At 73.1% G+C, this 55,559-nt stretch carries 54 protein-coding genes and 1 pseudogene (1 of these 55 running past the window's edge); 27 read left to right on the top strand and 28 right to left on the bottom strand.

The genetic code is table 11. The features are described from left to right. Positions 1-393: the 3' end of a serine/threonine-protein kinase gene (locus ABZ801_RS36465; protein WP_360707148.1), read on the top strand. 1,398 nt of this gene lie to the left of the window's left edge; only the last 393 of its 1,791 coding nucleotides appear in the window; its start codon lies beyond the left edge, outside the window; the stop codon is at positions 391-393. A gap of 102 nt (positions 394-495) precedes the next feature. On the opposite strand, the gene ABZ801_RS36460 is transcribed toward ABZ801_RS36465, so the two are convergent. Then, positions 496-789, bottom strand: coding sequence for a DUF397 domain-containing protein (locus ABZ801_RS36460; protein ID WP_360707145.1), 294 nt, complete (start codon positions 787-789; stop codon positions 496-498). Then, entirely contained in the window at positions 786-1,652 is an 867-nt protein-coding gene (locus ABZ801_RS36455) for a helix-turn-helix transcriptional regulator (protein WP_360707142.1), read from the bottom strand. Before ABZ801_RS36455 ends, ABZ801_RS36460 begins: the two co-directional genes overlap by 4 nt. A 327-nt stretch (positions 1,653-1,979) precedes the next feature. Here ABZ801_RS36455 and ABZ801_RS36450 point away from each other — a divergent pair, with 327 nt between their 5' ends. The 6 genes from ABZ801_RS36450 to ABZ801_RS36425 all read left to right on the top strand — a co-directional run bounded on the left by ABZ801_RS36450 (position 1,980) and on the right by ABZ801_RS36425 (position 8,825). Further along, entirely contained in the window at positions 1,980-2,657 is a 678-nt protein-coding gene (locus tag ABZ801_RS36450) for an ATP-binding protein (protein WP_360707139.1), read from the top strand. Positions 2,658-2,780: 123 nt separating this feature from the next. Next, complete coding sequence (locus ABZ801_RS36445) at positions 2,781-3,182, top strand: STAS domain-containing protein (RefSeq protein WP_360707137.1); 402 nt, start codon at positions 2,781-2,783, stop codon at positions 3,180-3,182. Between the two features lie 208 nt (positions 3,183-3,390). Next, positions 3,391-4,647: a pitrilysin family protein gene (locus tag ABZ801_RS36440; protein ID WP_360707134.1), complete on the top strand. Its 1,257-nt coding sequence runs from the start codon at positions 3,391-3,393 to the stop codon at positions 4,645-4,647. Then, entirely contained in the window at positions 4,644-6,068 is a 1,425-nt protein-coding gene (locus ABZ801_RS36435; protein WP_360707131.1) for a pitrilysin family protein, read from the top strand. The genes ABZ801_RS36440 and ABZ801_RS36435 overlap by 4 nt, the downstream gene beginning before the upstream one ends. Before the next feature lie 194 nt (positions 6,069-6,262). Next, positions 6,263-7,852, top strand: coding sequence for a sporulation protein (locus tag ABZ801_RS36430; protein WP_360707129.1), 1,590 nt, complete (start codon positions 6,263-6,265; stop codon positions 7,850-7,852). A 55-nt stretch (positions 7,853-7,907) separates the two neighbouring features. Continuing rightward, positions 7,908-8,825: a hypothetical protein gene (locus ABZ801_RS36425; protein WP_360707126.1), complete on the top strand. Its 918-nt coding sequence runs from the start codon at positions 7,908-7,910 to the stop codon at positions 8,823-8,825. Position 8,826: 1 nt separating this feature from the next. Here the strand turns inward: ABZ801_RS36425 and ABZ801_RS36420 are convergent, their stop codons facing one another. The 3 genes from ABZ801_RS36420 to ABZ801_RS36410 all read right to left on the bottom strand — a co-directional run bounded on the left by ABZ801_RS36420 (position 8,827) and on the right by ABZ801_RS36410 (position 13,692). Continuing rightward, entirely contained in the window at positions 8,827-9,651 is an 825-nt protein-coding gene (locus tag ABZ801_RS36420; protein ID WP_360707123.1) for a hypothetical protein, read from the bottom strand. Between the two features lie 553 nt (positions 9,652-10,204). After that, a complete protein-coding gene (locus tag ABZ801_RS36415) occupies positions 10,205-11,101 on the bottom strand; it encodes a hypothetical protein (RefSeq protein WP_344942960.1) in 897 nt (298 codons plus the stop codon). Positions 11,102-11,223: 122 nt separating this feature from the next. Further along, the gene (locus ABZ801_RS36410) at positions 11,224-13,692 is read right to left on the bottom strand and encodes a SpoIIE family protein phosphatase (RefSeq protein ID WP_360707120.1); all 2,469 of its coding nucleotides are present in this window, start codon (positions 13,690-13,692) and stop codon (positions 11,224-11,226) included. A gap of 783 nt (positions 13,693-14,475) precedes the next feature. On the opposite strand from ABZ801_RS36410, the gene ABZ801_RS36405 reads away from it, so the two are divergent. From ABZ801_RS36405 to ABZ801_RS36380, 6 genes are all read left to right on the top strand, one after another. Then, the gene (locus ABZ801_RS36405) at positions 14,476-15,045 is read left to right on the top strand and encodes a sigma-70 family RNA polymerase sigma factor (protein ID WP_344942956.1); all 570 of its coding nucleotides are present in this window, start codon (positions 14,476-14,478) and stop codon (positions 15,043-15,045) included. 179 nt (positions 15,046-15,224) lie between these two features. Next, positions 15,225-15,677 (top strand): SSI family serine proteinase inhibitor, encoded by a 453-nt coding sequence (locus tag ABZ801_RS36400; protein WP_360707117.1) that lies wholly within the window; start codon positions 15,225-15,227, stop codon positions 15,675-15,677. A gap of 183 nt (positions 15,678-15,860) precedes the next feature. Further along, entirely contained in the window at positions 15,861-16,262 is a 402-nt protein-coding gene (locus tag ABZ801_RS36395; protein WP_344942950.1) for a CBS domain-containing protein, read from the top strand. Between the two features lie 107 nt (positions 16,263-16,369). Further along, the gene (locus ABZ801_RS36390) at positions 16,370-17,122 is read left to right on the top strand and encodes an ANTAR domain-containing protein (RefSeq protein ID WP_360707114.1); all 753 of its coding nucleotides are present in this window, start codon (positions 16,370-16,372) and stop codon (positions 17,120-17,122) included. Between the two features lie 133 nt (positions 17,123-17,255). Continuing rightward, positions 17,256-19,241 (top strand): SpoIIE family protein phosphatase, encoded by a 1,986-nt coding sequence (locus ABZ801_RS36385; protein WP_360707111.1) that lies wholly within the window; start codon positions 17,256-17,258, stop codon positions 19,239-19,241. An 87-nt stretch (positions 19,242-19,328) separates the two neighbouring features. Next, positions 19,329-19,946, top strand: coding sequence for a DUF6328 family protein (locus ABZ801_RS36380; RefSeq protein ID WP_344942941.1), 618 nt, complete (start codon positions 19,329-19,331; stop codon positions 19,944-19,946). A gap of 15 nt (positions 19,947-19,961) precedes the next feature. On the opposite strand, the gene proS is transcribed toward ABZ801_RS36380, so the two are convergent. From proS to ABZ801_RS36350, 6 genes are all read right to left on the bottom strand, one after another. Further along, positions 19,962-21,410 (bottom strand): proline--tRNA ligase, encoded by a 1,449-nt coding sequence (gene proS / locus ABZ801_RS36375; protein ID WP_360707108.1) that lies wholly within the window; start codon positions 21,408-21,410, stop codon positions 19,962-19,964. A gap of 253 nt (positions 21,411-21,663) precedes the next feature. Beyond that, a complete protein-coding gene (locus ABZ801_RS36370) occupies positions 21,664-22,200 on the bottom strand; it encodes a YceI family protein (protein WP_360707105.1) in 537 nt (178 codons plus the stop codon). A 38-nt stretch (positions 22,201-22,238) separates the two neighbouring features. Further along, positions 22,239-23,306, bottom strand: coding sequence for a VanW family protein (locus ABZ801_RS36365; RefSeq protein WP_360707102.1), 1,068 nt, complete (start codon positions 23,304-23,306; stop codon positions 22,239-22,241). Between the two features lie 159 nt (positions 23,307-23,465). Continuing rightward, positions 23,466-24,419: an LLM class F420-dependent oxidoreductase gene (locus tag ABZ801_RS36360; RefSeq protein ID WP_360707099.1), complete on the bottom strand. Its 954-nt coding sequence runs from the start codon at positions 24,417-24,419 to the stop codon at positions 23,466-23,468. Positions 24,420-24,535: 116 nt separating this feature from the next. Beyond that, on the bottom strand, positions 24,536-24,757 hold the full coding sequence (locus ABZ801_RS36355; RefSeq protein WP_344959621.1) for a DUF6158 family protein: 222 nt from the start codon (positions 24,755-24,757) through the stop codon (positions 24,536-24,538). Positions 24,758-24,855: 98 nt separating this feature from the next. Then, positions 24,856-26,388, bottom strand: a complete 1,533-nt coding sequence (locus ABZ801_RS36350; RefSeq protein ID WP_360707096.1) for a phosphatase PAP2 family protein — start codon at positions 26,386-26,388, stop codon at positions 24,856-24,858. A gap of 202 nt (positions 26,389-26,590) precedes the next feature. On the opposite strand from ABZ801_RS36350, the gene ABZ801_RS36345 reads away from it, so the two are divergent. The 3 genes from ABZ801_RS36345 to ABZ801_RS36335 all read left to right on the top strand — a co-directional run bounded on the left by ABZ801_RS36345 (position 26,591) and on the right by ABZ801_RS36335 (position 29,067). Continuing rightward, positions 26,591-27,565, top strand: coding sequence for an ABC transporter permease (locus tag ABZ801_RS36345; protein ID WP_360707092.1), 975 nt, complete (start codon positions 26,591-26,593; stop codon positions 27,563-27,565). Positions 27,566-27,587: 22 nt separating this feature from the next. After that, positions 27,588-28,379: an ABC transporter ATP-binding protein gene (locus ABZ801_RS36340; RefSeq protein WP_360707294.1), complete on the top strand. Its 792-nt coding sequence runs from the start codon at positions 27,588-27,590 to the stop codon at positions 28,377-28,379. 157 nt (positions 28,380-28,536) lie between these two features. After that, positions 28,537-29,067, top strand: a complete 531-nt coding sequence (locus ABZ801_RS36335) for a YbhB/YbcL family Raf kinase inhibitor-like protein (protein ID WP_360707089.1) — start codon at positions 28,537-28,539, stop codon at positions 29,065-29,067. Between the two features lie 66 nt (positions 29,068-29,133). On the opposite strand, the gene ABZ801_RS36330 is transcribed toward ABZ801_RS36335, so the two are convergent. The 9 genes from ABZ801_RS36330 to ABZ801_RS36290 form a co-directional block, all read right to left on the bottom strand. Next, the gene (locus tag ABZ801_RS36330; RefSeq protein ID WP_360707087.1) at positions 29,134-29,298 is read right to left on the bottom strand and encodes a hypothetical protein; all 165 of its coding nucleotides are present in this window, start codon (positions 29,296-29,298) and stop codon (positions 29,134-29,136) included. Between the two features lie 6 nt (positions 29,299-29,304). Then, positions 29,305-29,832 carry a DinB family protein gene (locus ABZ801_RS36325; protein WP_360707084.1) on the bottom strand — a complete coding sequence of 176 codons (528 nt, stop codon included), beginning with the start codon at positions 29,830-29,832 and terminating at the stop codon, positions 29,305-29,307. A gap of 121 nt (positions 29,833-29,953) precedes the next feature. Further along, positions 29,954-30,232, bottom strand: a complete 279-nt coding sequence (locus tag ABZ801_RS36320; protein ID WP_360707291.1) for a 4-oxalocrotonate tautomerase family protein — start codon at positions 30,230-30,232, stop codon at positions 29,954-29,956. 128 nt (positions 30,233-30,360) lie between these two features. Further along, positions 30,361-31,044: an SDR family oxidoreductase gene (locus ABZ801_RS36315; protein WP_360707081.1), complete on the bottom strand. Its 684-nt coding sequence runs from the start codon at positions 31,042-31,044 to the stop codon at positions 30,361-30,363. Next, positions 31,041-31,919, bottom strand: a complete 879-nt coding sequence (locus ABZ801_RS36310; RefSeq protein ID WP_360707078.1) for a cupin domain-containing protein — start codon at positions 31,917-31,919, stop codon at positions 31,041-31,043. The genes ABZ801_RS36315 and ABZ801_RS36310 overlap by 4 nt, the downstream gene beginning before the upstream one ends. Continuing rightward, on the bottom strand, positions 31,916-33,262 hold the full coding sequence (locus tag ABZ801_RS36305) for an amidohydrolase family protein (protein WP_360707075.1): 1,347 nt from the start codon (positions 33,260-33,262) through the stop codon (positions 31,916-31,918). The genes ABZ801_RS36310 and ABZ801_RS36305 overlap by 4 nt, the downstream gene beginning before the upstream one ends. Positions 33,263-33,303: 41 nt before the next feature. Beyond that, entirely contained in the window at positions 33,304-34,284 is a 981-nt protein-coding gene (locus ABZ801_RS36300; protein ID WP_360707072.1) for an alpha-ketoacid dehydrogenase subunit beta, read from the bottom strand. Then, positions 34,272-35,252, bottom strand: coding sequence for a thiamine pyrophosphate-dependent dehydrogenase E1 component subunit alpha (locus ABZ801_RS36295; protein WP_360707069.1), 981 nt, complete (start codon positions 35,250-35,252; stop codon positions 34,272-34,274). The genes ABZ801_RS36300 and ABZ801_RS36295 overlap by 13 nt, the downstream gene beginning before the upstream one ends. Then, on the bottom strand, positions 35,249-36,556 hold the full coding sequence (locus ABZ801_RS36290) for a Xaa-Pro peptidase family protein (RefSeq protein WP_360707066.1): 1,308 nt from the start codon (positions 36,554-36,556) through the stop codon (positions 35,249-35,251). Before ABZ801_RS36290 ends, ABZ801_RS36295 begins: the two co-directional genes overlap by 4 nt. 127 nt (positions 36,557-36,683) lie before the next feature. Here ABZ801_RS36290 and ABZ801_RS36285 point away from each other — a divergent pair, with 127 nt between their 5' ends. Continuing rightward, on the top strand, positions 36,684-37,469 hold the full coding sequence (locus ABZ801_RS36285) for an XRE family transcriptional regulator (protein WP_360707064.1): 786 nt from the start codon (positions 36,684-36,686) through the stop codon (positions 37,467-37,469). 11 nt (positions 37,470-37,480) lie between these two features. After that, complete coding sequence (locus ABZ801_RS36280) at positions 37,481-38,398, top strand: NAD(P)-dependent oxidoreductase (protein WP_360707061.1); 918 nt, start codon at positions 37,481-37,483, stop codon at positions 38,396-38,398. A gap of 41 nt (positions 38,399-38,439) precedes the next feature. Here ABZ801_RS36280 and ABZ801_RS36275 read toward each other — a convergent pair whose 3' ends face one another. Next, entirely contained in the window at positions 38,440-39,456 is a 1,017-nt protein-coding gene (locus ABZ801_RS36275; RefSeq protein WP_360707058.1) for a helix-turn-helix domain-containing protein, read from the bottom strand. A gap of 59 nt (positions 39,457-39,515) precedes the next feature. Between ABZ801_RS36275 and ABZ801_RS36270 the strand changes: the two genes are divergently transcribed. Next, positions 39,516-40,694 (top strand): MFS transporter, encoded by a 1,179-nt coding sequence (locus ABZ801_RS36270; protein WP_360707055.1) that lies wholly within the window; start codon positions 39,516-39,518, stop codon positions 40,692-40,694. 24 nt (positions 40,695-40,718) lie between these two features. Here the strand turns inward: ABZ801_RS36270 and ABZ801_RS36265 are convergent, their stop codons facing one another. Further along, positions 40,719-42,035 (bottom strand): lysine 2,3-aminomutase, encoded by a 1,317-nt coding sequence (locus tag ABZ801_RS36265; RefSeq protein ID WP_360707052.1) that lies wholly within the window; start codon positions 42,033-42,035, stop codon positions 40,719-40,721. A gap of 300 nt (positions 42,036-42,335) precedes the next feature. Between ABZ801_RS36265 and ABZ801_RS36260 the strand changes: the two genes are divergently transcribed. The 6 genes and pseudogenes from ABZ801_RS36260 to argS all read left to right on the top strand — a co-directional run bounded on the left by ABZ801_RS36260 (position 42,336) and on the right by argS (position 48,233). Further along, a complete protein-coding gene (locus ABZ801_RS36260; protein ID WP_360707049.1) occupies positions 42,336-43,055 on the top strand; it encodes a DUF998 domain-containing protein in 720 nt (239 codons plus the stop codon). Beyond that, entirely contained in the window at positions 43,052-43,948 is an 897-nt protein-coding gene (locus tag ABZ801_RS36255) for an alpha/beta hydrolase (RefSeq protein WP_360707046.1), read from the top strand. The genes ABZ801_RS36260 and ABZ801_RS36255 overlap by 4 nt, the downstream gene beginning before the upstream one ends. Further along, positions 43,936-44,295 (top strand): hypothetical protein, encoded by a 360-nt coding sequence (locus ABZ801_RS36250; RefSeq protein WP_360707043.1) that lies wholly within the window; start codon positions 43,936-43,938, stop codon positions 44,293-44,295. Before ABZ801_RS36255 ends, ABZ801_RS36250 begins: the two co-directional genes overlap by 13 nt. Before the next feature lie 81 nt (positions 44,296-44,376). Beyond that, positions 44,377-44,844, top strand: a complete 468-nt coding sequence (locus tag ABZ801_RS36245) for a hypothetical protein (RefSeq protein ID WP_360707041.1) — start codon at positions 44,377-44,379, stop codon at positions 44,842-44,844. A gap of 251 nt (positions 44,845-45,095) precedes the next feature. Further along, positions 45,096-46,127, top strand: a pseudogene (gene plsX, locus ABZ801_RS36240) (phosphate acyltransferase PlsX); the annotation flags it as partial. 360 nt (positions 46,128-46,487) lie between these two features. Next, the gene (gene argS / locus ABZ801_RS36235; protein WP_360707038.1) at positions 46,488-48,233 is read left to right on the top strand and encodes an arginine--tRNA ligase; all 1,746 of its coding nucleotides are present in this window, start codon (positions 46,488-46,490) and stop codon (positions 48,231-48,233) included. A 74-nt stretch (positions 48,234-48,307) separates the two neighbouring features. On the opposite strand, the gene ABZ801_RS36230 is transcribed toward argS, so the two are convergent. From ABZ801_RS36230 to ABZ801_RS36205, 6 genes are all read right to left on the bottom strand, one after another. Continuing rightward, positions 48,308-48,553, bottom strand: a complete 246-nt coding sequence (locus ABZ801_RS36230; protein WP_344959666.1) for a DUF2630 family protein — start codon at positions 48,551-48,553, stop codon at positions 48,308-48,310. A 135-nt stretch (positions 48,554-48,688) separates the two neighbouring features. Beyond that, positions 48,689-49,885, bottom strand: coding sequence for a hypothetical protein (locus tag ABZ801_RS36225; protein WP_360707034.1), 1,197 nt, complete (start codon positions 49,883-49,885; stop codon positions 48,689-48,691). Between the two features lie 107 nt (positions 49,886-49,992). After that, positions 49,993-50,850, bottom strand: a complete 858-nt coding sequence (locus tag ABZ801_RS36220) for an aldehyde dehydrogenase family protein (protein WP_360707032.1) — start codon at positions 50,848-50,850, stop codon at positions 49,993-49,995. 37 nt (positions 50,851-50,887) lie between these two features. Continuing rightward, on the bottom strand, positions 50,888-52,321 hold the full coding sequence (locus ABZ801_RS36215; protein ID WP_360707029.1) for an aldehyde dehydrogenase family protein: 1,434 nt from the start codon (positions 52,319-52,321) through the stop codon (positions 50,888-50,890). 4 nt (positions 52,322-52,325) lie between these two features. After that, a complete protein-coding gene (gene deoC, locus ABZ801_RS36210) occupies positions 52,326-53,255 on the bottom strand; it encodes a deoxyribose-phosphate aldolase (protein WP_360707027.1) in 930 nt (309 codons plus the stop codon). Positions 53,256-53,404: 149 nt separating this feature from the next. Further along, entirely contained in the window at positions 53,405-54,277 is an 873-nt protein-coding gene (locus tag ABZ801_RS36205; RefSeq protein WP_360707024.1) for a polysaccharide deacetylase family protein, read from the bottom strand. Between the two features lie 54 nt (positions 54,278-54,331). Here ABZ801_RS36205 and ABZ801_RS36200 point away from each other — a divergent pair, with 54 nt between their 5' ends. After that, positions 54,332-54,697, top strand: coding sequence for a MerR family transcriptional regulator (locus ABZ801_RS36200; protein WP_344959678.1), 366 nt, complete (start codon positions 54,332-54,334; stop codon positions 54,695-54,697). A gap of 108 nt (positions 54,698-54,805) precedes the next feature. After that, positions 54,806-55,390, top strand: coding sequence for a Uma2 family endonuclease (locus tag ABZ801_RS36195; protein ID WP_360707021.1), 585 nt, complete (start codon positions 54,806-54,808; stop codon positions 55,388-55,390). Positions 55,391-55,559 lie beyond the last annotated feature (169 nt).

Below are 55,559 nucleotides of genomic sequence, written 5' to 3'. Positions count from 1 at the left end.
TCCGGCGGGGGGCAGGCCACCGCCGGAACCGGCGGCAGCGGGGGCGGGGGCGGCTCGACCAAGGAGCCGGCCAACAAGTACACCCCGCAGCAGGTCTGCAACTCCGGCTCGCACGGCGGCGGCTACTACGTGCAGCGCTCCCTCTCCGTCTCCGGGGGAACGGCGTACCTGCTCTACAACAGTTCGGGATACAACTGCGCCGTCATGATGAAGACGCGCAACGTGGGCAAGCGGTCCCCGGTGTCGGTGTGGATCCAGCGCCAGGGCGGCGGGCAGGTGAGCGACAGCGGGTCGTACGCCTGGTACGCGGGGCCGGTGTACGTGAAGGCCCCGGGGGTGTGCGTGCGTTTCGGCAGCGGCGGCGTGGCCGCCCCGTACGGCAACTGCGGATGAAACCGGTGACCGCCCGGTGAGGCAACTGCAAGATCACGTCAGCGGGAGGACGTGGTCTTGCAGCTGCCCCCGTGAGGGGTCCCGCGAGCCTGGTCGCGGGCGTCAGTTGCGTGCGGCGATCAGATGGTCGAAGTCGCCCTCCTTGGCGCCGAGGATCAGCGCCTCGATCTCGGGACGGGTGTAGATCAGCGCCGGGCCCTCCGGGTGGCGGGAGTTGCGCATGGCGACTCGTCCACCGGGAAGCTCGGCGATTTCCACGCAGTTGCCCTGCGAGTTGCTGCGCCGGGACTTCAGCCACCGGGCCCCGTGCAGCTTCGTGGCGGGCATGCCGTTGTACGCGGCCGTGACGCAGGGGGCCGCGGAGGGACTCTTGCCGTTGTCGGTCGGGAGCATCATGTCTCTCTGAGAAGGTCACCGAGAAGCTCGACGGTGCGTTCCGGGGTCGCACTGTCGACGCACAGGCGTTCCATGGCCTGCAGGTAGGTGTCGACGTCGTCGCGCTTGTCCAGGTACATCGCGCCGGTGAGGTTCTCCACGTAAACCACGTCCGGCAGGTCCTGCTCGGGGAAGCGCAGGATGGTGAAGGCCCCGCCCTCGGCGGCGTGCCCGCCGAACCGGAACGGCATGACCTGGATCGTGACGTTGGGCAGCTTCGACATCTCGATGAGGTGCTCGAACTGACCCCGCATCACCTCAGGCCCGCCGATGGGCCGCCGCAGCGCCGCCTCGTCCAGCACCGCCCACAGCCGGGGCGCGTTGGGACCGGTGAGGCGTTCCTGCCGTTGCAGGCGCAGCCCGACGCGCTGGTCGATCTCGTGATCGGACGCGCCGGCGTTGCCGAGCCGGATGACCGCCCGGGCGTACCCCTCCGACTGCAGCAGTCCGGGGACGAACTGCAGTTCGTAGGTCCGGATCAGGGTCGCCGACTCCTCCAGGCCCACGTAGGTCTGGAACCAGTTGGGCAGCACGTCGCTGTAGCGGTGCCACCATCCCGGGGTGTTGGCCTCCCGCGCGAGCTGTACCAGCGCCTCCCGCTCGGTGGGGTCGGTGACGCCGTACAGCGTGAGCAGGTCTTCCACGTCGCGCTCTTTGAAGCTGACCCGCCCCAGCTCAAGTCGGCTGATCTTCGACTCGGACGCCCGGATGACATAGCCGGCGTCCTGGCGGCTCACGCCCTTCGCCTCGCGCAGGCGACGCAGCTGTGAGCCGAGCAGGATCCGACGCACCGTGGACCCGGTTCCCGGCGTCTCTGGAGTCACGCCCAACCTCCCGGCTACATGGCGGACAGCGGTTCCGGCGGAGCCGGAAAATGTACTTAGTGTGCCACTGGGGTCGGTGTCCTGCGGCTACCTCCGATTCTCGGCGCGCGGCGGCGCCTGATCTTGCCCTCCCGGTGCGGATGCACGTGCATTGGGCCTTGCATTCGCACGCTACGATGCGCAGGATAACGCACGAGACTTCCGAGCCACGGCTGCACAACGAGATCACTCTGCGGGGTCCGGGGAATGACGTCACGCCACGCGCACGACGACACACGATGGGGTGCCACCCCCCTCGTGGAGTCGGCGGGCATACAGGACGATGCCGTGCAGTCGACGCCGGTACCCGAGTCCTTGAACCTGCCCCCGTACCTCGACGAAGCCCTGCGCGTGCTGGTGGCCCCCGCCGGGAGCGCCGTCTCGTTCACGGTCGTGCCCGAGCCGGAGTCGGTCACCGAGGCGCGGCACTTCACGATGTGCCGCCTGGACGACTGGGGCCTGGAGACGCTCGGCGACGACGTCGGGCTCGTGGTCTCGGAACTGGTCACCAACGCGTTGCGGCACAGCGGCGGCGGCATGCCCCACCCGGGCTCCGCGCAGCCGGGCCCCACTCCCTACCGTGGCGCGGCGCCCCTTCGCGAGACGAACGGTTATCGCGACGTCACCGGCTGCCGCGACGCGACGGGCTACCGCACGTCCCCCTACGAGACCCGTTACGGCGCCTCGCACTACGAGGCCCCCCGCCCCTACCACGGAGCGGGCTGCCACCCGATCGACCCCCTGGGCTCCGCCCCCACCGCCATCCGGCTGCGGCTGCTCCACCAGGGTTCCTGGCTGCTGTGTGGAATCATGGACGCCAGTCCCGCGGCCCCCCGCCGTAAGGAGCCGGACTACATCGCCGAGACCGGACGAGGCCTCCACCTTGTCGAGTCGTTCAGCGACCGATGGGGCTGGCGGGCCCTGCCCGAGGGCAAGGTCGTCTGGGCGCTGTTCCGCCGTCCCTAGCCGCACGGGCCCGGCCGCCTCCCGGCCACATCGCCCCCGCGGCGGCATGGTGCGAGGGTCCTGGGGATAACCCGCGTGCGCGCGGGGTATAGGGCCCATCTCACAGCGAACAGGGAGAAAGCGGTGGAATTCGCCGTCGACCACCGGGTCGAGAAAGACCTCACCATCGTCAAGATCAGCGGGGAGATCGACGTCTTCACCAGCCCCCGGCTGCGCGAGACGCTGCTCGACATCATCGACGAGGGCGGCGTGCACCTGGTCATCGACCTCGGCGAGGTCACCTTCCTGGACTCCACCGGCCTCGGCGTGCTGGTGGGCATCTACCACCGGCTGCGCGGCCGGGACGGCACGATGGCGTTCATGGGCGTCAACGACCGGGTGCGCCGCGTCTTCCACGTCACCCAGCTCACCAAGATCTTCGTGCTGCACCGCGACCTGGAGGAGGCGGTCGCGGCCCACGAGAAGGCGATGGCCGCGCAGCGCGCCGGCGGCACCGGCGAGACCGGCCCGCAGCCCACCGCCTGACGCTCCGGCGTCTCCTTTTCCTCTCCCGCCACGTCCGGCTCCCCGGGGCCGCGACACGGCCGCCCGCCGCCGGGGGTCGCTCCTGCCTCCGCGACCCGCGCGACCCGGTACGGTGAAAAAGAGATCAAGCCCGCCGCCGTGGCCGGAGCCGCCGACGCGCGCGGGGCTGTCGTCGACGACCGATCCATCGACCGGACGGGAGCGCTCCGTGGCAGAACAGCCGCTGCATGAGCACACGCTCGGCAATGGCCTGCGCGTGGTGGTCTGCGAGGACCATGTCGTACCGCTGGCCGCCGTGAACATCTGGTACGGGGTGGGCTCGCGGCACGAGCGGGCCGGACGCACCGGCCTGGCGCACCTCTTCGAGCACCTGATGTTCCAGGGCTCGGCCAACGTCGCCGAGGGCGAGCACGCCGCTCTCCTGGAGAGCGCCGGAGCCGCCTTCAACGCAAGCACGTCCTTCGAGCGCACCAACTACTACGAGACGGTCCCGGTCAGCCATCTGGAACTGGCGCTGTGGCTGGAGGCCGACCGCATGGGGACGCTGCCCGCCGCGCTGACCCAGGCCAACCTCGACAACCAGCGCGACGTGGTGAAGAACGAGCGCCGCCAGCGTTACGACAACCAGCCCTACGGGACCGCGTTCGAGCGCCTGTGCGCGCTGACGTTCCCCGGGGGCCACCCGTACGCGCACACCCCCATCGGGTCCATGGAGGACCTGGACGCCACCACGCTCGAAGACTGCGCCGACTTCTTCGCCACCTGGTACGCCCCCGGCAACGCGGTGCTGTCCATCGTCGGCGACGTCGACCCCGACGAGGCCCTGGCGGCGGTGGAGCGCTACTTCGGCGGCATTCCCGCCGGGCCGCGGACGCCGCCCGCCCGTCCGGGCGACCTGGGCCCGCTCACCGAGATCAAGGCCGAGGCGGTGGACGAGGAGGTGCCCTCCCCCGCCTACTTCGCCATGTTCACGCTGCCGTCCGACGGCGGCGCCGACGTCGAGGCCGCCGAGCTCGCCGTGGACATCCTCGGCGGCGGCTCCGGATCGCGCCTGTACGACCGGATGGTGCGGCGCGACCAGATCGCCACGGAGGTGTGGGCCGGGGTGACGCGGCTGGCCTCGGGCCCCTCCCTGGCGCTGGTGGAGGCGATCGGCCCGGACACCGGCAAGATCGCCGAGGTGCTGGACGAGGAACTGGCCCGGTTCGCCGAGCAGGGCCCGGACGCCGACGAGACCGCCCGCGCCACCGCTCAGGCCGAGCGCGGCTTCCTGGAGCAGACCGAGACGGTGACGGGGCTGGCCAACGCGCTGTCGCAGAACGCCACCCAGTTCGGCGACCCGGGACGGGTGTTCACCGCGCCCGAGCGCGCCGCGGCCGTCACCGCCGAGGAGATCACCGCGATGGCGCGGCGCTGGCTGGCGCCCGGCGCCCGGACCGTCCTGACGTACGGAGGTGCCTCTTGACCGAGTCCGCCGCGAACACCGCCGGGGCCGCGGGCACTGCCGGGGCCGCGGGCACGGGCCTGGCCCTGCAGCCGCGCCCCGTCCCCGGGCCCGTCCCGGCGTGGGCGTTCCCGGCCGGTACGGAAGGGCGCGTGCCGGACGGTCCCGCGACGCTGCACTGCGACCTGCCGGGGCGGCGCCTGGCCGCCGTACGCCTCGTCCTGCAGGCGGGCGCGGGCAGGGAGCATGACGGCGCCGAGGGCGTCGCAACCCTGACGGCGCGCGCACTGCTGGAGGGCACCGAGCCCGGGGGCGGCACGGCGCTGACCGCCGCGTTCGAACGGCTGGGCGCCAGCCTGTTCGCCTCCGCCGACCTGACCGCGCTGCGCATCGCCCTGGACGTGCCGGTGACGCGGCTCGCCCCGGCCCTCGAACTGCTGTCGTCGGTGGTGCGCGGACCCGCGCTGGCCGACGCGGACGTCAAGCGGCTCGTGCGCGAGCGGCTGGAGGAGATCGCGCAGGAGGACGCCGACCCGGGCAGCCGGGCCATGCGCGAACTGCGCGCCGTGATGTTCCCCGCCGAGGCGCGCGCGTCCCGGCCGACCGGCGGCACCCCGGCCACGGTCGAGGCGATCGAGGGCGCGAACGTGCGGGCCTTCTACGGCTCTGTGGCGCCCGCCGAGGCGACCGCGGTCGTCGCCGGGGACCTGTCCGGGGTCGACGCCGACGCGGCGCTCACGGCCGCGCTGGAGGGCTGGCAGCCGTCCGGCGGGCCGCTGCCCACCGCCGACACGATCATGCCGACGGCCGGTCCGCGGATCGTCATCGTCGACCGTCCCGGCTCGGTGCAGACGTATCTGAGCATCGGGCACCCCGTCCCGTCCCGTTCGCACGCCGACTGGCCGCTGCTGACGGTGGCCGCGCACGTGCTCGGCGGCGGCCTGACGTCGCGGCTGAACGCGGTGCTCCGCGAGGAGAAGGGCTACACCTACGGGGCGCGCGCCGGGCTGCTGCGGCTGCGCCACTGCGGGCTGTTCATCGCCCAGGGGGCGGTGCACACGGAGGTGACGGCGGACGCGGTGAAGGACGCCCTCACCGAGCTGCGCGGCATCGTGTCGCGGGGCGTCAGCGAGGAGGAGTGCGGCGCGTCCGTGCGCGCGCTCGCCGACCGCGCCCCCGCCGAGTACGAGACCTCCCGCGCGGTGGCCGCCGAGCTGGCCGACGCCTGCGCCAGCGGCCTGGGCACCGACTACCCCCGCCGCTACCTGGACGCGGTGCGCGCCGCCACCCCGGACGAGGTGACCCGCGCCTACGCCGAGCACGTCGCTCCCGAGGCGCTGACCGTCATCGCCGTGGGCGACGCCGCCCAGATCCGCGGTCCGCTGGAAGACCTCGGCTACGCGCCCGTGACCGTCACCGCCAAGGAACGCGCCGAAGGCTGACGCCACCGGGCGGGTCCGGAATTTCCGCCCCTGTTGTTCCGCTTGCCGGCCTGAACCAATGGCATGGTGGGATTCGTCGGAGTGTTGCGGGGAGACGCACCGCAGTCGCGAGAGGGGATCGGCCAGTGTCCTATGGGCAGATGCCAGGCGGGTACGGGGCCGGCGGCCCCTCAGGCGGGCCCATGGGCGGCCCCATGGGCGCTCCTTCGGGCGGCCCCACGGTCGACACGATCCTGAGCGAGCCGCACTGCCGTCCCGGCGGCGCCGTCGCCGGCAAGGTGCACCTGCGCGGCGGCGCTACGCCGGTGGAGATCCGGCACGTCACCATGGCGCTGATGCCGCGCATGGACAACCCCTACGGCGGGCCGACCGCCGGGCCCGAGGTCTACCGGGGGGCGCTGACCCGCTCCTTCCGGCTGGAGCCCGGCCAGGAGCGGTCACTGTCGTTCTCGATTCCGCTGCCGTACGAGCTGCCGTTCACCACCGTGCTGGGACGGGAGCTGCCCGGCTTCACCATCGGCCTGTGCACCGAGGTGGACGCGGTCGGCCAGCCCGACCCGGGCGACGTCGACCCCATCTCGGTGGAGCCGCTGCAGTCGCAGCAGTGGGTGCTGGCGGCCGTCTCCCGCCTCGGCTTCAAGATCGGCAACGTCGCGTTCGAGCGGGCCAAGCTGCCCGGCGTCTCCCAGCAGCTGCCCTTCTACCAGCAGATCCGGCTCGTCCCACCCGCCCCCTACCAGGGGCGGATCGGCGAGGTCGGGCTGAGCTTCGTGGCGAGCCCGCGCGAGCTGGCGGTGGTGCTGGCCGCCGATCCGCGGTCGGGGCACCACGGTTCCGGGGACGAGGAGTTCGGCCGCTTCCGGTTCCCGCACGGCGAGATCGCCGAGATCGACTGGACGGCGAAGATCGGCCAGTGGCTTGAGGCCGCCGCGTCCCGGGGCCCGGCGCACCCTCACGCGCACACGCCCTCGCCCTACGGCCCGCCGTCCCCGTCGCATTCCCCCCAGCCGAACCAGCACGGCATGCTGCCCCCGCCAGGGCCCTCCGCCCCCGGCGCGCACAGCGCCCCGCCCGGCCGCGCGGCCCCGGGCGGGCATGGCGCGGGTGCGGCGGCCGCCGCCTACAACGCGCCGGGCGCTCCGGGCGCGCCGTACGGGCCGGGCCAGTCGTTCCCGCCGCCCGCGCCCGTCCCCGGCTCGTCCCCCATGCCCGGCCACACACCGCCCCACGGGACACCGCCGCACGGGACACCGCCCCACGGCACACCGCCGCACGGCACGCCCCACGGGCCGGGCCCGTCCTACAACACACCTCCCCCTGCGCACGCGCCCGCCCCTCCCCCGGCACACGGCCCCGCCCCGGTGCACGGCGGTTATCCGAGCGGCCCCAACCCGTACCCGCCGGCGGCCCACCCCGGACAGGCGCCGGGCCACTACCCGCCGCCGACGCCGCAGAGCCCGCCCGTCTACCACGGTCCGCCCGCCTACCACGGCAAGCACCAGCCCCACTGGGGCGCCGTCGCCGCCGCCGGCGGGGTGGCCGCCGCGGGCGTCGCGGGCGGACTGGCCGCGGGCGCCGCCTTCGACGCGATGGGCAACGCGGTCGGCGGCGCCGCCGCGTTCGCCCAGGACGCCGCCGGGCACGCCGTCGCCGGCTATGTCGGCAACGCCGCCGCCGACGTGGCACGCGGCGTCGCCGGAGAGGTCGCCAACGAGGTGGCCGGCGAGGTCGCGGGAGGCATCGGCGAGGCCCTGGGCGAACTGCTCGGCGGCCTGTTCGGCTGACCTCGCCGCGTCCGCTGGTTAGTGTCGGGAGCGCCCGCCCCTTCCGAGGAGCCCGATGACCACGCTGATCCTGGTGCTGCTCTGCCTCGCGATCGCCGGACGCGAGCTCTACCTGGCCTCCGACAAGAGACTTCCGCGCGCGCAGGCCGAGCTGCGCCGGCTGGACGACGAGGTCGCGCGGCTGGCCGAGGGCCTGGACGCGGTGCGCGCGCAGGCCGCCGCCCGCCCGCCGGACGCCCCGCCGGCCCCGCCGGCCGTCCCGTCCGTCCCGCCGGTCGCCGCCGAGCCCGACGCCGGCACCGTGCACGAGATGTTCGACCGGCTCGGCGCCATCGAGGACCGGCTGGACCGTCTCGACCAGGAGATCGCCGCGTTCTTCGGGCAGCTGGCCGGGCTGGAGCTCGACCGCGACGCCCAGCACGCCCTGGCCCGTTCGCTGGACGCGGTCGAGGAGGTCACCTGCGAGCTGCGGCGCGAGATGCTCGACCGGCTCGCCCGCGAGGAGGGCGTCGTCACCGGGCTGCTGCTCAGCGAGGAGGGCGAGGCCGAGGCGCTGCTGGCCGAGGCGTACGAGCGCGCCGCGGCCGAGTACGGGCTGCGGGTGCGCGTGCGCGACCGGCGCGACGCCAAGGCGGTGAACGGCGCCTACCGGGGCACCGCCTTCGAGTTGTCCGGACGGCGCCCCGACGCGCTGGCCGAGGAACTGCTGACCTACGCCCGGGGCCTGTACGACCCGCAGGACCCGTCGGCGCTCGGCGCGCTGCTCACCGAGCTGGCGCACCTGCGCGGCGGCGGCGTCGCGCGCGTCGGCGCGTTCACCGCCGTCCGCACGCCCACCGCGCGGATCTGCGGCCTGCTGGCCGACGGCGACGGCGCGCCGCCCGCCGACGAGCCGTGGGACCTGGCGGCGCGCCTGCGCGACCTGCCCGACGAGCGGCGCTGCGACCTGAGCTGGCTGTGCGCCGACGAGTGACTCACGGACGCAGGAACCGGGGCGCGCCCGTCCCGTCCCGGTCGACGCTGAACGCCAGCAGGCAGCGGGGCGTGCGGGCGGTGTCGATCCGCAGGCACAGCCCGAGGCCGAGGTTCGGGTCGACGACCACCACCCGCCGCAGCGCCCGCAGCGCCCGGCGGGCCCGCGCCCGGCTGTCGGGACGCGCCGGATCGTGCAGCGCGGCCGCCACGACCCGTCCCGCGTATCGCCACAGCGCCGCCGAGTCCAGGATCCGCGCGCCCGCCGCGGTGAGATCGCCGACGATCACCACGCCGGTGTCGTCGTCCTCGCCGGGCGGGGAGGTGGACAGCGCCCCCTCGCGCGGCCTGCCGGGCCGGGCGCCGGGCGCCAGCGGCCCGCCGACGGCGCGGTGGTAGCGCAGCGGGTCGAGCGTGTCGATGACGAACGCCCCCGCGTACGGCCATGACGCCCGCGTCCGGGGCTGGGGCCGCGCGACGTCCGGGCGCCGGGTCCGGTGCGCGCTGAGGTCGAGGACCATGCCGGCGTCGTCCAGCCACACCGGCACGCCGAGCCGCACGCCGCTCCCCCGGTCGAGGACGTCCGTGACCTCCCACAGCATGTCCGCGCCACGGTTGAGCCGCGCGGCCAGGCCCAGCCCGGGGAACGCCCCTTCGAGCACCGCGAGCATCGCCTGCCACGCGCCGCTGCCGACGAACTCGCCCATGAACTCCTCGGCCAGGGCCGCCCGCCGCTCGGGGTCGGCCATGACGTCGTCGGCCCCCCTGGGCGGCTCCGCCGCCAGCGCCTTGGGCGGGATCGTCGTCGCCTCCCCTGCCGACCTCACATTCCCTGCTGTCGTCGCATTCCCTGCCGACGCCGGAGGGGGATCGTCTCGTCCGGCACCGTCCGCGTGGGCGGCCTGCGGGGGCGGGGAGACGGGGACGGTCGTGTCCTTGGCGACGACCGACCAGTCCGCGGAAGCACCGGGTGCCTCCATCACCGGGCGGACGGGCTCGGGTGTCGCGCCAGGCACCTCCGCAAGCGGCGGTTCGGGGGCAGGGGGCGGCGCTGCCGGTGACGGCTCGGCGGAGGGCAGCCTCTGTGCGGGGGGCGGTTCTGGTGGGGGCGGGGTCGCCGGAGTGGTGTCCGTGGGGACGTGGACCCAGTCGGTGGGCGGCGGCGGTTCGGGACGGGCGGAACGGCGCCCCGCCACGTGGACGTCGCCGGGATGAGGCGTGGCGGGAGGGGACGCGGGGGCATCGGACGCGGGGGGATCGGGCTCCTCGGGGCCCTCGGGCTCGGGTTCGGGACGGGGGCGGTCACGCGGGCCGAATCTCACGTTCCCGATCCTGCGGTGCGGAGGTGATCCACGGCAAGGCGACGGGCGGGGGTTGCGATCAAGACCACCCGGCGGGGCGGGACGCGGAGCCGAACAGGGCCGCGCACAGGTACTCCAGGCGGTCGGGGCCGTCGTCGGCCGCGAGCACCGTCAGCACGGACTCCTCTCCGTCGCCGGTGTCGACCGGGTCCAGGCGCAGCCGCACGGCCACCTCGCGGCGCAGCGCCTCCCGCTCGCCGTGCGCCGCGGCGACGTCCTGCAGGCCGACGGAGATGATCTGCGGGAGCTCCACGACGAGGGGCTGGGCGCCGGCGGGCAGCTCGGCGAGCCACAGGTCGAGCAGGCGGCGGGCGAGGCCGTTGAGCAGCCGCCCCCAGGGGCCGACCAGGGCCGGGGGGACGTTCTCGGTCTGCAGCTCGGGCAGGCCGAAGCGGGCCAGGCCCCTGGTGGTGAACCAGAATCCGTGCCGTCCGGCGGTGTGCGGGAGCAGCATCCAGTCGACGAGGCGGATGGCGCCGTCCGGGCCCGGAAGGGAGCGTTCCAGACGGTCGGCGGCGAGCATCTGCGGGGTGAAGACGTCGACGACGGGGCCGCCGACCGCCCCGGCCGCGGCGCGGGCGGCCCACTCGTGGGCGGGCGGCCAGCCCGGCCGGTAGGCGGCGTGCACGACCAGCAGGTGGGACGCGGCGGCGAGGGCGGCCAGGTCGGCGCGGGTGGCGCCGTAGGCGGCCAGCAGCCGGGCGGGCGGCGGCGGGACGTCCTCGGCGGGACGCTGGTCGAGCGTCAGCATGGGACTGTCGACCATGCCCAGCACCAGGTCGCGCAGCGGCGGCGCGACGTGCCGGGCGACCCGCTCGCGCACCAGCTCACGCGGGTCCGCGACCGGTGCCGTCAGCCCGGCGACGTACGTGGCGTGCAGGGTCTCCGGAACCGGCAGCGTCAGTAGCTCGCCCACCTGGCCCCCAGTCCGCTGGGCCCGCCCGCGGCGGGCCGTCGACGCGACCCTACGATCGCACCATCAACCGACACTCCACAGGATCTGTCGCAAAAGCGACAATCTCCTGTCGTGACGGCCGGTCAGAGGGGGTGCTCGAACCAGACGATCTTGCCGAGGTCGCCGCGCCGGGTGCCCCACCGTTCCGCCAGATGGCTGACCAGGTGCAGGCCGCGGCCGGACTCGGCGGTGGGATCGGTGTGGCACAGCCGGGGCAGCTCGTGCCCGTCGTCGCTGACCTCGCACAGCAGCGCGTCACATTTGATCAGCCGCATCCCGACGGCGCCCGCGCCGTGCACCAGGGCGTTGGTGACCAGCTCGCTGACCAGCAGCTGCACCGTGTCGGCGACGCCCGACAGGCCCCACTCGGCCAGCCGGGACGCCGCCAGCGCGCGGGCCCGGCCGACCATGCTGGCCTCGGGTTCCAGCGTCCAGGACGCCACGTGCTCGGCGGGGATGCCGTCGAGGCCGACCGCGACCAGGGCCACGTCGTCGGCCGGGGCGGGGGCGCCGAGCATGCCGAGCGCGGCGTCGCAGGTGGCGTCCAGGGAGCTGTGCGGGTCGGCCAGCCGCCCGCACAGCTCCGCCAGGCCCCGTTCGATGTCGCGGTCGCGGCGTTCCAGCAGGCCGTCGGTGCACAGGATCAGGCGGGCCCCGTCGGGGACGGAGACCTCGACGGTCTCGAACGGCCCGCAGCCCACCCCGATCGGCAGGCCGGGCGGCAGCCGCAGCACCGAGCCGCCGCCGTCCGGGGACACCAGCACCGGCGGCAGGTGACCGGCGTTGGCGAGCTGGCAGCGCCGCGCCACCGGGTCGTACACCGCGTACAGGCAGGTGGCCAGGCAGTCGTCGCCGAGCCGGCGGGCCAGCCCGTCCAGCTCGCGCAGCAGCCCGTCGGGCCGCAGGTCCTGCCCGGCCAGGGTGCGCACGGCGGTGCGCAGCTGCCCCATGACCGCCGCGGACGTCACGCCGTGGCCCATCACGTCGCCGATCACGATGCCCAGGCGGCAGCCGGGCAGCGGGATCGCGTCGAACCAGTCGCCGCCGACCTGGGCGGCCTGCCCGGCGGGCAGGTAGCGGAAGCACACCCGCGCCCCGGCCGTGCGCGGCGGGTCGGCGGGCAGCATGGCCCGCTGCAGCTCGCGGACCAGGCGCACCTCGCGCCGGTAGAGCCGGCCGTTGTCGACGCACAGCGCCGCCCCGCGCGCCAGCTCGTCGATCAGGGCGAGGTCGAGCCGGTCGAACGCGGGCCGGTCGGGACGGCGCAGCAGCGTGCAGGTGCCCAGCACCTGGCCGCGGGCGATCAGCGGGACGACCAGCAGCGCCCGTCCCGCCAGCGGCGGGCCCGGGTCGCGGGCGGCGAACGCGGCGCCGATCCGTTCGGCCTGGCGGCCGGTGACCCGCGGGATGTGCACGGGACGCCCGGTGCGCATCACCTCGACGAACGGGGTGCCGCGCGGATGCCGCAGCGCCCGCCCCTGGGGGACGGTGTCGATCCAGCGTTCGGCGTCGTCGTGCACGACGGCCACCCGGCGCATGAGGGTGTGCTCGTCGAAGCGGCCGGGCGGCTCGTCGTCGGAGGCGACCCGTTCCAGCAGCTCCACGGCGGCGAAGTCGGCCAGCCGGGGCACCAGCACCTCGGCCAGCGCACGGCACGCCTGCAGGTGGTCCAGGGAGCTGCCGATGTGCTCGCCCGCCTCGCCCAGGAATGTCAGCCGGTCCCACACGGCCATCGCCTCTTCTCCCTGCCGGGGTCGCGGTATCGGGACGGGCACCCGCGTCCGGCCCGGCGGGCCGGGCCGTTGCGGTCCGGCGGCTTCCGGCACGGCGGCGGGCGGCCGGACCCGCAGGTCGCGGGGCCCGACGGCCCGGTACGGCACGATCGGCAGCCGCACCGTGACGGACAGGTTGACGGCCGGATGGCCCATCGCCAGCACCCGCGCGGCGATGCGCTCGGCCGCGGCGGCGTCCGACGGCCGCAGCAGCGCGGCCAGCCGCCGTCCCAGCCCGGCGGGATCGTCGCCGCCGGTCGGCACGAGGGACGGTTCCACCCACAGCAGGCGCACCCCGGACACCGGTCGCGGCAACTCCTCGTCCGTCGCCGCCGCGGACGGGTCGCGCACGCTCACGCCGGGGCCCTCCTCGCGCAGCCGCCGCATGTCGGCGGCCAGCGCCACCAGCCGCACGCCCCCCGGCGCGTCGGCATGGAGGGGATAGACCCACCAGGCGACCTCGGCGATCTCGCCGTCGTCGACGCGCGGCATCTGGCACGTACCGCACCACACGTGGGCGAACGCCCCGGGCTCGAACGCCCCGCGGTGCTCACGCGGCAGGCGCAGCAGGCCGGTGAGGGGGCGGCCGACGGCTCGCGGCCGGTCGACGCCGAACAGCTCCGCGGCGACGCCGCTCCAGTGCGTGACGCGGCCGTGCGCGTCGAGGGCGACGACCGCCAGCGGCGCCACGCCCAGCAGCTGCCGGTCGAGCAGCGGCGCGTTCGGCGGCGGCGCGTTGGTCGGCGGCGCGTTCGGCGGCATCGCATTGGTAGGCGGCACGTTGGTCGGCAGCGTGTCCGTCGGCGGCGTGTTCGGTCGCGGGGCGGGCGGCTCGCCGCCGTGTGCGCCGGACGCCCCGAGCTGATCCCGAGCGATGACCACGCGGACCCCTCTCTGGAAGGCGGTGCGCGCCACCACCTCCGACAACCCGCGGTACAGAGGACGCTACCCTCTGTGAGGTCCGCGCGCTCGCGGACCGCGGAACTCGGCAGGACCCGCATGCAGCAGGCACGTGAGCCGACGCCCCGTCCGGCCCGGCGCGGACGGGACCCCCGGCATGCCCGGCCCACCGATGCCCGGGAGCCCGGGCCGAGCGGCGGGGACTTGACGCGGTCCTATACCGTGGATTGAGGATGACTTCGCACGTCGACCACCAAAATGTGACCGACGCCACGCAACCGATCTGCTAGCGTTTGGCGTCTTATTTACCGGGAACGCCATCAACGAAGTGGCGGCGCCGATCGTGCTCGACCCGCGACGTCCCGATGACGGGGTCGCTCTGGCACCGCACCGATCCGCGCACCCCCTCGGCCCACCCGCCATGCGCGGCCGAGGCCCGGCCCGGCTCGCCCGGTCTCACCGGAGAACGTCTCCGGGAGCCGACCGCCGCGGCACGCGACGTCACCCGCCGCACCGCGTCGACCACCGGCGCCGAACCGGCCGGAACGGTGAAACGTACCTCTGACAGGGCGGTCAGCCGCCCGACCGCGCGCACCGGCCGCGCGCGAGCAACCGGCCCATCCGGGTCACGACCTTCGGGGAGCGACTTTGCCAACTGCGACCATGCCTGCCAAGCACAGCCCGGCGGACGCGGCGCGCTACGAACGCGACGTGCTGCCGCTGGTCGACCCCCTGTACGCCAGCGCCGTGCGCATGACGCGCAACAGCGCCGACGCCGAGGACCTCGTGCAGGAGACCCTCGCCAAGGCGTACGTGAACTTCCACCAGTTCCAGGAGGGCACCAACCTCAAGGCGTGGCTGCACCGGATCCTCACCAACAACTTCATCAACAACTACCGCAAGCGGCAGCGCGAGCCGCAGCGCGCCGGCTCCGAGGAGCTGGAGGAGTGGCAGATCGCCCAGGCCGCCACGCACTCGGCCGGCTTCCGCTCCGCCGAGTCCGAGGCGCTGGAGCGCATCCCGGACGGCGAGATCGTCGAAGCCCTGCGGGCGCTGCCCAAGGAGTTCCGTGACGCGGTCTACCTGGCCGACGTCGAGGGCTACGCCTACAAGGAGATCGCCGAGATGATGGGCACCCCCATCGGCACGGTGATGTCCCGGCTGCACCGGGGCCGCAAGCAACTGCGCGAGGCCCTGGCCGACCACCGCCGCGCCCACACGCTCGCGGCATGAGCGGCGCCCCGCCGCCGAGCAGGAAGTCCCCCACCCCCCTCACGATCCCGTGGTCACCCCGGTGACCACGGGATCGCCCCTTTGAGGGCCACCCTCCCGGACCCTGTGTAGTCACTTGACTACAGTTGGCCATGTCCGCTCCTGGACACGCGACCGACTCGACAACATCGGGAGATCCCATGCCGCATCTCGTCGCCACCGCACTCGCCGGCGCCGCCCTGGCCGTGCTGCCCGTCATGCCGGCCACCGCCGAGCAGACGGCCGACCATACGACGGACCACACCACGGACCATACGAGCGACCAGACGGCCGCCCAGCGCGGCGGCGTCCGCGGCCAGTTGCGCCTGACGCTGACCTATCCGGGGCAGAGCACCTCCGGCACCCGCACCGTCACGTTGCGCTGCGAGCCGCACGGCGGCAGCCACCCCAGCGCGGCGAAGGCGTGCGCGGAGCTCGGCCGCCGCGGCGGCAACCCGGCCCGCGAGGCCGACGACACCGTCTGCACCATGATCTATTCGCCCGTGGTGGCCTCGGCCAAGGGCACCTGGGGCGGGCGTCCGGTCGACTTCCGCAAGGAGTACCCCAACGACTGCGTGCTGCGGTCGCAGACCGGTTCGGTGTTCGCCTTCTGAGCGTCGCCGTCCGAGCCTGCGCCTGGCATCGCTGGTCAGCGCGCGGCGCGGCGTGTCCGCGACAGCCGGACGGCCGCGCCGCGCATACCCCCGCCGCCCACGGGTAATGCGCCGAGACAGGCCGTCTCTACGCTGAGTAAGCGGGAAGGAGCGCCCGCCTTGTCGCGAAGAGTGAGCGATGTCATGACCCGCCGACCCCAGGCGCTGCCCCTGGACGCCACTCTCTACGAGGCGGCGCGGATCATGCGTGACGAGGGGATCGGTGACGTCCTGGTCACCCTGGGCGGCCGGCTGTGCGGGCTGGTCACCGACCGCGACATCGTGGTCCGCGGGGTCGCCGAGCGGCGGGACGCCTCGCACACTCCGCTGGGCGAGGTGTGCAGCGCCGACCTGGTGACGGTCGGCCCCGACGACGACCTCGACACCGCGGCGCGGCTGATGCGCGACCAGGCGATCCGGCGTCTGCCGGTGGTGGACGCGGAGCGGCGCCCGCTCGGCATCGTCTCGATCGGCGACCTGGCGAGGGCCGACGGCATGGGGCCCGGCGTGCTGGCGGGCATCTGCCAGGCGCCGCCGAACTTCTGAAGGGCCGCGCACCGCACGCCCCCGAATCCCCTCGGTGACCACCGCGGGCGGACCGGGCGACCGGGCGCCGGCCAGGGTGTGAATCGGTCGTTCGAGAGGATAACGTCGTGGTTGTGCCGCCCGCCGAATCCGTACTCACCGACCGGCTCGCCTTCGAGATCGCCCGGCTGGGCGTCGTCGGCGAGTCGTCCGACGTGGGCACGCTGCACCGGGTGACCGAACTGGCGTGCCGCGCGGTGCCGGGGTGCGCGGGCGCGTCCAGCGTTCGCTGGAGCATTCCCCAGTCCCCCGACGACCGGCCCGAGCCGCTGGCGTCCGCCGCCAGCCACCCCGACCTGGCCGAGATCGTCGACCGGCAGCTCGCGCGCGGCCACGGCCCCATACACGAGGTGGTGGACACCCGCCGGCCCGTCATGTCCGACGACGTGCTGGCCGAGACCCGGTGGCCGGAGACCGCGGCGGACATGCTGCGCCGCGGCATCCGCTGCTTCACCACCACGCCGCACGCGAAGGAACCCGTCCTGGTCACCCTCAGCCTGTACGGGGTGCGGCCGCGCGCCCTGTCCTCGGGCGGACACGGCGAGCAGGGGCAGCACGTGCTGGCCTCGCTGCTGGTGGCACAGGGCAGCGCCGCCATGTCCAACAGCCTGCAGTACGAAGAGGTGCACCGCACCGCCGTGCAGCTCCAGGAGGCGGTCGAGTCCCGGGCGGTCGTCGACCAGGCCAAGGGCATCCTCATGCACGCGCTGGGCTGCGACGCCGACCAGGCGTTCGCCGAGCTGCGCCGCATCTCCCAGACCCGGCACGTCAAGCTGACCGCGCTGGCCCAGCGGATCGTGGGTGACCAGGGCCTTCTCTAGACCGGTCCAGTGGGCCGCGGACCCGTGGGGAGCATAGGCTTCGCACGGCGGCCGTAACAGAACCAGCCCACCGCCCATGCCCGGGCTTCGGTCCGTTCCCGTCGTGCCGCCCCGGAAGAGCCAGGAGTACCCCATGCCCGACCAGCTCGAACCAGAGAGCCTGATGCGCGAGATCGGCGATCTCGAGACGCGGATCGCCGAACTTCGCCAGGCCGCCGGCATGCGGGAGGCCGACCCCCGGGCCACCCTCGACGCCGCCCTGGTGGAGCTGGAGCTGGCGCTGACCGCCCTGCGCGCCCTGAACACCGAGCAGGGCGCGGCGGCCGGCCGTGCCTCGGCCTCCGCCGAGACCGAGCGGCGGGTGCTGCGGACGGTCTTCCAGGAGGCGCCCGTCCCGCTGTTCCTGCTGGACCGCGGCGCGGGCGTGCGCCGCGTCAACCGGCAGGCGGCGGCGCTGCTGGGCACCTCCCCCGGCTACGTGTCGGGCAAGCAGTTCACCGCCTTCTGCGATCTGCCGACCCGGGCCGCGCTGCGCTCCCAGCTCGCCGCGGTGGTGCGCACCGGGCGGCGCCGACGCGCGCAGGTGCGGTTCCTGGGCGGTGCCAGCCCCGTGGACGCGGTGGTGACGATGGTCCGGGTGTGGATCCGCGGCGAACCCGACCCCATGGTGATCGCGGCCGCCTCGCCGGCCGACGGCGCGGCGCCCGAGCAGGCGCGGCCCGCCCGGCGGGGCGCTCCGCGCGCGGCCGCCTCGTCCATGCCGCAACCGGCCGTGGCGCCCGGCGACGACGAGGCCGTGGCGACGATCGTCCACCGGATGGACGTGCTGGCCGGCGCCAGCGAGCTGCTGCTGGAGGAGCCGGTCTTCAACGAGACGGTCGCGGTGCGGCGCTGCGCCCGGCTGCTGGCCGCCGAGCTGGCCGACTGGGTGATCGTCGACCTGGTGCCCGACATGCCGGGGCAGCCCGGCACGGCCACGGCCGAGGAGCTGGCCGCCCGCGCCGTCGAGGGTCCCGAGCTGCGCCGCCAGGTCGTGCTCGGCCCGCAGGACGAGGCGTCCGCCGAGGCCGCCCGCCTGATCGAGGAGCTGCCCCCCGCCGCCGACACCCTGCCCTACACCGTCTACGGCAGCCGCAACAGCGCCCTGCGTCCCCATGTGGAGGAGCTGGACCTGCTGGGGACGTGCGAGGACGGCCAGCCGGTCTGCGTCAAGATCGGCGCCGGCTCGGTGCTGTGCGTGCCGGTGGAGGACGGCGAACGCTGCCTGGGCACGATCACCCTGGCGGTCAGCGGCGAGCACGGTCCGTTCGACCTGCTCGACCTGTCGGTGGTGCAGCGCCTGGGCCGCTACGTGGCGCTGGTGATCCGCGCCGCCCGGCTGTACCGGCGCCGCGCGCAGGTCGCCGACTCGCTGCAGGCCAGCCTGCTGCCCAAGCAGCTGCCCGCGATCCCGGGGCTGGTGCTGGCCGGGCGCTACATCGGCGCCACCGACGGCGTCGAGGTCGGCGGCGACTTCTACGACGTGTTCCCGACCCCCGACGGCTGGGGCCTGGTCCTCGGCGACGTGTGCGGCAAGGGCGAGGACGCCGCGGCGGTGACCGCCACCGCCCGGCACGGCGTCCGGCTGCTGTCGCGCCGCAAGGCCGGTCCGACCGAGGTGCTGTCGGAGGTCAACGAGGTGCTGCTGGACGAGGACCGCTTCGTCACCGCCGTGATGGCCACGCTGGTGCAGGGCAGCGAGCGGGTCACGGTGTCGCTGGGCTCGGCGGGCCACCCGCCCGCGATCGTGGTCCGGGCCGACGGGGTGATCCGCACGGTCACGGGCGGGGGCGTGCCGCTCGGGCTGTTCGACGACTTCGACGCCGGGCGCGACACCGTCGACCTCGGCGCGGGCGACACCCTGTTCCTGCACTCCGACGGGGTGCTGGAGGCGTGCGACATGAGGCGGCGGCAGTTCGGGGTCGACCGGCTGATGGACGTGCTGGCCGCGCACGCCACCGCCCCCCTGGAGGACATGCTCGGCGCCGTGGAGAGCGAGCTGCTGGACTTCTGTGACGGCGACCTGCGCGACGACGTGTCCATGCTGGCCGTCCGCGTGCTGCCGCCCAGCCTCAACTGACGCCCCGTTCGACCGTCTCGCCCCGTATGACCCGTATCAACCGAGATGTATCGCTTGAATGCTCGATGATCGGGTAATTGGGCGTTCATGGAACGCACCCCCTCCACACCGCGCGACGAGAGACCCCGCAACGAGACCGAGCACGAACGTCTCGACCGGCAGCTGATGGAGCTGCTGCAGGGCTACCGCGTCGCGGTCACCGGCGTCCAGGTGCTGTTCGCGTTCCTGCTCACCGTGCCGTTCGCGGTCGGCTTCCGCGAGGTGGACGACACCGGCCGCGTCCTGTACTACGTGGCGCTGTTCGGGGCGGCGCTGGCGTCGATCTGCTTCATCGCCCCGGTCACCCAGCACCGGATCCTGTTCCGGCTGGGCCAGAAGCCGCTGCTGATCCGGCGCGCCAACCGGTTCGGGATCTGCGGCGCGCTCGCCCTGGCGCTGTCGATCACGGCCGCCACCACGCTGATCGTGGACACGCTACTGCCGGACGCGGCGGCGGCCGCCACGGCGGCGATCGTCGCCTCGCTGTGCGGGTGGGCGTGGTTCGTCCAGCCGCTGCTGTCGCGCCGCGCCGCGCTCGCCGCGCGCAGCGCCGACCCCGACCCCGACGAACATCGTGGAGACCCCGGCGAAGGCCCCGACGGGCAGGTCACGGGCGGCTCCGGCGCCGCCTCACGCGAGACGGCGCCGAAGCGCGACGACCGGTGAACCGCGGCGGGCGGCTCAGTACGCCTTGCCGAACAGGACGCGCTTGCCGTACGCCGACGGACGGCCGCACTTGACGCACACGCCGCTCTCCTCGGGCGCCTGCTCGGGGATGACCCGGGGGGTGGCGGCGGTGTCGGCCTTGATGTCGTCCTCGCACTCGCCGCGGCCGCAGTGGAACGCGTTCGCCCAGCCCCCGGTGACCTGGCCGGTGAAGTCGTCCCAGGAGTCGACGGTGGCGGTGTGCTCGTCGCGGAACGCCTCGGCGCGGGCCAGCAGGAACGCCTGGAAGTCGGCGAGCACCCCGGGCAGCAGCTCGGGCACCTTCTCCAGCGGGATCTGCTCCTTGCCCTGGCCCTCGACGGTCGGCAGCCGCCGCACGACGGTGGCGACGCCGTTCTCCAGGTCGCGCATGCCGAGCTCGATGCGGACCGGGACGCCGCGCATCTCCCACTCGTTGAACTTGTACCCGGGGGTCAGCTGCGGGCGGTTGTCGTCCACGTGGACGCGGATGCCCATCGCCTTGATCGCGGCGCCCAGGCGGCGGGCCTCGGCGGCGGTGCGCTCGCCCTGCTCCTTGCGCCCGATCGGGACGATCACCACCTGGTAGGGCGCCAGCCGGGGCGGCAGCACCAGGCCCTTGTCGTCGCCGTGCGTCATGATCACGCCGCCGATCATGCGGGTGCTCATGCCCCAGGACGTGGTGTGGGCCAGCTTGAGCTGCCCGTCCTCGTCCTGGTACTGGATCTCGAACGCCTTGGCGAAGTTGGTGCCCAGGTAGTGGGACGTGCCGGCCTGCAGGGCCCGGCCGTCGCGCATCATGCCCTCGATGGTGTAGGTGCGCACGGCGCCCGCGAAGCGCTCGCCGGGGGTCTTCTCACCCGCCACCACCGGCATGGCGGCCAGCTCGCGGGCCACGCCGGCGTAGGCGTCCAGGGCCCACATGGTCTCGCGCATCGCGTCGTCCTCGTCGACGTGCGCGGTGTGCCCCTCCTGCCACAGGAACTCGGTGGTGCGCAGGAACATCCGGGGCCGCATCTCCCAGCGGACCACGTTGGCCCACTGGTTGAGCAGCAGCGGCAGGTCGCGGTGCGACTCGATCCACTTGGCCATGTACTCGCCGATGACCGTCTCGGAGGTGGGCCGCACCACCAGCGGCTCCTCCAGGTCCTTGCCGCCCGCGATCGTCACCACGGCCAGTTCGGGCGAGAAGCCCTCGACGTGCTCGGCCTCCCGCTTGAGGTAGGACTCCGGGATGAACAGCGGGAAGACGGCGTTGTCGTGCCCGGCGTCCTTGATGCGCCGGTCCAGGTCCGCCTGGAGCAGCTCCCAGACCCGGTACCCGTACGGTCGGATGACCATCGTCCCCCGCACCGGACCACGGTCGACGAGCTGGGCCTTGACGACCAGCTCGTTGTACCAGGCGGAGAAATCTTCGCTCTGCGGCGTCACACCTTCACGACTCACGCTGACGAGGGTACTAACAGACGCCGCCCACCCAGCACACATTCTCTCCGCACGTCAAGCATCCCACCCCCGACCGCCCGCCGCTCAACGACATGTCACCCGGCGGTTCGCCGGCTCGTTCGACCGGTTCCTGGTGTTCGGGGCGGACGGCTCGGTGTACGAGTCGCCCGAGCCCGTGTGGGACGAGAAACGGGTGTCGCGGGCGCGCTGAGCAGAGGGCGCCGATCAGGGAGCGCTGATCAGGGAGTGCTGGTCAGAGGGCGACGTCGAAGGAGACCCGCACGTCGTCGGCCAGCTTGAGGGCGCCGAAGAACGCCGAGTACGGCTTGATGCCCCAGCGGGTCTGCTTGACGGTCGCCTCGCCCTTCAGCCGGTCGCCGTCCGCGGCCGCCTCGACGGTCAGCGGCTCGGTGCGTCCGGCGACCGTCAGCTCGCCCTCGACGGTGAACCGCTCGGGCGTCCCGCTGACCCCGGTGGACCGGAAGGTGATCTCGGGATGCTCGCCGGCCCGCAGGACCTCCCGCATGTTGGCGGCGATCTGCTCGCGGTCGGCGTCCGACAGCGGCAGCACCCCGCCGGTGCCCTCGCGCACCTGCAGCCCGTCCGCGTCCACGGTGACCTCGACCGACGACTCGCCGGGCCCGCCGCCCACGACGGCGGTGCCGCGCCAGCGGGTCGCCTCGATCGTCAGGTCGTGCCCGGCCCGGCGGCCCAGCCCGCTGCGGCTCGTCCTGATCAGCAGCCGCCCGTCGTCCGGCCCGAACTCGTGCGTTCCCTCACGCAGTGCCATGGCCCCTCCCGACACGTCCCACGATACGCCGCCCGCCGTCAGCGGCCGGCGCCGCGCCGAGGGCCGATGCAGCGGACCCGGGTCCGCGGCTCGTAGGTGGTGTGGAACCGTTCGCGGCGCACCGTGCGGCCGTCTCGTGCCAGCACCCGCCAGACGTCGACCTGGAAGCCCCGGGCGCCGCGCGTGGGCAGGCACGAGGCACCGAGTCCGATGGCCGAGCCGTAGGGGGTGAATCCGTAGCGGGGCGAGGTCTTGGAGCGGACGTCGTAGCGGCGCACGCCCCACAGGCTCACGGTGAGGGACGCGCCGGTGTACGAGGCGCGGATCGTCACCGGGTGGCGGGAGTCGTTCGTCCAGGTGAAGTCCAGGTCGGGGTAGGCGACGGCGGCCTCGCGCCCGATCGGGTACTCCGGCATCCACAGGCTGTGGGAACGGGTGCGGCGGATGCGCATCCCCGCCTCGAACACCGCGTTGAACAACGTTGAGGAGACCTGGCAGATGCCGCCGCCCACGTCGTCGGCGACCATCCGGCTTCCCCTGATCGACGGCGCCGGAACGTAGCCGCGCGCACGGGTGCGCGGGCCGATCACTTTGTTGAACGAGAACGTCCGGCCGGGCCGCACCACGGCGCCGTCCAGGATGCGGGCGGCGAGCTGGATGTTGCGCACCCGCGGCTCGCCCGGCGTGAACCGCGTGGTGTAGGAGCTGATCATCCCCGGTGCGCCGGGCGGCGGCGGAGTCGGCGTCTGTACGGGGGCCGGTGCCCGGACGGGAGCCGGCGCCGGGCCGGGCGCGGGCGCGCGGCCCGCGGCGGCCGCCCGGTGGAAGGCGGTCGCGTTCTCGGCGGCCGACGCCCGGTCGCCCGCCCGCGTGCCGATGTCGGCCGCCAGGTACGTGCCGAGCACGGCCGCGACCGCGCCGAGCGCCACCGCGACGAACGGCCAGCCGCGCCGCGCGCACGCCGCCAGGCTCGGCCGGGCCGCGCGGGAGCGGCGGACGCCCCGCGGGCGCCGGAGCGCGCGCGGACGGCGGACACCCCGCGAACGTCTGACGCGGTGCGCGCGCCGGGCCCGAGGGCCGCGCGTCGCCTGTGGTCCGGGCACCATGGTCGTGCCACACCTCCCCGAAAGCACCGGGGAAGCGTTACACGGCCGTGCGGCGGCGTGCCCGGGCACTTCGGTGAGGTTTACCGAGCCGAAAGCCGCGCTTCACCCGCGGCACAACCGCCCGCGTCCGCGATCGACCGGCCGCGCGTGGAATGTCCGCTACCGCAGCCGGGGCAGCACCTGGTCGCGGTAGAACTCGAAGAAGCCGTCGGGCTCGGGGCCGATCTGGTTGACGTAGATCTCGTCGAACCCGGCCTCGACGAACGGGCGGATCGCGGCGACATGCCGTTCGGGGTCGGGGCCGCACGGCACGTTCTCGCGGATCATGTCCTCGGTGACGAGCTGCCCGAGCTGGTCGAAGTGCCGCGGCACCTGCAGGATCTGCGCCGCCTCGCCCTCGATCTGCTCGTTGCGCCACAGCCGGTGGACGGTCTTGACGGCCTGTCCCTCGTCCTGCCCCCAGCACGCCTTCAGACCGGCCTGCATGGGCTTGCCGTGCCCGCCGGCGCTGCGGAACGACTGGATGGGCCCCGGGTCGGGCATGGTCGTCATGAAGCCGTCGGCGATGCGGCCCGCCAGCGACGCGGCCCGGTCGCCGAACCCGGACATGTAGATGGGCGGCGGCGCGTCCGGCAGCGTGTAGAGCCGGGCGGTGTCCACGCGGTAGTGCCGGCCGCGGTGGGTGATCTGGCGGCCGCCGAACAGCGCCCTGATGATCTCGACGGCCTCCTCCAGCATCTCCAGGCGCTCGGCGGCCGGCGGCCAGGGCGCGCCGGTGATGTGCTCGTTCAGCGCCTCCCCGCTGCCGAGCCCGAGCCGGAACCGGCCGTTCAGCATCACCTGGCTGGTGGCGGCGGCCTGCGCCACGATCGCCGGGTGGATCCGGAAGGTCGGGCAGGTGACCGCCGTGGTGATCGGCAGAGACACGGCCTGCGACAGGGCGCCGATCACCGACCAGACGAACGGGCTCTGGCCCTGCTCGTCCAGCCACGGATGGAAGTGGTCGGAGATCCACAGCGCCTCGAACCCGGCCTGCTCGGCCAGCCGCGCCTGCCGGATCAGCTCCTCGGGTCCGTGCTCCTCGCAGGACAGGAAGTAACCGAAGGTCGTCATGGACGCATTCCCCCCCTTGCCTGGACGTTCGCCTGGACGTCGCGCCGCCCCGCCGCCGCCCGTCTCAGGCGGGCGCGGCGGGTCGTGCGGGCACGGCGAGCGGTTCAGCGGGCGGTTCAGCGGGCGCGGGCGCCCTCGCGCAGCCGTTCGGGATCGACCTCGCGGGACGGGTTGCGCCGCAGGTACTCGGCCTCCAGCTGGTTCATCCGCCGGGTGTGCTCGCCGAACGCCTGGTCGGCGGCGTGCCGCAGGGCGTCCATCCGGGTGTCGTAGAGATGCCCCAGTTCCCGCAGGAGGTCCTGGTCGCTGAGCGCGCTGGGTTGGACTCCGGTCGTCATGACCCCAATCCTCAAGATCGTCCTGATGTGCGTACCTGACGCGTACCCGACCGCAGCACGGCAAACATGCTCACGGCGCGGTCTCACGGCACGGGGGCTCAGTGCGCACGCGGGCAGAACACGGCCAGGGCGCCCGCCCGCTTGCCGAAACGGACCTTGGTGGACACCGACGAGACCTCTCCGTCCCTGGCCACCCGCAGGTCGCCGTTCAGCGAGACCAGCTCCAGCGCGCCGCCGCGCCAGGCGCGGTAGCCGGGGGTGAGGTGCAGGTGCCCCAGCAGCACCGCCGCGAGCGCGCGCAGGCGCGGCGCCCGCCGTCCCGTCGTGACCATGCGGATGTCGAGCTGCCCGTCGTCCAGGTGCCGCCGCCAGGTGGGCGCCGGGCCCCGCGAGCCGTACAGGCAGTTGCCGACGAACGCCAGCCAGACCTTGCGGGGCCGGCCGTCCACCGTCATGTCGACGGGCCGGGCGTGCCGCAGGGTCCGGACGGCCGCGACCGCCAGCGCGGGCCACTTGCCGAGCCGCCGCTCCAGGCGTTCGCGCCGGTCCACCAGCTCGGCGTACGCGCCGAAGCTGGCGGTGTTGAGGAACACCATCGGCTCGTCGGCCGCGCCGCCGGCGACGATCTCCCCCACGTCCACCCGGGCCAGGCAGCCGTCCCGGTAGGCGTTGACCGCGTGCATCGGCGACTCGACGCCGAGAGCCCGCGCGAAGTGGTCGAACGTGCCGCCCGGGATCGGCAGCAGCGGCACGTCGTGCCGCAGCGCCGCCCGCGCGCCCGCGTTGACCGTGCCGTCCCCGCCGACGATCGCCAGCACCTCGGCCCGCGCGGCGGCGTCGTCCAGGGCGCGTTCGACGTCCTCGTCCGGGCCCACCCGGACGATCTCGGCGCCCGGCAGTTCGCGCTGCAGCACCGCGATCGCCGACTCGGCGACCGTCGGCACCAGCGGCCCGCCGCCGTTTCCGCCCGCGCCCGACCCGACGTTCACCACCGCCACCACGCCGCGCCCCTCCGGGTGGATCCTGACGTGCTCCGCGGCGGTCGGGGTCGCCCGCGCCACCGGCGGGCGGGCGGGCCACACCAGCCGCGTGCCGAGCCCGGCCGCCACCCCGATGCCCAGGCCCGCCAGCACGTCCCCGGGATAGTGCGCCCCGGTGTAGACGCGGGAGAACGCCACGGCGCCGGCGGTGAGCGCGACCGGCACGGCCACGGCGGCCGGCGCCTCCATCGCCACGCCCGTCGCGAAGGCCCCCGCCGACGCCGAGTGGCCGGACGGGAACGCGGGCGAGGTCGGCAGCCGGAACCGGATCCGGATCGGCGGCACCAGGTCCACGACCGGGCGCTTGCGCCGGAACGCGTGCTTGCCGACCAGGTTCACGGCCGGGCTGGCCACCGCGATCGCGATCGCGCCGCGCAGCCCGGCGCGCCGCAGCCGCGCCTGCCGCGTCAGGCCGAGCGCCCCCGCCGTGGTGAACCACAGCACACCGTGGTCGGCGAACCGCGACAGCCGCGGCAGCACGTACTCCAGGCCGGGCAGCCGGGCCGCGGCAACCTGCTCGAACGCCCGCCGGTCCAGCCGGTGCAGGGCACGCCACACCGGCCCCCGGAAAACGATCCGTCGGCGGGTCACCCCACCACCGCGCACGTCCACCGCCATTCCCGCCGCCGGCGCCCCCGGCCGTCGCGACGGCCGTCCCGGCGCCTTCCGGTGATTCGCCTGCATGCCCGGGGTATCCCCGAGGAGTCGGACATGATTCCCAAAGATCTCAAATCAGGGGTCACATGCGTGCGATCGTCCCGCACAGGAGGCGGACTGCAATAGGCTTCCCGGCATGAGTCACCCGGAACGGCTCAGCTCCCCGGGTGGCGAGCCGGTCGGCACCATCACGGACCCTTCCCACATGAACGGACGGGTCGGTGAGTCCCTGGCCGAGTTCGCCAAACGGCACGGGCTGACACGCAGCGCCGCCCGCCCCCCGCTGCGCAGGTACGTCCAGGAGCTGTGGCAGCGCCGGACGTTCATCTGGGCGTTCGCCTCGGCCAAGACGGCCTCCACCTACTCCGCCTCGCGCCTGGGCCAGCTGTGGCAGGTCCTCACCCCGCTGCTGAACGCCGCCGTCTACTACCTGATCTTCGGCGTGCTGCTGCAGACCAACCGCGGCATCGACAACTTCACCGCCTACCTGATCACGGGCGTCTTCGTCTTCACCTTCACCCAGCGGTCGCTGACCGCCGGGGCCAAGTCGGTCGGCAACAACCTGTCGCTGATCCGGGCGCTGCACTTCCCGCGCGCCTCGCTGCCGTTCGCCTACGTCATCATGGAGCTGCAGCAGCTGCTGATCTCCATGTTCGTGCTGCTGGTGATCGTGCTGGCCACCGGCGAGATGCCCACCCTGCACTGGCTGCTGATCGTTCCGGTGCTCCTGCTCCAGCTGCTGTTCAACGTGGGGATCAGCCTGGCCATCGCCCGCGCGGGCGCGTTCGTGCGCGACATCCAGCAGCTGCTGCCGTTCATCACCCGCACCTGGCTCTACTTCTCCGGTGTGTTCTTCTTCATCCCGAAGATGGTGCACCGGTTCGAAAAGGACGGCCACGCCTGGATCGGCCACATCCTGGAGGCCAACCCCGGCGCGGTCTACATCGAGCTGATGCGCACCTCGCTGATCAGCAGCTTCCGGCACAACCTCGTCCCCTACGACCCCAACTACGCCCGCCTGTGGCTGTACGCGGTCCTGTGGGCCGTGATCGCCTTCGCCGGCGGATTCTGGTACTTCTACCGTGCGGAGGAGAGGTACGGCCGTGGCTAAGGCGCTCAAAGAGAAGATCGCGATGACCACAGGGGCGCAGCCGGAGGTCGTCATCGACCCCGACCGCGAGCCGATCGTCGTGGTGGACGGCCTGCACATCGTCTACCGGGTCTACAGCGCCGGCGGCGGCAAGGGCACGGCGGCGACCGCGCTGCTGCGCATCCTGCGGCGGGAGAACCGGCCGCAGATGAAAGAGGTGCACGCGGTCCGCGGGGTGTCGTTCATCGCCTACCGCGGCGACGCCATCGGCGTGATCGGCACCAACGGCTCGGGCAAGTCCACGCTGCTCAAGGCGATCGCGGGGCTGCTGCCCCCGGCCCGCGGCGCCGTCTACACCGACGGGCAGCCGTCCCTGCTGGGCGTCAACGCCGCGCTGATGCGCGACCTGTCGGGCTCGCGCAACATCATCCTGGGCTGCCTGGCCATGGGCCTGTCCCAGGAGGAGACCAAGCAGCGCTACGACCAGATCGTCAAGTTCGCCGACCTCAAGCCGGGCTTCATCGACTACCCGATGTCGACCTACTCCTCCGGCATGGGCGCCCGGCTGCGCTTCGCCATCGCCGCGGCCCGCACCCACGACGTGATGCTCATCGACGAGGCCCTGGCCACCGGCGACGCCAAGTTCAAGCGCCGCAGCAAGGCCAAGATCGACGAGCTGCGCAAGAACGCCGGCGCGGTCTTCCTGGTCGCCCACAACCTCGACGTGATCGAGGAGACCTGCAACCGCGTCATCTGGCTGGACGAGGGCCGCGTCAAGATGGACGGCGACCCCCAGGAGGTCCTCTCCGCCTACACCGAGGCCACCGGCAAGTAGAACCCCTTTCCCGCACACGTCCCCGCCCGGATGCCGATCGGCGACCGGGCGGGTTTTTCGTCCGCGCGCCGCCTTCCGGGCCGTGCGCGCCCGCGCGTGCCGGGCACCCCTGGTACAGATGGGGTTGGGAAAACGGATCATCTGATGAGGAGGTCGCATGGCCGCCAAGCCACCGCTTCCGCACGAGTACCTGCCGCAGGTGCCGTCGTTCACGCTGACCAGCGACGACATCGCCGAGGGGCAGCGGCTGGCCGAGGAGCACGTGTTCAACGACTGGGGCTTCAGCGGCGGCAACCGGTCGCCCCAGCTGTCCTGGTCCGGCTTCCCCGCCGAGACCCGCAGCTTCGCAGTCACCTGCTTCGACCCCGACGCGCCCACCGGCAGCGGCTTCTGGCACTGGGTGCTGTTCGACATCCCCACCGACATCGTGTCGCTGCCGACCGGCGCGGGCACCGAGGACGCCAAGGTCGGCGTGCACGCCCGCAACGACTACGGCATCAAGGCGTACGGCGGGAGCGCCCCGCCGCCCGGCGAGCCGCACCGCTACGTGTTCACCGTGCACGCCCTGGACGTCGAGTCGCTGGGCCTGGACTCCGACGCCTCGCCCGCCGTGGTCGGGTTCAACATCACCGCCCACACCGTGGCCCGCGCCTCGATCGTCGCGCTGTACGGGGTCGAGGGCTCCTGACCGCTCCCTGACGTGGAGAGCCCCTTCGCGAGGGGCTCTCCACGTGGTCTCCGCCGAGCCTGCGCGTCAGCGCGGGGACGTGGGGTCGGGGCCGTGCGCCAGGGCCGCCCGCACCAGGATCGCCGTGAGGTAACCGCCGTTCGGCCCCCAGGCGGCCCATTCGGGGGAGAGTTCGGCGGTGTAATGGCCGTTCTCGCCGGTCACGGCGGCGTCGGCGGCAAGGTCTCCCATGGGCGGTCAGTGGCCGGTGGCGCCGTCGACGCGTTCGCGCAGCAGGTCGGCGTGGCCGTTGTGGCGCGCGTATTCCTGGATCATGACCGTGTAGACGAACCGCAGGTTCATCTCCACCTCGCGGCGCGGATCGAGGAACGTCTCGTCCAGGGAGCGTCCGGCGGTCGTCCGGCGGACGGTCTCGATCTCGTCGAGATAGGCGGCGTAGTCGGCCGCGGCGTCGGCGCCGTCGACGGTGAACTCGGCGGTCATGTCGTCCTCGGTGACGTAGAGGTAGCCGGGCCGTTCACCGGCGAAGCGGTACCGGAACCAGTCCCGTTCCACCTCCGCCATGTGCCGGACGATGCCGAGCAGCGAAAGGTTCGACGGTTCGACGCCGCGCAGTTTCAGCTGCTCCTCGGTCAGGCCGCCGCATTTCCACAGAAGCGTCTGCCGATGGAAGTCGAGCCAGGAGTCGGCGAGCGCACGCTCGTCCCCGGTCAGATGCCGTGTCCAGCCGCGTTCCAGTGGGACTTCCGGTGCCACCCATCCCATCGCGCCATTATCACCACGCGGACGCGGCCCGGCCATCGCGTTTCGGCCGGCACCGGTGGGGACGGTGGCCCGTGCCGGGCGTCGTCCCAGGCCGCCGGGCGGGTGGCCCGGGACGACCCGATCAGCCGGAGGCCTCGCCCGCGGCCATGGCCTTCACCTCGTCGGTGCTCAACGGCCGCCCGCCGACGCCCCAGGAGCCGCTCTTGACGTCCTCGACGATCACCAGGGTCAGGGAACGCATGTTCTCGCCCTCGATACCGACCATCGCGTCGGTCAGCCTCTTCACGATCTCCGCCTTCTGAGCCTCGCTGAACACGCCCTCGAGCACCTTCACATTGATCAACGGCATCCGTCCGCCCCCCTCGGTTCGTGCGACATGTGCGCCGTACTGTCGCAACATGACGGCCACCGGTGTGACACCACTGCCGTATCCGGCGGGCGGCGGCTCAACCCTCCGCCGCCGGCGATCACGGCCGCGCAGGTGCTGGAAGGCCCGACGAGCGGCACCGGATCCGCGACGCTGCGATCTCAGGTGAGCAGCCAGCCTCCGTCGATGTCGAGGTTGACGCCGTTGACGGACGGGTTGCGCAGCAGGAAGGCGACCGCGTCGGCCACGTCCTCCATGGTGGCGAGACGTCCGGTGGGCGTGCGGGAGACGATGGCGTCCAAGGGCTTGTCGCGCCAGAACGGGCTGTCGCCGACGATGCCCGGGTGCACCGCGTTGACGCGGATCGGCGCCAGCTCCACGGCCAGGGTGCGGACGAGCCCCGTGACGGCGCCGTTGACGGCGGACACCATCGTCGACCCCGGGTAGGGGCGGTCCTTGGCCAGGCCGCCGAAGATGACGATCGACCCGTCCCGGCTCATGCGCGGCAGCAGCGCGTGCACGACCTCGGTGTAGCCGACGAGCTTGAGCGTGGCCAGGCGTTGCGCGCCGTCCAGCCGGTAGTCGGCGGCGGTGTTCTGGTCGCGTTCGATCGCGGCCAGCACCACGTGGTCCACGTGCTCAACGTCGGCGAGCGCGGAGGCGATCTCGCCGGGACGGGTCAGGTCGAGGGCGAGGCCGCGGGCGCCGCCGATCTCCTTGGCGGCGGTGGCGGCGCGGGACGCGTCCCGCCCCGTGATGATCACCTCGGCGCCCCGGGCGGCGTGCTGCCGGGCGATCTCGCGGCCGATGCCGGACGTGCCGCCCACGATCACGATGGTCGTCATGAGGTCGCTCCTTCGCCGCGCAGGGGCTCCCAGTCGCGGACGAACCTGTAGGAATGGCGTGAGGGCGGTTGCGGTGCCTGCGTCTCCAGCCAGCGGACGCGTCCCGGTCCCGCGTTGGTGAACGAGTGCACGCAGCCCGCGCCCGCCCACGCGATGTCGCCGGGGCCGAGCAGGTGCCGTTCCCCGTCGAACACGGCCTCGGTGCGTCCTTCCAGGATGAGGTACGTCTCCTCCAGCGGGTGGTCGTGCGGGCCCGCCACCCCGTCCCGCTCGTACTGCACCATGAACATGGTCGACAGCCGCGCGCCGAGTTCGCCGTCCACCATCATCTTGACGGTGATTCCGCTGTAGACGAGCAGGGCGGTGCGCATGCTCGCCGAGACCGCCAGCAGATCCTGGGTTTGTTTGTCCGGGTCCATGTTGGCGGGTTCGATATGGCCGTAGCGGCGGGTCCGCGGATCGCGTACGTCGACAGGAGACGGGGGCGCCACGGGGAAGGCGGGCGCCTCGAATGTGTCGTGGTCGTATTGGGCCCGGGGCACGGGAGCCTGCATTTCGGCCCAGCGGCATGGGGCGTCGCCGTCGTTGCGCCAAAGGTGGGGGACGCCGACCGGCACGATTCCGTAGTCGCCCGGCTGGACGCGGACGGAGCCTTCCGGTGTCGCGACGACAGCCGAGCCTTCCAGGACGTAGAACGATTCCTCGAACGAATGCATGTGCGCGTTCAGCGAAGCACCGGAGTCCAGTTCACAGATCGCGAATCCGGTGTGCACGGCGCCGGTGTGTTCACCGACCGCGGCCCAGCGCCGGTATCCGGGGGCGGGGGCGGTGAACTCGGCGTCCGCCGCCCTGCGCACCAGGTGCCGTACCGTCATGCCGCCTTCTCCACCCGGGCGAGGAGGCGGTCACGGGAGGCTTCGACCAGGGCGCGCGCCCGGTTCACGTCGGCGAGCAGCCGCCCGTCGCGCTTGCGGACCACCCCGCCGACGATCACGGTCTCCACGTTGGACACGTCCGCGCTCAGCGTCACGGCGGCGGCCGCGTCGTGCACCGGCGCCATGTTGATCGCGGTGGCGTCCACCACGACGACGTCGGCCTGCTTTCCGGGGGTGAGCGAGCCCGTGCGGTCTTCCAGCCCGGCGACGTGGGCGCCGTTGACCGTCGCGATCTCCAGCATCCGGCGGGCGGTGAGCATGGTGTCGGGGACGGGCGTGTCGGCCTCCCAGCAGGCGGCGTTGACGCGGGCGCGGTCGGCGGCGAACGCCGCGCGGATCTCGGTGAACATGTCGCCGGGGACGGTGGTGACCACGTCGGCGGACAGGCCGGGCCGCAGCCCGTGCTCCAGCGCCTTCATGACGGGCGGCCAGCCGTGCCCCATCTGCATCTCCACCTGCGGCGCGACGGAGACGGTGCCGCCCGTGTCGGCGACCAGGCGCCATTCTTCCTCGGACAGATAACAGCAGTGGACGTAGGTGGTGTCGGGGCCGAGCAGCCCGAGTTCGCCCAACTGCCTGACCATGTCGAAGCGGCCGGCCTGGCGGCCCATTCCGACATGGACGGTGATGGGAATGGCCAGTTCGCGGGCGAGCGCCCATTCCGCGCGGACGACGTCGGGCACGCAGAATCCCGGGCCGCGCGTCGCGAGCGCCATTGTCAGCAGGCCGTCGCCGGACGAGAAATACGTGGAGCGGACGCGCCTCACGTCGTCGTCCGGGATGACGCGCTTGCTCTCGAACCAGTACTCGGCGAGGGATGTGTTGGCGCTTCCGTAGGCGTACTGCGCGCGGATTCCCGCCTCCTGGAGCCCGCGGATGGCGGCGTCGGCGTGCTCGGGGGTGTTGTTGATGTGCGACCAGTCCACGAGCGTGGTGATTCCGGCGTTGAGGCATTCCAGCGCCCCGGCGAGATTGCTCGCGTGAACGTCCTCGGGGGTGTAGACGGGGGCGAAAGTGTCGAGGATGTCGACGAAGTAGTCGTCCAGGGTGGCGTCGGGGGCGACGCCGCGGATGGCGGACTCCCAGGTGTGCCGGTGGGTGTCGACGAATCCGGGGATGACGATGCGTCCGGCGACGTCGATGACCTCGGCGTCGGCGTCGATGCGGGGTCGCACGGCGGCGATCGTGCCGTCCTCGATGAGGACGTCGCCGGACGGCAGGTCGCCGAGGTCGGGGTCCATGGTGAGCACGTGGCCACCACGGAGGAGCATGCGATGGGTCATGGCCGCCTCCTGCATGGGGGGTGGTGGGAGGGCGTGGGAAGTCAGTAGCGGGCCAGGGCGCGTGCGGCTTCGGTGACTTTGTCGACCGTCGGGATGACCTGGTCTTCCAGGACGTCCGCGAACGGCAGGGGGACGCAGGCGGCGGCGACCCGCCGCACCGGGGCGTCGAGCAGTTCGAACCCCTCGTCGGCGACGATCGAGGCGACGGTGCCGCCCCAGCCGCCCTGGTAGGGGTTCTCCTCCACGATCAGCAGGCGCGAGGTGCGCTCCAGCGAGCGCAGCACGGCCGCCATGTCCAGCGGGACGAGACAGCGCAGGTCGATGACCTCGGCGCCGACTCCCTCGGCGGCCAGTCGGCCGGCGGCGGCCAGCGCGGTCGGCACGGTGGACGCCAGCGCCACGATCGTCAGGTCGTCGCCGCCGCGCACGACCGCGGCCTCCCCCAGTTCCACCACGTGACCGTCCGGTGGCAGCGGGCCCTCGCTCGCCAGCAGGCCCTTGTGCTCGAAGAACACCACGGGGTCGGGGCTGCGGATCGCGGCGGCCATCATGCCGATCACGTCGGCGGCGGTGGACGGCGCGGCGATCTTCAGTCCGGGCACGGTCAGCGCCCAGTTCTCCACGGCCTGCGAGTGCTGGGCGCCGAAGCCCAGGCCGCCGCCGTTGGCGGTGCGCACCACCAGCGGGACGGTGACCTGCCCGCCGGTCATGTACCGGACCTTGGGGATCTCGTTGGCCAGGTAGTCCCAGCAGCAGGCCAGAAAGTCGCTGAACATGATCTCGGCGACGGGCCGCAGCCCGGTCATCGCGGCGCCCATCGCGGCCCCGACGATGGCCTGCTCGGAGATCGGGGTGTCCCAGACCCGTTCGGGGCCGAACTCCTCGAACAGCCCGGCGGTCGTCTTGAACACGCCCCCGGCCGCGCCGATGTCCTCGCCCAGGCACACCACCGCCGGGTCGCGGCGCATCTCGCGGGCGATGCCCTCGGCGACCGCCGCCCGGTAGGTGATCACGTCCGCCATGCCGCGCCTCCGTCCGCCCACACGTCGGTGAACGCCTCGGCCGGGTCGGGGCCGGGCGCGTCCTCGGCCGCCGCGACGGCCGCGTCCACGGCGGCGCGGACGCGTTCGTCGGCCTCCAGCACCTTGGCGTCCGGGACGCCGAGCGCTTCGAGACGGGCCCGCGCCAGGTCGAGCGGGTCGTGCTTGAGCCAGCGTTCGACCTCCTCTGCGGGCCGGTACCTGGCCGGGTCGGCGCGGCTGTGCCCGTAGTGCCGGTACGTCCGCGCCTCGATGATCGACGGGCCGTCGCCGGCACGGGCGCGGGCGGCCGCCCGTCCCACCGCCTCGGCGACGACGACCACGTCGTTGCCGTCGATGACCTCGCCGTCCAGCCCGTACGCCGACGCGCGGTCGGCGGCCGGGTTGGCGACGGCCGTCACCGTCCCGATCGGCGTGTACTCCATGTAGAGGTTGTTCTCGCAGACGAACACGACGGGCAGCGACCACACCGCCGCCAGGTTGAGCGCCTCGTGGAACGCCCCGATGTTGGTCGCGCCGTCCCCGAAGAACGCCACCGCGACCTGCCCGCTGCCGCGCAGCTTCGCCGACCACGCCGCGCCCGCCGCCATCGGCAGGTGCGCCCCCACGATCGCGTACGAGCCGAGCATCCCGGACGACGCCTTCGTCAGGTGCATCGAGCCGCCCTTGGCCCCGCACACGCCCGTTGCCTTGCTCATCAGCTCGGCCAGGCACTCCTCCGCGCTCGCGCCGCGCGCCATCGCGTGGTGGTGGCCGCGGTAGGTGGCGAACACGTAGTCGTCGTCGCGCAGCGCCGCGCTCGCGCCCACCGCGACCGCCTCGTGCCCGGCGGCCAGGTGCGTCGTGCCCTTGACCAGTCCCGCCATGAACAGGTCGTGCGCCGCCTTCTCGGTGCGGCGGATCAACGCCATCCGCTCGTACAGCCCCAGCAGCTCCTCGGCGCCGATCATCGGGGGCCGCCGTTGTCGCGGTTCAGGTGCGACTCGGGCTCGCGCAGCGTGTTCAGCGCTCCCCCGGCCGTCCAGTACCTGCGCCCGGCCACCAGCAGCTCCTCCGCCGGGAACTTGGTGATGACCTCGCAGCCGTCCGCCGTCACCACCACCTCCTCCTCGATGCGGGCCGCGGACCAGCCGTCGGACGCGGGCCAGTACGTCTCCAGCGCGAACACCATGCCCGCCTCCAGCGTCTCGGGATGGTCCGGCGACACCAGCCGGCTGAAGATCGGCTTCTCCCAGATCGACAGCCCGACGCCATGGCCGTACTGCAGGGCGAACGCGGCCGTCTCGTCGGCGAACCCGAACTCCTGCGCCCGCGGCCACACCGACACGATGTCGGCCGTCGTCGCCCCCGGCTTGACCAGCGAGATCGCCTCGTCCATGTACTCGCGGCAGCGAACGTAGGCGTCCCGCAGCGCCCGCGACGCGCTGCCGACGGCGAACGTGCGGTAGTAGCAGGTGCGGTAGCCCAGGTGGCTGTGCAGGATGTCGAAGAACGCGGGGTCGCCCGGACGGACGATCCGGTCGCTGTAGACGTGCGGGTGCGGTGAGCACCGCTCCCCCGAGATCGCGTTCACGCCCTCGACGTACTCGCTGCCCAAGTCGTACAGCACCTTGCTGACCAGCCCCACGCACTCGTTCTCGCGGACGCCCGGACGCAGGAACCCGTACAGCTCCTCGTAGGCGGCGTCCACCATGGAGCACGCCTGGGTCAGCAGCGCTATCTCGTCGCGGGTCTTGACGCGGCGGGCCTCCATGAACACCTGCTGGCCGTCCAGCACGTCGACGCCTTCGTCGCGCAGCGCGAAGAGCACCGGCGGCTCGACCACGTCGACACCGAGCGGCTCGTTGTGCAGCCCGCGCTCCCGCAGCACGGTCGCGACCTTCTTCGCCACGTCGGCGGCGATGCCCGCCTCCGGCGGGAAGGCGCCGCGCAGCGTGGAGATCCCCGCACGCGCGCCGTCGCCCAGCCAGGGGTTGTAGATCTGGTGGTGCCGCGCCGCCGACCCGAAGTCCCAGATGACGGGGTCGCCGTCGCGGGTCAGCAGGGCGAACCGGATCAGCTTGTCCATCGCCCACGTGCCGATGTGCGTCGCGGTCATGTAGCGGATGTTGGAGAAGTCGAACGCCAGCACCGCGCCGAGGCCGGACCGGGCCAGATGCTCTCTCAGCCTGCGCAGCCGCTCGCGCCGCAGCCGGCCGAGGTCGACGCGCTCCTCCCAGTCGACCGCGTTGGGCCCGAAGGTCCTGATCGCCACCGCCGGTTCACCTCCAAGCTCGCCCCCTTCAATGAAGTACCGGTGAACACTCCTGTCAATAGTCACTGAACATTCGCCGGTGACCGTTCATGGCTGCTGTACGCTCGATGGGGAAAGGAGGTGGACGATGCCCGTCCCACCCGTCGGCGCGCGCATCCGCGAAGAGCGCCTCAAGCGCGGCGTCACACTCCGCGCCCTGGCCCGCGCCGTCGGCGTGTCCGCGAGCATGGTCTCCCAGATCGAGACGGGCAAAAGCCAGCCGTCCGTCAGCACCCTCTACGCCATCACCCAGTCCCTGGGCATCTCCATAGAAGACGTCTTCAACGCCACCCCTGGCGACATCCCGCCCCCGGAGCCCGCGCCCCCAGCGGCGTCGCCCGTCCCACAGCCCGCCGCAGCCCCCGCCATGGTGGTCACGGTTCCGTCCCCCGGCCCGGAAGACGCCGCCCCGTTGCCCGCCGCTCCACACGCGGCGCCCGTCGAAGGGGCCGGTGACGAAGCGGCCGCCGACGGAAAGGCCGTGAGTTCAGCGGCGGCCGAGACTCTTTCGTTCATGGGGCCGTTGCTGCGGTCTGGGGAGCGGGAAGTGCTGGAGCTGGAGTCGGGCGTGACGTGGGAGCGGCTGGGGCATGTCCCCGGCACGAACGTGGACTTCCTGCTCGTCACCTACGCGCCGGGCGGGTCGTCGTCCGGCTCGGGAAAGCTCATGCGGCACGGGGGCGTCGAACACGGGTACCTCCTCGAAGGCGAGCTGACGCTCACGCTGGGCTTCGAGACCCACCGGATGCGGCCGGGCGACTCGGTGTCGTTCCCGTCGGCCACGCCGCACCGCTACCACAACGAGGGCGACGTCCCGGCGGTGGGCGTCTGGTTCGTCCACGACACCGAGACCCCTTGGCCTCCGGCCCATTAGGGAGGGCGAACATGGACGTCGGCTGGATCGGAACGGGACGCATGGGCACGGCCATGGTCGAGCGACTGGCCGACGCCGACGTGAACGTGACCGTCTGGAACCGCACCATCGCCAAAGCCGAACCGCTGCGCGACCACGGCGCGGCACTCGCCGGTTCGCTCGCCGAAATGCGCGGCAAGCAGGTCGTGTTCACGATGCTCACCAACGACGCGGCCCTCAGAGCCGTACTGACGGGCGACGACGGGCTCCTCACAGGCACCGACCGGGTACCGGATGTCATCGTCGACTGCTCAACAGTGTCACCGGACACGTCGGCAGCCCTCCGCCAAGAGTGCGCGAAGCACGGAGCCGCGTTCCTCGCCGCTCCCGTCAGCGGCAACCCCGGGGCCGTCCGCGCGGGACGGCTCGCCATCGCCGTGTCCGGGCCCCGGGACGCCTACGACCGCGTGGCCCCGCTGCTCGAACGCATCGGCCGCTCGGTGAGCTACATGGGCGACGGCGACTCCGCCCGCCTGGTGAAGATCGCGCACAACCTGCTGCTGGGCGTGCTGACGCAGGGGCTGGCGGAGATCACCGTGCTGGCGGAGAAGGGCGGCGTCCCCCGGCACGCCGTTCTGGAGTTCCTCAACAACAGCGTGCTGGGCTCGGTGTTCACCCGCTACAAGACGCCCGCGTTCGTCAATCTCGACTACACGCCGACCTTCACCCCGCCGCTGCTGGAGAAGGACTTCGACCTGGGCCTGTCCGCGGCCGAGGGGCTGGGCGTGCCCATGCCCGTCGTCGAGTTGACGGCCCGCCTCGTCCGGTCCCTCGTGGAGAGCGGCCGCGTGGAGCAGGACTTCGCGGTCCTCCTGGACCAGCAGGCCGCCGCGGCCGGTGTGGAACTCGAACCCGAGAACGTCACCGTGGACGACGGCCTCCAAGGCTGACCGCCCCGCGACCCCGCCGGCCGCCGAGCCGTCCGCCACGCTCAGGGGCCGCCGACCTCACTCGGGCCGGCGGCGCCGCCGGGGGCGATGAGGGCGTCGCCCAGGGGGGTGCGGTGGTAGAGGACGGTGCGGCCGGTGCGGGTCTTGGTCACCAGGCCGGAGGCGGCCAGGACGGCGAGGTGGCCGGCGGTGCCGCCGAGGCTGGCGTCCAGGCGGGCGGCGAGCTGCGTCGTGGTGGCGGGGGCGGCCAGGGCGAGCAGGAGGCGGGCGCGCGTGCGGCCCAGCAGGCGGCCGAGGGTGTCGGGCGCTGGGGGCGGACGGCGCTCCCAGAGCACGGACAGGCCGCGCGCTCGGTAGAAGAGGGTGTTGGGCCAGTCGCGTTCGAGCTGGGCGCCCAGGTCGGAGAAGACGGTGGGGACGAACAGCAGGCCCGCCCCGGCCAGGCGGTAGCGGCCGGAGGACAGCAGGCCCGCCAGTTCGATGACGCCGCGGTCGGCGCGCCAGCGGACGCGGGGCGACAGGTCGTCCAGGGCGGCGCCCCAGCCGTAGGTGGCCAGGCGTCCGGCGCGGTAGATCAGGTCCTGGTCGAGGATCGCGCGCAGGACGGGCCACTCCGGGGCGATCAGGGCCGTCCAGGTCTTCTCCAGGGCGGCGGCCAGCAGTTCCACCATGCCGGGTGCCGAGAGGACGGCGCGCACCTGCGGGTCGGGGGCGGGCAGGCCGGCGAGGTTGCGGGCGACCTCGGTGCGGGCCAGGTCGGGCGGGGTGGCGCGGACCTGGGCCAGTTGCTCGCCGATGGTGGCGTTCGGGCGGTTCGGGGGCGGGGAGACGAAGTCGGCGATGTAGCCGCGGTTGCGTCCCAGGTGCGCCAGGGCGCGGACGGCGGGGTCGTCCATGAGCCCGGCGAACGTCGTGCGGGCGCGGGACGCCCATGACCGCAGGTGGCCGGGCGGGACGCGGCCGATGAGCACGCCGAGGGCGGTGTGCACCTCGATCAGGGGGGCGATGGCGAAGCGGCTGGCCGCCATGTCCCCCGGACCGACCTCGATCTCGATCATTGTTTCGCTCCTGAGCGAAACGTTAGCCCTCCCGGGGGCGTGTCGTGACGATCGCTCGCATGACGTATCGCGCGGTCTTCGGGGTCGGCGAGTTCCGGGTGCTGTTCGGGCTGCACACGTTGTTCGTCGTGGGCGACACGGTGCGGATGCTCGGGCTGTCGGTCCTGGTGTACGAGGAGACGGGGTCGGCGCTGGCGTCCGCCCTGGCCTACGGGGCGGGGATGCTGCCGTACGTGGTCGGCGGCGCGTTCCTGCTGTCGCTGGCCGATCGGGTGCCGCCGCGGCCGTTGCTGGTGGGTTTCCACGTGCTACGGACGGGGGTGACGGCCTCCCTGGCGCTGGGCCTGCCGACGTCGGCGGCGATCCTGCTGACGGCGGTGGCCGGGCTGTTCGCGCCGGTCGCGACGGCCGCGGCGACGGCCGTCCTGCCGGATCTGCTGCCCGGTGACCATTACGTGCTGGGACGGTCGCTGTTCACGATGACGGCGGCGGGGGCGCAGATCGGCGGGCACGCGGCGGGCGGGCTGCTGCTGCTGGCGGTCGGGCCGGAGGGGGCGCTGTGGCTGGCGGCGGGCAGTTCCCTGGTGGCGGCGGCGGGCGCGCGGGCGGGAGTGCGCAGGCGGCCGCCGAGGAAGGTCGCGGTCGGCGCGTCGGTGCGGGAGACGTGGCGGGTCAACCGGGTGCTGATGGCCGATCGCGGGACGCGGGGCCTGATGCTCGCCCAGTGGCTGCCGATCTCGCTGGCGGTGGGGTCCGAGGGCGTGGTGATCCCGTACGCGGCGCACCTGGGACGCCCCGACGCGGCGGGCGCCATCCTCGCCTCCTACGCCGCCGGGATGCTGGCGGGCAACATGGTCGTCGGGCGCGCGCGCAACAGGGAACGGCTCGCGCTGCCGCTGGCGATCATGATGGGCCTGCCGCTGCTGGTGTTCGCGGCGCGGCCGGGGGTGGCGGCGGCGTGCGCGCTGGCGGCGCTGTCGGCGTTCGGGCTGAGCTACGAGCTGGGCCTGCAGCGCAGGTTCCTGGACGCGGTGCCGCACGACATGCGCGGCCAGGCGCTCGGCCTGGCGAACATCGGTGTGATCACCGGCCAGGCGGCGTGCGTTGCGGCCGCCGGGGCGCTCGGCGAGGTGCTGCCGCCGGGCACGGTGATGGCCCTGTTCGGGGCGGCGTCGGCGGTCGCGGCCGCGGCGCTGGCGCGCACCCTGCGCGAGCCCGCGGCGGGCCGGCCGGCATGAACCGGCACGCCGCGGGTACCCGTGCTACCGCTGGAAGGGGAAGCGGTCGGCGAAGGCGGGTTTGAGATCGTCCAGCCACACGGCGTCGGGGTCGTACTCGGCGAAGAAGGGGCGGTTGACCAGGTCGGCGTCGCGGCACTGGATGAAGTGCAGCGCGAAGACCTTCTGGCCGGCCAGCTCGACGACGCCGTCCACGCACACCTTGCCGGGGGTGGCGGACATGGACGGCCCGCGGACGGTGCGGGAGATGCCGGAGACGTTCTTGTAGGCGTCGCGGAAGATGTCCACCGCCCGGGCCAGCGGGACGGCGAAGTAGTCCTGCGGCCCGGTGTCACGCTCCACGAACATGTAGTACGGCACCATGCCCATGCGGGTCTGCTGCCGCCACATGTGCTCCCACACGCGGGGGTCGTCGTTGATGGTGCGGATGAGCGGGGCCTGGGTGCGGATGACCGCGCCGGTGTCGCGGATGCGGCGCACCGCCTCGGTGACGACCAGCGGCTCCAGCTCGCGCGGGTGGGTGAAGTGCGCCTGGAAGGCCAGGTTCTTGCCCGACTCCACGACCTGCTCGAACAGCCGGAGCATGTCGTCGGCGTCGGGGTCGGTGACGAACTTCTGCGGCCAGTAGGCCAGGGCCTTGGTGCCGATGCGGATCGACTCCAGCTGCTCCAGCTCCAGCAGCGGCTCGACGTAGCGGCGCAGCACCGGCTCGCCCATGATCATGGCGTCGCCGCCGGTGAACAGGACGCTGGTGACCTCCGGGTGCGCCCTGACGTAGTCGCGCAGCTGGAGGGCGTCGTCCCCGGCCATCTTCAGGTCGGGCTCGCCGACGAACTGCGCCCACCGGAAGCAGTAGGTGCAGTAGGCGTGACAGGTCTGCCCCTGTTTGGGGAAGTACAGCACGGTCTCGTCGTACTTGTGCTGGAGCCCGGGGATCTTGCCGTCGCCGAAGCTGGGGATGTTCAGCTCCAGCTGCCCCGCGGGATGCGGGTTGAGGCGCATGCGGACGGCGTGCGCGGCCGCGTCGATCTCCGCCTTGGGGGCGTCCCGGCGCAGCAGGTCGCTCAGGTGCGCGACGTCGTCGGCCGGGAGCATGTCCGGCTGCGGGAACACCAGCCGGTAGACGGGGTCGTCGGGGGCCGCGGACCAGTCGATGAGCTCCTCGACCACGTAGGCGTTGGTCCGGAAGGGCAGGACCGTCGCCACGGCCCGGGTGGCGAGCCGCTGTTCGGGGGTCAGCCCCGCGCGCGCGGTGAGCTCGTCGAGGTGCTTGGCCGTGAAGGCGCGGAACTTACGACCGGTGGATCGCACCGCGGGAGCCGCGTCGTTCACCAATGTCACGTGTTGGTACTCCTTGACTGTCAGCGGGGAACGCACCGGTCGGCGCGTCGTCACGGTGGGTGATCCCGGCGGGGCCCGCCGCCGGTGCCGGTGGTCGAACCCCCGTGGATCCTAAAGAGATACCCCTCTCACGGTACAAAGATGCTGGTCAACCACAAGCCTGACAAACTGCGACATCATCGGACAATCTAGCCGTCGGATGCATGATCGATAACGGGTCGTGCAATAGCGCGGGCCCCGGCGTCCCTATGCTGGGCAACGTCACAGCCGCGGATGCCGTGCCGACACAAAGGGGGGCACGTGGACGCACCGGAGCGCGACCGCGACCAGGGCGTGCCGGCCGTCGCCGTGCCACTGGCCGGCCTGGCGGCCGTCACCTACAGCACCTTCCTGCTCGAACATCTCCTCAGTCCCGACATCGACGTGGTCAACAGCTACGTCAGCGAGCTGTCGGCCGTGGACCAGCCGTACCACTCCGTCTACAGCGGCGGGGATTTCGCCACCGGCGTACTGACGATCATCGTGGCGCTCGTCGCGCTGCGCGCCACGTGGGGGCTGCGCTGGGCCGTCACCGGCTGGATCCTGCTGGCCCTGTTCGGGCTGTGCGCCATCGGCGACGCGGTGTTCCCGCTGGACTGCGCGCCCAGCCTGGAGTCGGGGTGCGCGCTGCGCGAACGGTCCGGCAACGTGTCGTTCTCGCACGAGTTCCACGCCGTCACCAGCAGCCTGGTGATCGCCTTCGGGGTGGCGGCGCTGGCGGCGCTGGCGATCGCCGCCCGCCGGTACGGGCGCTGGCCCGCGCTGGCCCGCTGGGGCCTTCCGCTGGCGGCCGTCGAGACGCTGCTCGCGCTGGCCACCATGGCGGCGATGGTGGAGGGCCGGTGGCTCGGGATCATCCAGCGCGGCCAGATCGCCGTGCTGGTGCTGGGGCTGCTGGCCGTCACGTGGGCGCTGGCCCAGGAACGGCGCGCCGCCCGGCGCCCCGCCGAATCCCCGGCAGCGGAGGAGGCGGCGCTGTGAGCAGGGTCGAGTACGCGGGAGGCGAGCAGGTCCACGTGGTCGCGCGCGGTCCCGCCGACGGCCCGGTCGCGCTGCTGACGACCGGGCTCGGCGGGGCCTGGTTCGACTGGACGCGGGTGGTCGACCTGCTCGCCGGACGGCACCGGACGATCGCGTTCGACCGTCCCGGCCTCGGCCTCAGCCCGGCCGGGCACGCGCCGCCCAGCCTGCGCCGCGACCTGCGGATCCTGGAGGACCTGGCCGAGGCGGCCGGGTCGCCGGTGGTGCCGGTGGCGCACTCGATGGCCGCCTTCCCCGCCGAGGCGCTGGCCCGGCTGCGCCCGGACCTGGTCGCCGGGCTGGTGCTGGTCGACCCGAGCGCCGAACGCGACCCGCGCGTGCGGCTCCGCAAGGCCGCCGCGCTGACCCCGCTGACCACGGCGCTGGCCCGGCTGCTGGACGCCACGCGGCTCGCCGGGATCGTCGGCCCGGCGGGGCGCCGGCTGGTGCTGCGCCGCACCAGCCGCCGCGGCGACGTGGCGTCCCCGGCCCTGATCAGGCGGGTGTACGGGCGGGGAACGGTGGCCGGCACGGTGCTGGCCGAGAACCTCGCCTACCGCGAGATGGCCCTCGACCTGCACCGGCTGCGCCGCCGCCGTCCCTTCCCGCCCGTCCCGCTGGTGGTGCTGACCGCGCTCGGCGACCAGCACACCCGCCGCCGCGCCGAGCAGTGGAGGAGAACCCATGAGGAGCTGGCCGCGATGAGCCCGCACGGACGCCAGGTGGTGTTCCGCGACGCCCGGCACATGCTGATGATCGACGAGCCGGACGCCGTCGCCGCCGCGGTCGCCGAGGTGACGGGACCCGAGGGCGCCGCCGGGGCCGCCCCAGAGGACCGCGCGTGCGGCGGCTGAGCGCCGTCCTGCCGGCCGCGCTGCTGGTGCTGACGCTCAGCGGCTGCGACGTGATGAAGCGCATCTCCGAGGGCGCCTACCGCAACGCCGTGGCCGACGGCGCCGCCGTCGAGCTGGGCGAACGCGGTGTCCGCCTCCAGGGGCGCCTGTCGTGCGCCACGCCGGAGGGCGGGCCCGAGTCGGTGATGCGCATCCGCTGCACGGGCCGTACGGCCGAGGGGGCGCCCGTCGTGGTGACGGGCGTCGCCACCGAGGCCGACACCCGGCGTCCACGCGAGCGCTACGTCATCACCGTCGGCGGGCGGAGCCTGATGACCGCCGACTGCCTGGGCCGCGCCTGCACCTGACCGGCCGCCGCGCGCCGGGCGGCTTGCACATCGGCGCGGCGGGCGCACGCGGTGACGGCGATGAACCCGCAAGGACACCGCATGGTCAGGGAAAATCTCGGCGCGGCCCGGCATGCCCGGCCGCCGCCGGGTGACGTCACAGCCGTGAAGATCACGCGGGTCAGAGCCTTGGTCGTCGGGATCGCCGCCCTGGCGGTGGCGGGCGTGGTCACGGGCGTCGTCTACCTGGTGCTCGCCGGCCGCGGAGGGCCTCGGTACGGGAGCCAGGACGAGCTTCGCCGGGCCCTGCCGCGGACCGCCGCCGACGAGCTGCGGGCCCGCGGCGTCACCCTGCACGGCGCGCTGCGCTGCCGCGACATCCCCGGCTGGACCGAGGAGCGGCTGCGGGTCGGCTGCGAGGGCGTCACCGGCGACCGCAGGGCGGTGCAGGTCATCGGCACCGGCGACGACCACACGCGGCAGAACTACTTCACGATCCTGGTGGACGGGCGTCCGCTGGTGCAGAACAGCTCCTGCCTGGGCGAGGACTGCCGCGCGACCGGCGGCTGACCCGTACCGGGACCCGCTCGGCCCCCGCCCGGAAGCCGCGCCGCGAGCGCGACACGGCGGCGCCCGGAGGCGACCCGGCGGTCACGGCATCCGGGCGGACGGCCTACCATGCGATGAGCTGCCGTCATCGCCGTCCGGCATCGGGGCGGCGCCGCAGCACCCGTCGGTCTCCCCCGCACGGCGCCGGGGAGACGCCCGGGAGACGCCCGCACACGCCTGGAGCCCGCTCTGGAGACACCCTGGAGCCCCACATGACCGGCCGAGCCGAGCCGTCGCACCGCACGGCGCGGCGGGCAGGGCCCGCCCCGGTCGCGGTGGACACCATGGGCGGCGACCACGGCCCCGACGAGATCATCACGGGTGCGGTGGCGGCGGTGCGCGAGCACGGGGTCCGGCTGGTGCTGGTCGGGCAGGCGCCGCGGATCCGGGCCCGGCTGGACCGGCTCGGCATGGCCGGGCGCATCCCGATCGTGCACGCCGACGAGGCGCTCAGCATGGACGAGGGCGCGCTGGCCAGCTGGCGCAAACCGCGCTCGTCGGTGGCGATCGCCTGCCACCTGGTCAAGCAGGGCCGGGCGTCGGCGCTGGTGTCGGCGGGCACCACCGCGGGCGTGGTGGCCACCGCGCGGCTGCGGCTCAAGGGCCAGCAGGGCGTGATGCGCCCGGCGATCGCGGTGACGCTGCCCACCCGCCCGCGCCCCACCGTGCTCCTGGACGCGGGTGCCACCGCCGACGTCAAGCCCGAGACGCTGGTGCAGTTCGCCGCGTTCGGCACCGCCTACGCGCAGGTGCGGCTCGGCCTGGCGCGGCCCCGGGTGGGGCTGCTGAACATCGGCGCCGAGCCGGGCAAGGGCGACAAGGTCACCAAGCGGGCGTACGAGCTGCTCGCCGGGGGCCAGCCCGGCATCGAGTTCGCCGGGAACGTGGAGGGCGACGGCCTGCTGAGCGGCGCCGTGGACGTCGTGGTCACCGACGGGTTCACCGGCAACGTGGCGCTGAAGACCCTGGAGGGCGCCATGCGGATGGCGTCCGCCGAGGTCCGCTCGGCGCTCACCGCCACCCGCACCGCCCGGGTGGGCGCGCTGCTGCAGCGCCGCCGCCTGCTCGGCCTGCGCGAGCGGTTCGACTCGGAGACCTACGGCGGCGGGGTGCTGCTCGGCCTGAACGGCACGGTGGTCATCGCGCACGGCGCCTCCCACGCCCGCGCCATCGCCTCGGCCTGCGCGCTCGCCCACGACCTGGCCGCCGGACGCATCGTGGAGAAGGTCCGCGAGCAGGTCGCGGCGACCCGCACGTCCCGGTTCGGCCGCTGGACGCACGGCGACCGCGACGACCGGGCCGCCGAGAAGGACAGGGCAGCCGAGAAGGACAGGGCCGCCGAGGCGGCCCCCGCCGAGCCGTCCGCGGAGCCTCCCGCCCCCGGCGAAGGCGCCGCCGAGAATCCCCCGAAGCAGCCGGAGAGGGCCCCCGACGAGGAGAACCCGCCGCCCCCGGCCGAGTTAGCGGCGGCCGAGCCCGCCGAGCGACCGGAACTCGTCGCCGAAGGGCAGGAGCCGCCCGCGGGCACCTGACCCGCCGCCTGACGCCGCCGAGCCCCGGAATTCGTTACCGGGGCATGGGGGCGCCCCCGATAACCTTGGGCCATGCCCGATCCACAACTCGTCCTCGCCGCCCGGGTCCGGGACGCGCTCGCCGCCGTCCTCGGGCCGTCCCACGCGGACGCCGACCCGGTCATCCGGCCGTCGCAGTTCGCCGACCTGCAGGCCAACGCCGCCCTGGCGCTGGCCAAGAAGGTGGGGCGCAAGCCGCGAGAGCTGGCCGACGAGATCGTGGCGCACCTGGACACCGGCGACGTCATCGCCAAGGTCGAGGTCAGCGGGCCGGGCTTCATCAACCTGACGCTCAGCGACACCTGGATCGCCGAGCAGACCGGCCGGGTGCTGGCCGACGAGCGGCTGGCGGTGCCGCCGGTCGAGTCGCCGCAGAAGGTGATCGTCGAGTACTCCTCGCCGAACGTGGCCAAGGAGATGCACGTCGGGCACCTGCGCACCACGATCGTGGGCGACTCCATCGCCCGCATCCTGGAGTTCCTCGGGCACCACGTCGTCCGCGACAACCACGTCGGCGACTGGGGCACCCCGTTCGGCATGCTCATCGAGCACCTGCTCGACCTGGGCGAGGAGGCGGCGGCGCGCGACGACTCGTCGGTGTCGGACCTGACCGCGTTCTACCAGGCCGCGCGGCAGAAGTTCGACGGCGACCCGGCGTTCGCCGAGCGGTCGCGGCAGCGGGTGGTCGAGCTGCAGGCGGGCGACCCCGAGACGCTGCGGCTGTGGCAGATCCTGGTGGACGTCTCCAAGCGCTACTTCAACTCCGTCTACGCGCGGCTCGGGGTGACGCTGAGCGACGACGACATCAAGGGCGAGAGCTTCTACAACGACATGCTCGGCCCGACCGTCCAGGAGCTGGAGGACAAGGGCATCGCCGCGCTCAGCGACGGCGCGCTGTGCGCGTTCCCGCCCGGGTTCACCGGCCGGGACGGCGAGCCGCTGCCGGTGATCATCCGCAAGCGGGACGGCGGCTACAACTACTCCACCTCCGACCTGGCCACCGTCCGGTACCGGGTGGACGTCGAGCACGCCGACCGGATGATCTACGTGGTGGGCGCGCCGCAGGCGCTGCACTTCCAGATGGTGTTCGCGGTGGCCCGGATGGCGGGCTGGCTGAACGAGGAGGTGCGGGCCGAGCACGCCCAGATCGGCAACGTGCTGGGCACCGACGGCAAGATCCTGCGCACCCGGGCGGGCGGCACCGTCAAGCTGGCCGAACTGCTCGACGAGGCCGTCGAGCGGGCCGGCCGGGCGTTCGACGAGGTGCCGCACGAGGAGGCGTTCGACGAGGCCACCCGGGCGGAGATCGTCGAGGCGGTCGGCATCGGCGCGGTCAAGTACGCCGACCTGTCGGTGGCCCGCGACAGCGAGTACGTCTTCGACTTCGACCGGATGATCGCCTTCAAGGGCAACACCGGCCCGTACCTGCAGTACGCGGCCGCGCGGATCCGGTCGATCTTCCGCAGGGGCGGCGTGGACCCCGACACCGCCACCGGCCCCGTCAAGATCGGGCACCCGGCCGAGCGGGCGCTGGCGCTGCGGCTGCTGGGCTTCGGCGCGGCCGTCGCGCAGGCCGGTGAGTCGGCCGAGCCGCACAAGCTGGCCGCCTACGTGTTCTCGGTGGCGGACGCCTACACCTCGTTCTACGAGAACTGCCCCGTCCTGCAGGCGCCCGACGAGGAGACCAAGGCGTCGCGGCTGGCGCTGTGCGCGGCGACCCTGCGCACCCTGGAGACCGGCCTTCACCTTCTCGGAGTGCCCACCCCCGAGCGCATGTGACACCGCGCGAGCGCATGTGACGCCGCGCCGGGCGCGCGTCCGGCGGCCTGCCGGGTCGTCCTGCCGCAGGTTCTCTACTGCAGGTAGTTCTCGACCTCGCCGGCCGGGCGCGGCTCGGCGTCGTCGGGGTTCTGGCCCGCCGCCCGGCGGGCCCGGCGCTGGCGCAGCAGGTCCCAGCACTGGTCGAGGGCGACCTCCAGTTCCCGGAGGCGCTGGTGCTCCTCGGCCCCGCTCAGTTCCCGTCGCTGGTACCGCTCGCGCAGCCGCTGCTCCTCGGCGACGTAGTCGCCGATGCGCTCGAAGATGGCCTTCTCGTCCATGGGATCTCCGCCCCGGGTGTGGAGCGGCGGCGAAGCCCCGTCCCGCGGGCCCGTGCCGCGAGGCGTTCGCGGCACGTTGCGCGGGCCGTGCCGCGACGCGTCGCGCGGAACGGCGAGACGGGGCGACGCCGCCGGTCAGGCACCCTCTTGCGAGCCGCCTCCGCCGCCGGACAGCCCGGACAGGAACCCTCCGTCGGTGGTCGTGGAGTGCGGCAGGCCCAGGTCGGACTTCGGCTCGACGTGCGGCGCCTGCTGTTCGGGCGCCGGGGTCTGCGTCGTCTGCGTCGTCTCCTCGGCGGGCCGCTCGGGCGCGGCCTGCTCGGCCGCGGCGGTGGTCGACCGGGCACGGGTCGCGCGCGGCTTGGCGGCGGTCGCGGTGCGGCGCGTCGTGGCCGCCTTGGACGTGCCCGCCGTCTTGCGGGTCGTGCCCGCGGCGCGCGACGAGGTCGTCGACCGGCGTGCGGTCGTGGTGCCGGTCGTGCCGCGCCGGGTGCCGGTGGTCGCGGCCTTGGCGCGCGAGGTCGTGGCGCGTCCGGTCGTGCCGCGTCCGCTGGTGGTGCGTCCGGCCGTCGAACGTCCCGTCGTCGAGCGTCCGGTCGTCGTGCGTCCGGTGGTCGTGCTGCGCGAACGCCCGGCGGCCGTGGTGCCCGTCTTGGACGTGGTGGACCGGCGCCCGGTCGTCGTCCCGGCGGACGTCGGCGGCTTGACCTTGGTGATGGCCGTGGCCGCGGAGCTCATCGCCCTGGCGGCGTCGGCCATCGCCTTCGTCGCGGTCGTCATCGCCTTGGTCATGGCGGTCATGGCCTTGGCCGACGAGGACGCCTTGGACGCCACCGACTTCATCTGGGTGGCCGCCGACTTGGCCTGCGTCGCGGCCTGGGTCACCTTGTTGGCGGCCGCGGTCTGCGTGCGGCTGGCGCCGGTCGTGCCGGCGCCGCGCGACGTCGTCGCCCGGGACGTGGTCGCCCGGGACGTCGCCGGCTTGCGCGCCGTCGTGGTCCGCCGGGTGGTGCCGGTGGACCGCGACGTGGTGCCGCGCCGCGCGGTGGTCGTGCCGGTGCTCCGCCGGGCCGTGGCGGTGGTCCGCGACGCGGTGGTGGTGCGCGCGGCACTGGTGCGCTTGCCCGCGGCCGCGCCCTTGGCCGCCGTCTTCGCGGCGGTCTTCGCCGCTCCCTTGGCGGCGCCCGTGGCGGCGCTCGCACGCTTGGTCGCGCCGCGCGTCGCGCTTTTGGCCGCACTGGTCGCGCTCTTCGTGGCGCTCTTGGCGGCGCTCTTCGTACGACCGGCCGTACCTCGGCTCGACGTCGTACGCGATGCGGTTCTGGTAGCCACTGATCTACCCCCCGTGATGATCAGTTGTGGGGGGACTATTCCACTGTTGGTCGGGCTCTACACACCGTCCGCTTGCACACTCTCCGAGAATGCCCAGCTCAAACGCGTCAGACACCCACCGGATGCCACACCGTCTTGGTTTCCAGGAACGCGGTCAGGCGCCGCGTGCCAGGGGCGCCCGTCCAGTCGGCGCCGGTGGGGCGCAGCACGCGCTTGAGGTTGCCCGCGGCGGCCTCCTCCAGCGGCCCCACCTCCTCGTCCGGGACGCCGGCGAGGTCGAGCGCGTTGACGTCCAGGTGCGAGGCCAGCCACGGCGCGAGCTCGGCGCGCCGTCCGGTGAGGATGTTGACGACGCCGCCGGGCAGGTCGGACGTCGCCAGCACCTCGGCCAGCGTGACGGCGGGCAGCGGCGCCGGCTCGGACGCGACCACCACGCACGTGTTGCCGGACACGATGACCGGCGCGACGACCGACACCAGCCCCAGCAGCGGCGAGTCGGGCGCGACCACGCCGACCACGCCGGTGGGTTCCGGCGTGGAGAAGTTGAAGTACGGCCCGGCGACGGGGTTGGCCGCCCCGGCGACGGCGCCGAGCTTGTCGGCCCAGCCCGCGTACCACACCCAGCGGTCGACGGCGGCGTCCACCTCGTCGGCCGCCGCGTTCTTGCCGAGCCCGGCGGCGCGCAGCTCGTCGACGAACTGCGCGTGCCGTCCCTCCAGCATCTCGGCGACGCGGTAGAGGATCTGCCCCCGGTTGTAGGGGGTGCGCCCCGACCAGCCGCCGAACGCCTTGCGGGCCGCGCTCACCGCGTCCCGCACGTCCTTGCGCGAAGCCTGGGAGGCGTTGGCCAGGAAACGGCCCTTGGCGTCGTTCACGGGGTAGGTCCTGCCGGACTCGGACCGGGGGAAGGCTCCCCCGACGAACAGCTTGTAGGTCTTACGAACGGCCAGCCTCTGCTCAGACATGTTCTCTGTGGGGAGACGACCCCCCACACCCCCCGGCTTAGACATTGAGGTACGCCTCCAGCCCATGCCGCCCGCCCTCGCGGCCGAACCCGGATTCCTTGTAGCCGCCGAACGGCGACGTCGGATCGAACTTGTTGAACGTGTTGGCCCACACGACCCCGGCGCGCAGCCGCTCGGCCATCCACAGGATGCGCGAGCCCTTCTCCGTCCAGACCCCGGCCGACAGTCCGTAGGGGGTGTTGTTGGCCTTGGCGACGGCCTCGTCGGGGGTGCGGAACGTCAGCACCGACAGCACCGGCCCGAAGATCTCCTCGCGGGCGATGCGGTGCGACTGCGCGACGCCGGTGAACAGCGTGGGGGCGAACCAGTAGCCGCGGTCCGGCAGCTCGCACGGCGGGGACCAGCGCTGCGCGCCCTCCCGCTCGCCGACCTCCGACAGCATCCGGATCTTCTCCAGCTGCGCGGCCGAGTTGATGGCGCCGACGTCGGTGTTCTTGTCCAGCGGGTCGCCGACGCGCAGCGTGGCCATCCGCGTCTTCAGCCTGTCGAGCAGCTCCTCGGCGACCGACTCCTGCACCAGCAGCCGGGACCCGGCGCAGCACACGTGCCCCTGGTTGAAGAAGATCCCGTTGACGACGCCCTCCACCGCCTGGTCGAGCGGCGCGTCGTCGAACACCACGTTGGCGGCCTTGCCGCCCAGTTCCAGCGTCAGCTTCTTGCGCGTCCCGGCCACCGACCGCGCGATCTGCTTGCCGACCTCCGTCGACCCGGTGAACGCCACCTTGTCGACGCCGTCGTGCTCGACGAGCAGCCGCCCGGTCTCGCCCGCGCCGGTGACGACGTTGACCACGCCCTTCGGCAGGTCCGCCTGCCGGCAGATCTCGGCGAACACCAGCGCGGTCAGCGGGGTCGTCTCGGCGGGCTTGAGCACGACGGTGTTCCCGCACGCCAGCGCCGGGGCGATCTTCCAGGCCAGCATCAGCAGCGGGAAGTTCCACGGGATCACCTGCGCGGCCACGCCCAGCGGCCGCGGGTCGGGCCCGTACCCCGCGTAGGAGAGCTTGTCGGCCCAGCCGGCGTGGTAGAAGAAGTGCGCCGCGACCAGCGGCAGGTCCACGTCCCGCGACTCGCGGATGGGCTTGCCGTTGTCGATCGACTCCAGGACGGCCAGCTCGCGCGACCGCTCCTGGATGAGCCGGGCGATCCGGTACAGGTACTTGGCGCGTTCCCGGCCCGGCATGGGGCCCCAGACGTTCTCGTAGGCGGCGCGCGCGGCGGCCACGGCCCGGTCCACGTCCTCGGCGCCCGCCTCGGCGACCTCGGCCAGCACCTCCTCGGTGGCCGGGTTCACCGACTTGAACGATCGTCCGTCCGCCGGGTCGGTGAACTCGCCGTCGACGAACAGCCCGTACGACGGACGGATGTCGACGATCGAGGCGGACTCGGGCGCGGGCGCGTAGTCGAAGTTCATCACGTCAGTCCACGGTGAAGTAGTCGGGGCCCTGGTACACGCCGTCGGCCAGCTTGCGCCGCTGCATCAGCAGGTCGTTGAGCAGGCTGGACGCGCCGAGGCGGAACCACTCGGGGGTCAGCCAGTCCGGCCCGGCGGTCTCGTTGACCAGCACCAGGTGCCGGATCGCGTCCTTGGTGGTGCGGATGCCGCCCGCCGGCTTCACCCCGACCTGCCGTCCCGTGGCGGCGCGGAAGTCGCGCACCGCCTCCAGCATCACCAGCGTCACCGGCAGCGTCGCCGCGGGCGACACCTTGCCCGTGGAGGTCTTGATGAAGTCCGCGCCCGCCCGCATCGCCAGCCAGGAGGCGCGCCGCACGTTGTCATAGGTGACCAGCTCGCCGGTCTCCAGGATCACCTTCAGGTGCGCGTCCCCGCACGCCTCCCTGACCGCGGCGATCTCGTCGAACACCTTGCCGTAGTCGCCCGCGAGGAACGCGCCCCGGTCGATCACCATGTCGATCTCGTCGGCGCCCGCCTCGACCGCGGCCCGGGTGTCGGCGAGCTTGGCCGCCAGCGGCGCCCGCCCGGACGGGAACGACGTCGCGACGCTGGCGACCTTCACGTCGCTGCCCCTCAGCGCCTCCACGGCCACCCCGACCAGGTCGGAGTAGACGCAGACGGCGGCCACCCGGGGCACGGCAGGGTCGTCGGGGTCGGGCCGCAGCGCCTTGGCGCACAGCGCCCGCACCTTGCCCGGGGTGTCGGCGCCCTCCAGCGTCGTCAGGTCCACCATCGCGATCGCCGCGTCGATGGCCTGCGCCTTGGCGGACGTCTTGATCGAACGCGTGGCCAGGCGCGCGGCCCGCTCCTCCACGCCGACCTGGTCCACTCCGGGCAGGCCGTGCAGGAAGTCGCGCAGCTCCGCCGCACCGGCAACAGTCTCCGTTGACACGCCCCCAGCATCGCCTACGCAACCCACCTGCACAAAACGGACCCGCCTCCGAACGGCTCCGCACCCGGCCGCGCGCCCTCACCGACCACCGGACGGCGGCACGGCGAAGCCCACCGCCATCGGCAGGCGCGGGTCGGCGAGGACTCCCGCTATTCGCCCTCGCCGAGCACGGTGCGGCGGTAGTGCTCGGCGATCTCGTCACTGGTGGTCAGCCAGACGTCCGGCTGCGCCGCCAGGTACTCCAGCGCCTGGTCGAAATACTTGGCCCGGAACGCCTGACCGATCGCGAAGGGGTGCACGGCCAGCGCCATGACCCGTCCGCTGTGCTCGGAGTCGGCGCGCAACTGCTCGTACTGGTCCTTGACGAGCTGCAGGAACTGCGGCCCGGTGGTGCCGTTGCCGAACAGCATGAGGTCGTTGAGCTCGACCGTGTACGGGACGCTGATCACGCCGGGCACCCTCAGCGGGTAGGGCTGGTCGTCGTTCGTCCAGTCGAGCACGTAGCTCAGGCCCAGCTCGGCGAGCAGCGCGGGCGTGTTGAACGTCTCGGTCAGCCCCGGGCCCATCCAGCCCCGCGGCCGCCGTCCCGTTCCCTCCGCGATGGTGTCGACGATCTCGGTGAGGACCCGGCGCTCCTCCTCCAGGTCCATCCCCGTGTGCAGGACCGAGTTGGTGCGCCCGTGCGCCAGCCAGGCCCAGTCCCGCTCCACCCCGGCCTTGATGATCTGCGGATAGTGGTGGACGACGTCGGAGTTCAGCAGCACGCTCGCCCGGACGCCGTGCCGGTCCATGCTCTCCGCCATCCGCCAGATGCCCACCCGGACCCCGTAGTCGCGCCATCCGAAGTTGAGCGCGTCCGGAACCAGGTCCGCCGTCCCCGGCCAGATGCTGGTGGACGGACGGTCGATCAGGAAGTGCTCGACGTTGAGACCGACGTAGAAGGCGACCTTCTTGCCGCCGGGCCAGCTGATGGACGGACGCTCGGTGATCGGGCTGTAGTCGTAGAGCTCGTTGTTCGCCATGCCGGTACGGTAAAACTTGACATTGATGTGAAGTTCAAGCCCGGGAGGCCTCACATGCGGATCGGCGAACTCGCCCGGCGCACCGGCGTGAGCACACGCTCCCTGCGCTACTACGAGCAGCAGGGCCTGCTGGTCCCCGACCGCACCTCCGGCGGTCAGCGCGACTACCCCGAACAGGCGGTCGACCGGGTCATCCGCATCCAGGAGCTGTTCGCCGCGGGCCTGCACAGCAAGAAGATCGCCGAACTGCTCCCCTGCATGCGCGACGCGGACGGCGGCCCCTCCGAGATCGCCACTCCCCGCCTCGTCACCGACCTGATCGCCGAACGCGACCGCATCGACCGCATGATCAACGAACTGACCAACTCCCGCGAGATCCTCGACCAGGTCATCGACACCGCGGCGCAACACCACTCCTAGCCCCGGCGACCACACAACGTCACACGCGAACCCCCTCGACGTCATAGGGTGACGTCAAGCTCGCAGCGGCGACACCCTGCACGCCGGCTGACCGATGAGGATGGTGGCATGAGGCCGTACGACCGACTGCGCCCCACAGCGATCGAAATCATGGAACGCCTGGACGCCTATGGCGTGGAGTTGGACGACCAGGGAGTCCACGTGATGACGAGCCCGGTCAACCGGCATGAGCTGGCCACCAGCCGCCTGCAACGCCAACTGCAGCCTCAGTTGGCGTCAGGCATGCTGGCGCACGCCGGGACGGCCGAGATCGACGATCCGATCACCGGCAGGATGCGCAAGCCTGATCTGGTAGTGATTCCCGAAGCGGCTTTGGAGCGTCCGGGCGAGACATATCTGCGTCCCGCGGATGTCGAACTCGTCGCCGAAGTCGTATCCGAGCCGAACCCGGACAACGACTACGAACGCAAGACCGTCGACTACCCGGCAATGGGGATCCCCACCTACATGATCATCGACCCGCGCAAATCAACGGTGACGGTGTTCAGCGGCCCGGCCCGCGGCCCCGACGGCATGCGTTACCGGGTCCGTCACGACTACGTGTTCGGTGACGAGGTCACCGCAGGCGGTTACACCATCGACAGCGGCAGGTTCCTTCCCTACGAGGATGCCGAGACCTCGAACGAGCGCTGAGCGGTGGCCGATATTCGGACGGTCGTGTAGATGGTTTGATCCGAAAGGTCGCCCATCCGGCCTTCGCTCGCCGACTAGATGCTTGATTCCAAGGGCGGAAGCGTGCGGATTGCCTGCGGACATGCGACGAGGGTGTCCAAGATCGATTTGTGACGAAAGACCTGGACAC

Source organism: Actinomadura sp. NPDC047616 (genome assembly GCF_040642915.1).
Classification (GTDB): Bacteria; Actinomycetota; Actinomycetes; order Streptosporangiales; family Streptosporangiaceae; genus Spirillospora; species Spirillospora miaoliensis.
The sequence above is the reverse complement of the archived record's forward strand: the minus strand, read 5'-3'. Positions and strand labels throughout refer to the sequence as shown.

Excerpts from the sequence above, each read along its gene's own strand:
- ABZ801_RS36460 (WP_360707145.1), bottom strand. The coding sequence starts at position 789 with ATGATGCTCCCGACCGACAACGGCAAGAGTCCCTCCGCGGCCCCCTGC.
- ABZ801_RS36430 (WP_360707129.1), top strand. The coding sequence starts at position 6,263 with ATGGGCGCTCCTTCGGGCGGCCCCACGGTCGACACGATCCTGAGCGAG.
- ABZ801_RS36425 (WP_360707126.1), top strand. The coding sequence starts at position 7,908 with ATGACCACGCTGATCCTGGTGCTGCTCTGCCTCGCGATCGCCGGACGC.
- ABZ801_RS36405 (WP_344942956.1), top strand. The coding sequence starts at position 14,476 with ATGCCTGCCAAGCACAGCCCGGCGGACGCGGCGCGCTACGAACGCGAC.
- ABZ801_RS36400 (WP_360707117.1), top strand. The coding sequence starts at position 15,225 with ATGCCGCATCTCGTCGCCACCGCACTCGCCGGCGCCGCCCTGGCCGTG.
- ABZ801_RS36395 (WP_344942950.1), top strand. The coding sequence starts at position 15,861 with ATGACCCGCCGACCCCAGGCGCTGCCCCTGGACGCCACTCTCTACGAG.
- ABZ801_RS36385 (WP_360707111.1), top strand. The coding sequence starts at position 17,256 with ATGCCCGACCAGCTCGAACCAGAGAGCCTGATGCGCGAGATCGGCGAT.
- ABZ801_RS36380 (WP_344942941.1), top strand. The coding sequence starts at position 19,329 with ATGGAACGCACCCCCTCCACACCGCGCGACGAGAGACCCCGCAACGAG.
- ABZ801_RS36370 (WP_360707105.1), bottom strand. The coding sequence starts at position 22,200 with ATGGCACTGCGTGAGGGAACGCACGAGTTCGGGCCGGACGACGGGCGG.
- ABZ801_RS36365 (WP_360707102.1), bottom strand. The coding sequence starts at position 23,306 with ATGGTGCCCGGACCACAGGCGACGCGCGGCCCTCGGGCCCGGCGCGCG.
- ABZ801_RS36360 (WP_360707099.1), bottom strand. The coding sequence starts at position 24,419 with ATGACGACCTTCGGTTACTTCCTGTCCTGCGAGGAGCACGGACCCGAG.
- ABZ801_RS36355 (WP_344959621.1), bottom strand. The coding sequence starts at position 24,757 with ATGACGACCGGAGTCCAACCCAGCGCGCTCAGCGACCAGGACCTCCTG.
- ABZ801_RS36345 (WP_360707092.1), top strand. The coding sequence starts at position 26,591 with ATGAGTCACCCGGAACGGCTCAGCTCCCCGGGTGGCGAGCCGGTCGGC.
- ABZ801_RS36340 (WP_360707294.1), top strand. The coding sequence starts at position 27,588 with ATGACCACAGGGGCGCAGCCGGAGGTCGTCATCGACCCCGACCGCGAG.
- ABZ801_RS36335 (WP_360707089.1), top strand. The coding sequence starts at position 28,537 with ATGGCCGCCAAGCCACCGCTTCCGCACGAGTACCTGCCGCAGGTGCCG.
- ABZ801_RS36330 (WP_360707087.1), bottom strand. The coding sequence starts at position 29,298 with ATGGGAGACCTTGCCGCCGACGCCGCCGTGACCGGCGAGAACGGCCAT.
- ABZ801_RS36325 (WP_360707084.1), bottom strand. The coding sequence starts at position 29,832 with ATGGGATGGGTGGCACCGGAAGTCCCACTGGAACGCGGCTGGACACGG.
- ABZ801_RS36320 (WP_360707291.1), bottom strand. The coding sequence starts at position 30,232 with ATGTTGCGACAGTACGGCGCACATGTCGCACGAACCGAGGGGGGCGGA.
- ABZ801_RS36315 (WP_360707081.1), bottom strand. The coding sequence starts at position 31,044 with ATGACGACCATCGTGATCGTGGGCGGCACGTCCGGCATCGGCCGCGAG.
- ABZ801_RS36310 (WP_360707078.1), bottom strand. The coding sequence starts at position 31,919 with ATGACGGTACGGCACCTGGTGCGCAGGGCGGCGGACGCCGAGTTCACC.
- ABZ801_RS36305 (WP_360707075.1), bottom strand. The coding sequence starts at position 33,262 with ATGACCCATCGCATGCTCCTCCGTGGTGGCCACGTGCTCACCATGGAC.
- ABZ801_RS36300 (WP_360707072.1), bottom strand. The coding sequence starts at position 34,284 with ATGGCGGACGTGATCACCTACCGGGCGGCGGTCGCCGAGGGCATCGCC.
- ABZ801_RS36295 (WP_360707069.1), bottom strand. The coding sequence starts at position 35,252 with ATGATCGGCGCCGAGGAGCTGCTGGGGCTGTACGAGCGGATGGCGTTG.
- ABZ801_RS36285 (WP_360707064.1), top strand. The coding sequence starts at position 36,684 with ATGCCCGTCCCACCCGTCGGCGCGCGCATCCGCGAAGAGCGCCTCAAG.
- ABZ801_RS36280 (WP_360707061.1), top strand. The coding sequence starts at position 37,481 with ATGGACGTCGGCTGGATCGGAACGGGACGCATGGGCACGGCCATGGTC.
- ABZ801_RS36275 (WP_360707058.1), bottom strand. The coding sequence starts at position 39,456 with ATGATCGAGATCGAGGTCGGTCCGGGGGACATGGCGGCCAGCCGCTTC.
- ABZ801_RS36270 (WP_360707055.1), top strand. The coding sequence starts at position 39,516 with ATGACGTATCGCGCGGTCTTCGGGGTCGGCGAGTTCCGGGTGCTGTTC.
- ABZ801_RS36245 (WP_360707041.1), top strand. The coding sequence starts at position 44,377 with ATGGTCAGGGAAAATCTCGGCGCGGCCCGGCATGCCCGGCCGCCGCCG.
- argS (WP_360707038.1), top strand. The coding sequence starts at position 46,488 with ATGCCCGATCCACAACTCGTCCTCGCCGCCCGGGTCCGGGACGCGCTC.
- ABZ801_RS36230 (WP_344959666.1), bottom strand. The coding sequence starts at position 48,553 with ATGGACGAGAAGGCCATCTTCGAGCGCATCGGCGACTACGTCGCCGAG.
- ABZ801_RS36220 (WP_360707032.1), bottom strand. The coding sequence starts at position 50,850 with ATGTCTGAGCAGAGGCTGGCCGTTCGTAAGACCTACAAGCTGTTCGTC.
- ABZ801_RS36215 (WP_360707029.1), bottom strand. The coding sequence starts at position 52,321 with ATGAACTTCGACTACGCGCCCGCGCCCGAGTCCGCCTCGATCGTCGAC.
- ABZ801_RS36205 (WP_360707024.1), bottom strand. The coding sequence starts at position 54,277 with ATGGCGAACAACGAGCTCTACGACTACAGCCCGATCACCGAGCGTCCG.
- ABZ801_RS36200 (WP_344959678.1), top strand. The coding sequence starts at position 54,332 with ATGCGGATCGGCGAACTCGCCCGGCGCACCGGCGTGAGCACACGCTCC.
- ABZ801_RS36195 (WP_360707021.1), top strand. The coding sequence starts at position 54,806 with ATGAGGCCGTACGACCGACTGCGCCCCACAGCGATCGAAATCATGGAA.